This window comes from Lysobacter auxotrophicus, assembly GCF_027924565.1.
Classification (GTDB): domain Bacteria; phylum Pseudomonadota; class Gammaproteobacteria; order Xanthomonadales; family Xanthomonadaceae; genus Lysobacter_J; species Lysobacter_J auxotrophicus.
This window is the reverse complement of record NZ_AP027041.1, coordinates 3,403,922-3,461,592: the sequence shown is the minus strand read 5'-3', so window position 1 is coordinate 3,461,592 and position 57,671 is coordinate 3,403,922. Positions and strand designations below refer to the sequence as shown.

Annotated in this window: 49 protein-coding genes (2 of these 49 running past the window's edge); 5 read left to right on the top strand and 44 right to left on the bottom strand. The window is 69.1% G+C overall.

Annotated elements, in window-relative coordinates:
- From LA521A_RS15710 to LA521A_RS15695, 4 genes are all read left to right on the top strand, one after another.
- Positions 1-1,977, top strand: partial view of an efflux RND transporter permease subunit gene (locus LA521A_RS15710; RefSeq protein WP_281779789.1) — the 3' portion only. The gene continues 1,164 nt to the left of window position 1, outside the view; 1,977 of the gene's 3,141 nt are visible here — the last part of the coding sequence; its start codon lies beyond the left edge, outside the window; it ends in the stop codon at positions 1,975-1,977.
- Between the two features lie 167 nt (positions 1,978-2,144).
- Positions 2,145-3,644, top strand: a complete 1,500-nt coding sequence (locus LA521A_RS15705) for an alanine/glycine:cation symporter family protein (RefSeq protein WP_343226720.1) — start codon at positions 2,145-2,147, stop codon at positions 3,642-3,644.
- A 99-nt stretch (positions 3,645-3,743) separates the two neighbouring features.
- Entirely contained in the window at positions 3,744-4,313 is a 570-nt protein-coding gene (locus LA521A_RS15700) for a GNAT family N-acetyltransferase (protein WP_281779787.1), read from the top strand.
- A gap of 85 nt (positions 4,314-4,398) precedes the next feature.
- Positions 4,399-5,301 carry a TrmH family RNA methyltransferase gene (locus LA521A_RS15695; RefSeq protein WP_343226697.1) on the top strand — a complete coding sequence of 301 codons (903 nt, stop codon included), beginning with the start codon at positions 4,399-4,401 and terminating at the stop codon, positions 5,299-5,301.
- Positions 5,302-6,212: 911 nt separating this feature from the next.
- On the opposite strand, the gene LA521A_RS15690 is transcribed toward LA521A_RS15695, so the two are convergent.
- The 6 genes from LA521A_RS15690 to LA521A_RS15665 all read right to left on the bottom strand — a co-directional run bounded on the left by LA521A_RS15690 (position 6,213) and on the right by LA521A_RS15665 (position 14,015).
- Positions 6,213-7,106, bottom strand: a complete 894-nt coding sequence (locus tag LA521A_RS15690) for a sensor histidine kinase (protein WP_281779786.1) — start codon at positions 7,104-7,106, stop codon at positions 6,213-6,215.
- An 88-nt stretch (positions 7,107-7,194) separates the two neighbouring features.
- Positions 7,195-8,367: a methyl-accepting chemotaxis protein gene (locus LA521A_RS15685; protein WP_281779785.1), complete on the bottom strand. Its 1,173-nt coding sequence runs from the start codon at positions 8,365-8,367 to the stop codon at positions 7,195-7,197.
- Between the two features lie 248 nt (positions 8,368-8,615).
- Complete coding sequence (locus LA521A_RS15680; RefSeq protein WP_281779784.1) at positions 8,616-9,683, bottom strand: protein-glutamate methylesterase/protein-glutamine glutaminase; 1,068 nt, start codon at positions 9,681-9,683, stop codon at positions 8,616-8,618.
- Positions 9,683-10,276 (bottom strand): chemoreceptor glutamine deamidase CheD, encoded by a 594-nt coding sequence (gene cheD / locus LA521A_RS15675; RefSeq protein ID WP_425494608.1) that lies wholly within the window; start codon positions 10,274-10,276, stop codon positions 9,683-9,685. The genes LA521A_RS15680 and cheD overlap by 1 nt, the downstream gene beginning before the upstream one ends.
- Before the next feature lie 16 nt (positions 10,277-10,292).
- Positions 10,293-11,135 carry a CheR family methyltransferase gene (locus LA521A_RS15670; RefSeq protein WP_281779782.1) on the bottom strand — a complete coding sequence of 281 codons (843 nt, stop codon included), beginning with the start codon at positions 11,133-11,135 and terminating at the stop codon, positions 10,293-10,295.
- Positions 11,136-11,330: 195 nt separating this feature from the next.
- On the bottom strand, positions 11,331-14,015 hold the full coding sequence (locus tag LA521A_RS15665) for a methyl-accepting chemotaxis protein (RefSeq protein WP_281779781.1): 2,685 nt from the start codon (positions 14,013-14,015) through the stop codon (positions 11,331-11,333).
- Between the two features lie 342 nt (positions 14,016-14,357).
- Between LA521A_RS15665 and LA521A_RS15660 the strand changes: the two genes are divergently transcribed.
- Entirely contained in the window at positions 14,358-14,669 is a 312-nt protein-coding gene (locus tag LA521A_RS15660; protein ID WP_281779780.1) for an energy transducer TonB, read from the top strand.
- Between the two features lie 107 nt (positions 14,670-14,776).
- Here LA521A_RS15660 and LA521A_RS15655 read toward each other — a convergent pair whose 3' ends face one another.
- The 38 genes from LA521A_RS15655 to LA521A_RS15470 form a co-directional block, all read right to left on the bottom strand.
- Entirely contained in the window at positions 14,777-15,229 is a 453-nt protein-coding gene (locus tag LA521A_RS15655; protein ID WP_281779779.1) for a hypothetical protein, read from the bottom strand.
- 380 nt (positions 15,230-15,609) lie between these two features.
- Positions 15,610-17,769: a methyl-accepting chemotaxis protein gene (locus tag LA521A_RS15650; protein WP_281779778.1), complete on the bottom strand. Its 2,160-nt coding sequence runs from the start codon at positions 17,767-17,769 to the stop codon at positions 15,610-15,612.
- A 642-nt stretch (positions 17,770-18,411) separates the two neighbouring features.
- Positions 18,412-20,511, bottom strand: coding sequence for a methyl-accepting chemotaxis protein (locus LA521A_RS15645; RefSeq protein ID WP_281779777.1), 2,100 nt, complete (start codon positions 20,509-20,511; stop codon positions 18,412-18,414).
- Between the two features lie 87 nt (positions 20,512-20,598).
- The gene (locus tag LA521A_RS15640; protein ID WP_281779776.1) at positions 20,599-21,024 is read right to left on the bottom strand and encodes a type 2 periplasmic-binding domain-containing protein; all 426 of its coding nucleotides are present in this window, start codon (positions 21,022-21,024) and stop codon (positions 20,599-20,601) included.
- Between the two features lie 13 nt (positions 21,025-21,037).
- Positions 21,038-22,174, bottom strand: a complete 1,137-nt coding sequence (locus LA521A_RS15635) for a putative porin (RefSeq protein WP_281779775.1) — start codon at positions 22,172-22,174, stop codon at positions 21,038-21,040.
- Positions 22,175-23,022: 848 nt separating this feature from the next.
- Complete coding sequence (locus LA521A_RS15630; protein ID WP_281779774.1) at positions 23,023-24,846, bottom strand: methyl-accepting chemotaxis protein; 1,824 nt, start codon at positions 24,844-24,846, stop codon at positions 23,023-23,025.
- A gap of 246 nt (positions 24,847-25,092) precedes the next feature.
- On the bottom strand, positions 25,093-25,575 hold the full coding sequence (locus LA521A_RS15625; RefSeq protein WP_281779773.1) for a chemotaxis protein CheW: 483 nt from the start codon (positions 25,573-25,575) through the stop codon (positions 25,093-25,095).
- Between the two features lie 149 nt (positions 25,576-25,724).
- The gene (locus LA521A_RS15620; RefSeq protein WP_281779772.1) at positions 25,725-27,728 is read right to left on the bottom strand and encodes a chemotaxis protein CheA; all 2,004 of its coding nucleotides are present in this window, start codon (positions 27,726-27,728) and stop codon (positions 25,725-25,727) included.
- 53 nt (positions 27,729-27,781) lie between these two features.
- Positions 27,782-28,147, bottom strand: a complete 366-nt coding sequence (locus tag LA521A_RS15615) for a response regulator (protein ID WP_115844924.1) — start codon at positions 28,145-28,147, stop codon at positions 27,782-27,784.
- Between the two features lie 45 nt (positions 28,148-28,192).
- Positions 28,193-28,477 (bottom strand): STAS domain-containing protein, encoded by a 285-nt coding sequence (locus tag LA521A_RS15610; RefSeq protein ID WP_281779771.1) that lies wholly within the window; start codon positions 28,475-28,477, stop codon positions 28,193-28,195.
- Between the two features lie 423 nt (positions 28,478-28,900).
- A complete protein-coding gene (locus LA521A_RS15605; protein ID WP_281779770.1) occupies positions 28,901-30,028 on the bottom strand; it encodes a chemotaxis protein CheW in 1,128 nt (375 codons plus the stop codon).
- A 109-nt stretch (positions 30,029-30,137) separates the two neighbouring features.
- Positions 30,138-30,917, bottom strand: a complete 780-nt coding sequence (locus tag LA521A_RS15600) for a ParA family protein (RefSeq protein ID WP_281779769.1) — start codon at positions 30,915-30,917, stop codon at positions 30,138-30,140.
- Entirely contained in the window at positions 30,917-32,032 is a 1,116-nt protein-coding gene (gene motD, locus LA521A_RS15595) for a flagellar motor protein MotD (RefSeq protein ID WP_281779768.1), read from the bottom strand. The genes LA521A_RS15600 and motD overlap by 1 nt, the downstream gene beginning before the upstream one ends.
- Positions 32,033-32,051: 19 nt before the next feature.
- A complete protein-coding gene (locus LA521A_RS15590) occupies positions 32,052-32,792 on the bottom strand; it encodes a flagellar motor protein (protein ID WP_281779767.1) in 741 nt (246 codons plus the stop codon).
- A 237-nt stretch (positions 32,793-33,029) separates the two neighbouring features.
- Positions 33,030-34,805: a chemotaxis protein CheA gene (locus tag LA521A_RS15585; RefSeq protein ID WP_281779766.1), complete on the bottom strand. Its 1,776-nt coding sequence runs from the start codon at positions 34,803-34,805 to the stop codon at positions 33,030-33,032.
- A 177-nt stretch (positions 34,806-34,982) separates the two neighbouring features.
- On the bottom strand, positions 34,983-35,612 hold the full coding sequence (locus tag LA521A_RS15580; RefSeq protein WP_281779765.1) for a protein phosphatase CheZ: 630 nt from the start codon (positions 35,610-35,612) through the stop codon (positions 34,983-34,985).
- The gene (cheY, locus tag LA521A_RS15575) at positions 35,609-36,001 is read right to left on the bottom strand and encodes a chemotaxis response regulator CheY (RefSeq protein ID WP_281779764.1); all 393 of its coding nucleotides are present in this window, start codon (positions 35,999-36,001) and stop codon (positions 35,609-35,611) included. The genes LA521A_RS15580 and cheY overlap by 4 nt, the downstream gene beginning before the upstream one ends.
- Positions 36,002-36,192: 191 nt before the next feature.
- Entirely contained in the window at positions 36,193-36,963 is a 771-nt protein-coding gene (locus LA521A_RS15570; protein WP_281779763.1) for an RNA polymerase sigma factor FliA, read from the bottom strand.
- A complete protein-coding gene (locus LA521A_RS15565) occupies positions 36,960-37,862 on the bottom strand; it encodes a MinD/ParA family protein (protein ID WP_343226696.1) in 903 nt (300 codons plus the stop codon). Before LA521A_RS15565 ends, LA521A_RS15570 begins: the two co-directional genes overlap by 4 nt.
- Positions 37,846-40,032, bottom strand: coding sequence for an AAA family ATPase (locus tag LA521A_RS15560; protein WP_281779762.1), 2,187 nt, complete (start codon positions 40,030-40,032; stop codon positions 37,846-37,848). Before LA521A_RS15560 ends, LA521A_RS15565 begins: the two co-directional genes overlap by 17 nt.
- Before the next feature lie 143 nt (positions 40,033-40,175).
- Complete coding sequence (gene flhA, locus LA521A_RS15555; protein WP_425494607.1) at positions 40,176-42,212, bottom strand: flagellar biosynthesis protein FlhA; 2,037 nt, start codon at positions 42,210-42,212, stop codon at positions 40,176-40,178.
- A gap of 38 nt (positions 42,213-42,250) precedes the next feature.
- Complete coding sequence (flhB, locus tag LA521A_RS15550) at positions 42,251-43,417, bottom strand: flagellar biosynthesis protein FlhB (protein ID WP_281779760.1); 1,167 nt, start codon at positions 43,415-43,417, stop codon at positions 42,251-42,253.
- 218 nt (positions 43,418-43,635) lie between these two features.
- A complete protein-coding gene (gene fliR, locus LA521A_RS15545; RefSeq protein ID WP_281779759.1) occupies positions 43,636-44,424 on the bottom strand; it encodes a flagellar biosynthetic protein FliR in 789 nt (262 codons plus the stop codon).
- A gap of 193 nt (positions 44,425-44,617) precedes the next feature.
- Positions 44,618-44,887 carry a flagellar biosynthetic protein FliQ gene (locus LA521A_RS15540; protein ID WP_115844895.1) on the bottom strand — a complete coding sequence of 90 codons (270 nt, stop codon included), beginning with the start codon at positions 44,885-44,887 and terminating at the stop codon, positions 44,618-44,620.
- A 10-nt stretch (positions 44,888-44,897) separates the two neighbouring features.
- Complete coding sequence (fliP, locus tag LA521A_RS15535; RefSeq protein WP_425494531.1) at positions 44,898-45,749, bottom strand: flagellar type III secretion system pore protein FliP; 852 nt, start codon at positions 45,747-45,749, stop codon at positions 44,898-44,900.
- A 144-nt stretch (positions 45,750-45,893) separates the two neighbouring features.
- The gene (gene fliO, locus LA521A_RS15530) at positions 45,894-46,328 is read right to left on the bottom strand and encodes a flagellar biosynthetic protein FliO (protein ID WP_425494606.1); all 435 of its coding nucleotides are present in this window, start codon (positions 46,326-46,328) and stop codon (positions 45,894-45,896) included.
- Between the two features lie 404 nt (positions 46,329-46,732).
- Positions 46,733-47,062 carry a flagellar motor switch protein FliN gene (gene fliN, locus LA521A_RS15525; RefSeq protein WP_281779758.1) on the bottom strand — a complete coding sequence of 110 codons (330 nt, stop codon included), beginning with the start codon at positions 47,060-47,062 and terminating at the stop codon, positions 46,733-46,735.
- Between the two features lie 3 nt (positions 47,063-47,065).
- On the bottom strand, positions 47,066-48,103 hold the full coding sequence (gene fliM, locus LA521A_RS15520) for a flagellar motor switch protein FliM (protein ID WP_281782119.1): 1,038 nt from the start codon (positions 48,101-48,103) through the stop codon (positions 47,066-47,068).
- A gap of 25 nt (positions 48,104-48,128) precedes the next feature.
- Positions 48,129-48,623, bottom strand: coding sequence for a flagellar basal body-associated FliL family protein (locus tag LA521A_RS15515; RefSeq protein WP_281779757.1), 495 nt, complete (start codon positions 48,621-48,623; stop codon positions 48,129-48,131).
- 519 nt (positions 48,624-49,142) lie between these two features.
- Positions 49,143-50,432 carry a flagellar hook-length control protein FliK gene (locus LA521A_RS15510; protein ID WP_281779756.1) on the bottom strand — a complete coding sequence of 430 codons (1,290 nt, stop codon included), beginning with the start codon at positions 50,430-50,432 and terminating at the stop codon, positions 49,143-49,145.
- On the bottom strand, positions 50,432-50,875 hold the full coding sequence (gene fliJ, locus LA521A_RS15505) for a flagellar export protein FliJ (protein ID WP_281779755.1): 444 nt from the start codon (positions 50,873-50,875) through the stop codon (positions 50,432-50,434). The genes LA521A_RS15510 and fliJ overlap by 1 nt, the downstream gene beginning before the upstream one ends.
- Positions 50,872-52,269 (bottom strand): flagellar protein export ATPase FliI, encoded by a 1,398-nt coding sequence (fliI, locus tag LA521A_RS15500; RefSeq protein WP_281779754.1) that lies wholly within the window; start codon positions 52,267-52,269, stop codon positions 50,872-50,874. Before fliI ends, fliJ begins: the two co-directional genes overlap by 4 nt.
- 184 nt (positions 52,270-52,453) lie before the next feature.
- Complete coding sequence (locus LA521A_RS15495) at positions 52,454-53,056, bottom strand: FliH/SctL family protein (protein WP_281782118.1); 603 nt, start codon at positions 53,054-53,056, stop codon at positions 52,454-52,456.
- Between the two features lie 26 nt (positions 53,057-53,082).
- Complete coding sequence (gene fliG / locus LA521A_RS15490) at positions 53,083-54,069, bottom strand: flagellar motor switch protein FliG (RefSeq protein ID WP_281782117.1); 987 nt, start codon at positions 54,067-54,069, stop codon at positions 53,083-53,085.
- Between the two features lie 10 nt (positions 54,070-54,079).
- The gene (gene fliF, locus LA521A_RS15485) at positions 54,080-55,777 is read right to left on the bottom strand and encodes a flagellar basal-body MS-ring/collar protein FliF (RefSeq protein WP_281779753.1); all 1,698 of its coding nucleotides are present in this window, start codon (positions 55,775-55,777) and stop codon (positions 54,080-54,082) included.
- A gap of 162 nt (positions 55,778-55,939) precedes the next feature.
- The gene (fliE, locus tag LA521A_RS15480) at positions 55,940-56,317 is read right to left on the bottom strand and encodes a flagellar hook-basal body complex protein FliE (RefSeq protein WP_281779752.1); all 378 of its coding nucleotides are present in this window, start codon (positions 56,315-56,317) and stop codon (positions 55,940-55,942) included.
- A 280-nt stretch (positions 56,318-56,597) separates the two neighbouring features.
- Positions 56,598-56,861, bottom strand: a complete 264-nt coding sequence (locus tag LA521A_RS15475) for a hypothetical protein (protein ID WP_281779751.1) — start codon at positions 56,859-56,861, stop codon at positions 56,598-56,600.
- Positions 56,862-57,648: 787 nt separating this feature from the next.
- On the bottom strand, positions 57,649-57,671 hold the final stretch of the coding sequence (locus LA521A_RS15470; protein WP_281779750.1) for a sigma-54 dependent transcriptional regulator. It continues 1,450 nt past the right edge of the window; 23 of the gene's 1,473 nt are visible here — the last part of the coding sequence; its start codon lies beyond the right edge, outside the window; it ends in the stop codon at positions 57,649-57,651.

Sequence of the window (57,671 nt, the reverse complement as noted above, 5' to 3'; positions counted from 1 at the left end):
CTGCTCGCCCTGGTGCTGGCGATCGGCCTGGTGGTCGACGACGCCATCGTCGTGCTGGAGAACATCCAGCGACGCACGGACCTCGGCGAGCCCCGCCTGGTCGCCGCCAAGCGCGGCACGCAGCAGGTGGCGTTCGCGGTGATCGCGACCACCGCCGTGCTGGTCGCGGTGTTCCTGCCGGTCGGCTTCATGGAAGGCAACACCGGTCGCCTGTTCCGCGAACTCTCCGTCGCGCTCGCCGGCGCGGTGGCGATCTCGGCCTTCGTCGCGCTGACGCTTACGCCGATGATGTCCTCGAAGCTCGTGCGCCCGCACAGCCAGGAGAAGTCGAACGTCGTGCACCGCTGGGTCAACGCGCGGCTGGACGGCGTCACTTCGCGCTATCGCGGGCTGCTCTCGCGCACGACCGGGCTTGCCACCTCGCGCATCTGGATGCTCGTCGTCGGCGTGATGCTGGCGACCATCGTCGTCAGCGGCCTGCTGCTGAAGCTGGTGCCGTCGGAACTGGCGCCCGCCGAAGACCGCGGCTCGTTCCAGATCATGATCCAGGGCCCGGAAGGCGCCGGTTTCGACTACACCGTGAACCAGGTGCAGCAGGTCGAGAAGATCGTCGCCGCGCACACCGGCGAAGGCCAGACGATCCAGCGCTACAACCCGCGCGTGCCCGGCGGTTTCGGCGCGAGCGAGGAAATGCACACCGGGCGCATCGCGGTATTCCTGCAGGACTGGAAGGACCGCAAGACCTCCACCGCCGACGTCGCCGATTCGCTGCGCGGCGAGCTGGGCAAGCTGCCCGGCGTGCGCGCGATGCCGCAGGTGTCCGGCGGCCTGGTGCGTTCGCGCGGCCAGCCGATCAACATCGTGCTGGGCGGCCCGGAGTACGCCGAACTCGCGCAATGGCGCGACAAGCTCATCGCGAAGATGGAAGCCAACCCGGGCTTCTTCTCGGTCGATTCGGACTACAAGGAAACGCGCCCGCAGATGCGCGTGGAGATCGATCGCCAGCGTGCGGCCGACCTCGGCGTGCCGGTGACCGACATCGGCCACGCGCTGGAAACCATGATGGGCAGCCGTCGCGTCACCACGTTCGTGCAGAACGGCGAGGAATACGACGTGATCGTGCAGTCCGACCGCGAACTGCGCGCCTCGCCGGAAGATCTGGCGGCGATCCAGGTGCGCTCGCGCGACGGCGCGCTGATCCCGCTGTCGAACCTGGTGACGCTGCGCGAACTCGCCGAGCCCGGCAGCCTCAACCGCTTCAACCGCCTGCGCGCCATCACCATCAGCGCCGGCCTGACGCCGGGCTATCCGATGGGCGAGGCCATCGCCTGGCTCGAAGACAGCGTGCGCACCGAGCTGCCGGACCACGCGCAGATCGACTGGAAGGGCGAATCGCGCGAGTACATCCAGGCCGGCGGCGCGGTGCTGCTGACCTTCACCCTGGCGCTGCTGGTCGTGTACCTCGTGCTCGCCGCGCAGTTCGAAAGCTTCATCCACCCGTTCGTCATCATGCTCACCGTGCCGCTGGGCGTGCTCGGCGCGCTGATTGGACTTGCGGTGACAGGCGGCACGCTCAACCTGTTCAGCCAGATCGGCATCGTGATGCTGGTGGGCCTGGCGGCGAAGAACGGCATCCTCATCGTCGAGTTCGCCAACCAGCTGCGCGACGAAGGCCGCAGCATCCGCGACGCGATCGTCGAGTCGTCCTCGGTGCGCCTGCGCCCGATCCTGATGACGTCGATCGCGACGGTGGTGGGCGCGATCCCGCTGGTGCTCGCCGGCGGCCCCGGCTCGGCGAGCCGCGCGACGATCGGCATCGTGGTGATCTTCGGCGTGTCGTTCTCCACGCTGCTGTCGCTGTTCGTCGTGCCGGCGTTCTACGTGCTGCTGGCCAAGTACACGCGCTCGCCGGAGGCCGTCGGGCAGGAGCTGGAGAAGCTGGAGGCGAGCACGCCGTCGGTGGGCGGGCACGCGTGATGCGATTCGCGTAACCGGGCGCAAGGGCCACGCATCGCGCGTGGCTTTCATGCAGAATCGGGCGGTTCCCCGACGACGGGGCGCGTCCTTTCCTCCGTCCGGGAGCCAGCGTGGAAACCGTCCTTAGCGCCATCAACGGCATCGTCTGGAGCCAGGCACTGATCTTCATGTGCCTGGCCGCCGGCCTGTACTTCAGCGTCCGCACCCGCTTCATGCAGGTGCGCGGCTTCGTCGAGATGTTCCGCCTCACCGTGGGCGGGCAGAAGTCCGACGCGGGCGTGTCCTCGTTCCAGGCCCTGGCGATGTCGATGGCCGGGCGCATCGGCATCGGCAACATCGCCGGCGTCGCCACGGCGATCGCGTTCGGCGGGCCGGGCGCGATCTTCTGGATGTGGGTGATGGGCTTCCTCGGCGCGTCCACGTCCTACGTGGAATCCACGCTCGCGCAGATCTACAAGACCAAGGACGCCGAAGGCCGCTACCGCGGCGGCCCGGCGTACTACATCGAAAAGGCCATGGGCCTGAAGTGGTACGCGATGGCCTTCGCGATCGCCACGATCGCCGCGACCGGCTTCCTGATGCCCGGCGTGCAGGCCAACGCCATCGCCGACAGCGCCGCCAACGTGTGCCACGGCTCGGCGCTGTGCGGTTCGCTCGACGGCCAATGGCTGGGCATGGACGCGCGCGACGCGTTCAAGCTCGGCATCGGGGCGGCGGTGTCGGTGCTGCTGGCCATCATCATCTTCGGCGGCGTGAAGCGCATCGCCAACTTCGCCGAGATCGTCGTGCCGTTCATGGCGATGGGTTACATCCTGATGGCCGTGGTCGTGATGGCGATGAACGCCGACCAGGTGCCGGAGATGTTCGGCATGATCTTCTCCAGCGCGTTCGGCGGCCACGCGGCGTACGGCGCGCTGCTCGGCCTGGCGGTGGAATGGGGCGTCAAGCGCGGCATCTACGCCAACGAAGCCGGGCAGGGCACCGGCCCGCACGCGGCCGCCGCCGCGGAGGTTTCGCACCCGGCCAAGCAGGGTTACGTGCAGGCGTTCGCGATCTACTTCGACACGATGATGGTGTGCACCGCCACCGCCTTCCTGATCCTGTCCACGGGCCGCTACAACGTGGTCGGCGCCGACGGCGCGGCGCTGTATTCGGGACTGGCGGGCACCGAGCCCGGTCCTGGCTTCGCGCAGGCGGCGGTGGAATCGGTGCTGCCCGGCTGGGGGGCGGGCTTCGTCGCACTGGCGCTGTTCTTCTTCGCCTTCACCACGATCATGGCCTATTACTACATGGCCGAAACCAACCTCGCCTACGTCAACGGCGGCCGTCGCCGCCCGCTGACGGTGCTGCTGCTGCGCCTGGGCATCATCGCGATGGTGATCTTCGGCGCCTCGCACAACGCGTCGGTGGCCTGGGCGCTGGGCGACATCGGCGTGGGCCTGATGGCGTGGCTCAACATCGTCGCGATCCTGATCCTCGCCAAGCCGGCGATGATCGCGCTGCGCGATTACGAACGGCAGAAGAAGCTCGGCCTGGACCCGGTGTTCGATCCGGACGCGCTGGGCATCCGCAACGCCGATTTCTGGCGCGGCCGTGCGGGCACGCAGCCGGCGGCCGAGCCCGCTGCCGCTACGCCGGCGCACCCCTCGCTGCAGGGCGAAGGCTGATTCCGATGCGCGCCGTCGCCCATCCCGCAACGGGTGGGCGCCGGGCCGGCTGAACGCGCGGTTCGGGTGCCTCCGCCCCGGCGCGGGTACCCTGTACGCATGCCCGCCCTCGCGCCCAGTTCCCGATTCGAGTCCGAACGCCTGACCGGCGAGGGCTTCGTGCTGCGGCCGTGGCGTCCGTCGGACCTGGACTCGCTCCTGCGCCACGCCAACGACGCCGACGTCGTGCGCGGGCTCAGCAGCCGCTTTCCGCATCCGTACACGCGCGAGGACGGCGAGCGTTTCCTGTCCGGCGCCGTGGTCGATCTGGACGATCCGGTGTTCGCCATCGAAGTGGACGGCCACGCCTGCGGCGGCATCGGCGCGCGGCCCGGCGATGCCGAACGCGGGCATTGCGCCGAACTGGGTTACTGGCTCGGCAAGTCGTTGTGGGGACGCGGTCTGATGACGCGCGTGGTCGCGACGTACGCGCCCTGGGCGATGCAGCGCCTGGCGCTGTTCCGCCTGCAGGCGACGGTGCTCGGGTTCAACGAGGCGTCGGCGCGCGTGCTGCTGAAGAACGGTTTCATCGAAGAGGGCGTCGCACGCTGCGCCCTCGTGAAGAACGGCGAGCCGCGCGACGTGCGTGTGTTCGCCAGAGTACGAAGGAGTCTGTGTGACGCACCGTGATCCGCCCAATCGTCCGCCCCGTGGCCCGCGTCCGCCCGCCCCGCCTTCGCGTGAGGGCGCGTCCCCGTGGGGCGGCGGCACGCATGTGCGCAGCCGCAAGGAGCGCTTCGAAGACAACACCACGCGTTTCCGTCGCGATCGCGCCGAACACGACGCGCAGCGCGCCGCGCGTCCGCGCGTGGAGCACGCGCACGAGGGCGAGCCGGACGCGTTCGCGCACGACGCCGAGCACGCGGCGCATCCCGCACGCGAGCGACGCAGCGCCGAGCTGCGCCTGTACGGCCTCAACGCGATCCAGGCGGTGTTCTCGCGCCGCCCGCAGGCGATCCGCAAGCTCTACCTCGCCGAAGCACGCATCCCCGCGTTGCAGCCGCTGCTGAAGTGGTGCGTCGCCAATCGCGTGGGCTATCGCGTCGTCGACGAACTCGACCTGCACAAGCTCGCGGCGAGCAGCCACCACGAAGGCGTCGTCGCGGACGTCCTGCGCGAGGAACCGCTGCCGCTGTCGACGTGGCTGCGCGATCTGCCGTCCGGCCCGCAATGCGCGATCTGGCTGGACGGCGTCGGCAATCCGCACAACTTCGGCGCGATCCTGCGCTCGGCGGCGCACTTCGGCGTGGCGGCGATACTGCTGCCGAAGCACTCGAACCTGTCGTTGTCCGGCGCCGCCGCGCGCGTGGCCGAAGGCGGCGCCGAAGCCGTGCCGCTCGTGCGCCTTGGCCGCGAGGACAACGCCATCGCGCAGCTGCGCGGCGCGGGCTTCACCCTCGCCGCCACGGTGGTGAACGGCGGCACCGACGTGTTCGCCGCGCCGTTGCCCGAGCGCACGATCTACGTGCTCGGCGCGGAAGGCGAGGGCATGGACCGCGATCTCGCCGCCGCTTGCGACCTGCGCTTGTCGATCCCGGGCACGGGACTGGTCGAAAGCCTGAATGTCGCATCCGCCGCCGCGGTGCTGCTGGCGGCGTGGAAGGCGAAGCGGGGCTGATCGGTGCCGCGTCGCGGCAGCTGCGGACTTGCGTCGAGCGCGGCAGATCAAGAGCAAAATGGGTTCCAGCTTTCGCTGGAATGACGGTGGGATGGTTGGCCGTAATCGGAGTGTCCATCGGTAACCGGCCTGGGCCCCGGCCTTCGCCGGGATGACGGTGAGGTGGTTCGCCGTTGTCGGAGTGCCCACGCGCAACATACCTGGTTCCGTATGCCCGGCCTGGGTCCCGGCCTTCGCCGGGATGACGGGTTTAGCCCCTCTCCCACCGGGAGAGGGGTTGGGGTGAGGGGCGGGACGTGCGATCGCGCTCGCACGCGCAGTGCTCGCTCTTGTAGCCCGGGTAAGCGAAGCGCACCCGGGGGTTCGCCACGTTTCGGATGCGCAGTCCACAAATACGACAACAGCCGAAAATCAAAATGGGTTCCAGCTTTCGCTGGAATGACGGTGGGGGTGGTTGGCTGTTGTCGTAGTGCCCATCCGTAACCGGCCTGGGTCCCGGCCTTCGCCGGGATGACGGTTTTAGCCCCTCTCCCACTGGGAGAGGGGTTGGGGTGAGGGTCGGGACACGCGATCGCGCTCGCACGCGCAGTGCTCGCTTTTGTAGCCCGGGTAAGCGAAGCGCACCCGGGGGCTCGCTACGTTTCCGATGCGCAGTCCACAAATACGACAACAGCCGAAAATCAAAATGGGTTCCAGCTTTCGCTGGAATGACGGTGAGGGTGGTTGGCCCTTGTCGTGGTGCCCATCCGTAACCGGCCTGGGTCCCGGCCTTCGCCGGGATGACGGTTTCAGCCCCTCTCCCACCGGGAGAGGGGTTGGGGTGAGGGTCGGGACATGCGATCTCGCCCGCACGCGCAGTGCTCGCTCTTGTAGCCCGGGTAAGCGAAGCGCACCCGGGGCTGGCCGCCCGATTACCCCCGCACACTCACCGGCAGGCACGCGCGGATGCACGTGCCCGCGCCGGGCACGGTTTCGATGTCGAAGGTGCCGCCCAGGTGCGTGGCGCGTTCGCGCATGGCGATCAGGCCCAGGCCGTGCACGTGGTCGGGGTCGAAGCCGCGGCCGTCGTCGATGATCGTCAACAGGATCTGGTCGCCGCGCGGCGCGAGCAGCACGGTCACCTGCGCCGCGCCGGAATGCCGCAGCACGTTGGTCAGCGCTTCCTGTGCGATGCGGAAACACGCCAGCTCGACCGTGGGATCGGGGCGATCCAGCAATGGTGCGAGGTCCAGTTCCAGCGCGGGCGTGCCGCCGCGGCGGAACAGGCGCTCGCACTGCCAGCGAAGCGCCGCGACCAGGCCGAGCGCATCCAGTTGCGGCGGACGCAGCAGGATCGACAGATCGCGCAGCTTGCCGATGGTCGAATCGGCGATGGCGACGATCTCGTCGACGATTTCGCGCCGTCCTTCCTCGTCCTCGCCCGGGATCGACGTCGCCGCCATCTTCATCGCCGAGATCGCCTGGCCGACGTCGTCGTGCAGCTCGCGCGAGAGCGTGCGGCGTTCGCTTTCCTGTACGTCGATCAGGCGCGCGTTGAGCGCGTGCAGCTCTTCCTGCTGGCGTTGCAGGTGCGCGGCGAGTTCGACCTCGCGTGTGTCCGAACACGTGCGGCGCAGCATCGCGAACAACAGCGCGGCGACCAGCGGAAGCGACAGCGCGTTGGCGATCCAGTGCGCGGCGTCGCCGAAGAAACGGCGCAGTTCCAGCGCGAGCGCGGGCGCGATGAGCGCCATCCAGACGATCGCCAGAGCGGCCATCGCCAGCGACAGCAGGAACCCGTTGCGCCCACGCAAACGGGCGCGCAAACCTGCGCGCCCGTCCGGGGGGTGCCCCGGGGACCCGGTGGGTCCCGTCGGCGATGAGGGGATCTGGTTCATCCCATCGAAGGTTCGGTCAGAAGAGTTCGACGCTACCAGCATCCATCGACTGCTGCATCACGGCCTTGTGAGGCGGACGCTCCCACTCGGCCTTCATCTGCGCGATGCGCTGGCCGAGTTGCTGCAGGGCCTGACGCACTTCGGCATCGGCGCGGTCGGCGTTGTGCAGCAGCTGGTGCAGGGCGGTGGCTTCGCGGTTGATCGCGCTCAGGCGGTCCAGGTGCGTGGTGGCCGCGCCCAGGGCCTGGGTGGCGATGTCCTCGAACTGCAGCGAACGCACGGCCTCGGCGACGGAGCCGTCGATGGCGCGGCCGCAGTCGGCGATCTCGCGCATGCCGTTGCCCAGGCCGCGGTTGATGCCGTCCACGCGTTCCAGCATCGCGGCGGCTTCGGCGCGGGCACCGCGGGAGCGGTCCATGTCGCGCGAGGCCATCGTGGTGACGGTGTCGCGGACGCGGGCGATGGCGTCCTTCGAGCTGTGCGCCAGCTTGCGGATCTGTTCGTTGAACGCGGTGGAGCGCTCGGAGAGGTTGCGCACCTCGTCGGCGACGACCGCGAAGCCGCGGCCCGCCTCGCCGGCACGCGCCGCTTCGATCGCCGCGTTGAGCGCCAGCAGGTTGGTCTGGTCGGCGATCGACTTCACGTCTTCCAGCAGGGCGAAGATGCCGTCCAGGTGCTCGGCCATCGCATCGATGTGCGTGACCGTGGTGGTGCTCTGGCCGCTGACGGCTTCCAGCGCTTCGACGAGCTGCTCCATCTGCTGGCTGGCCTGCAGGGCGAAGCGCGAGACGTCCACGCCGCCGTGTTCGCCGTCGGTGCGGTCGATGATGCGCGAGACCACTTCGCTCTGCTCGCGCGACTTGCGGTTCACCGCCTCGAAGCTGGTGCCGAGCTTGGCGACCGACTCGCGGATCAGCGTGCGGGTGCGGTCGATCTCGCCGCGCGAACCCTGCACTTCGGAATTGACGAAGTTGCGCAGGTCGTCGAGCAGGCGCGTCTGTTCGCGAAGCATCGCCGAATCGTTGTGGCTGGGACGCTGCATCGTCCAGGCGAAGCCCAGCCACGCCAGCGTCATGGCGACGAGCGCGCCCCATTGCACGGCGGAGGGCCAGTCCATCGCTTCGGCGGCGATGAGCAGGGTCGTCAGCACCAGCGGTGCTGCAAGGCGAATCAGTACGCGGGAATCCATCTTCGATCTCACCGAATGGGGCAACTTAGATAACGGCGGGTGTAGCGGGTGCTTTAGGTGAAAAGCGCTTGATTTGCGCGGCATGTCGCGGCTGTGACGTGCTGCGCGTTTTGACGTTTTGCTGACATCGCGGGTCTGCGCGCTCCTGTAGCCCGGGTAAGCGAAGCGCACCCGGGGTCGAACGTCGCGGCGAACTTTCCCCGGGTGCGGCCTGCGGCCTTACCCGGGCTACAAAAGCGGGCGGCGCGTTACTCGTGCGCCGTGCCCGACAGCAACTTCTGCGCGACCAGCGACAGCGGCACGGTTTCCTGCGCGGCGCCGAGCGCCACCGCGGCGCCGGGCATGCCCCAGACGACGCTGCTGGCCTCGTCCTGCGCGATGGTCGCCGCGCCGGCCTTGCGCAGCGCGAGCAGGCCGCGCGCGCCGTCGTCGCCCATGCCGGTCAGCAGGGCGGCGCTGGCGTTCGCGCCGACGTGTTCGGCGACCGAGTCGAACAACGCGTCCACGCTGGGACGATGCCGGCGCACCGGCTCGTCGTCGCCGAGGCGGCAATGCCAGCGCGCACCGCTGCGGTAGACGCGCAGGTGGCGGCCGCCCGGTGCGACGTACGCATGGCCGGGCAGCAGTTCCTGGTCGCGCTCGACGTGGATCACCGTCATGCGGCTGTGGCGATCCAGGCGATCGGCGAACGGCGCGCTGAACGCGCCCGGGATGTGCTGCGCGATCACCGTCGCCGGCGCGTCGGCCGGCATCTGCGAGAGCACTTCGCGGATCGCTTCCGTGCCGCCGGTGGAGGCGCCGATCGCGATCAGCCGATGCGTGGTGCGATACGCCACCGGCGGGGTCGCGATGGGTTCGCCGCCCGAGCGTACCGGCGCCGGTGCGACCACGCGCGCCTTCGAGGCCTGCTTGATCTTCTCGATCAGCAGGCCGGCGTATTCGGTCAGGCCGCGCGCCACGTCGAGCTTGGGCTTGGCGATGAAATCCACCGCGCCCAGCGCGAGCGCGTCGAGCGTGACCTGCGCGCCGCGCTCGGTCAGCGTGGACACCATCACCACCGGCATCGGGCGCAGGCGCATGAGGTTGCGCAGGAAGGTCAGGCCATCCATGCGCGGCATTTCGACGTCGAGCGTGAGCACGTCCGGATCGAGCTGCTTGATCTTGTCGCGCGCGATGTACGGGTCGGCCGCGCTGCCGACGACCTGGATGCCCGGATCGGCCTCCAGCAACTGCGTCATCAACTGGCGCACCAGCGCCGAGTCGTCGACCACGAGCACGCGCACCGGGCCGCGTGCGGGACTGCGCACTGCATTCATCAGAACAACTCCACGCTGCCGCTGGCGACCGGCTCGCGGGCGAGGCGACCGTAGTAGGCGCGTTCGGCGTCGACGATCACGTCGTTGCGCGCCGACGGCAGGCGCTTGACCAGCGTGCGCCCGGTCTGCGCGAAGAAGCAGACCTTGCGCGGGTGGATGTCGCCCAGGTCCTGCGCGGTCACCGGGATCTGTTCGGCGGTGAGGTACTCGAGCACGAACGCCGCGTTGCGCGTGCCGATCGGATCGCTGTAGAAGCCCGACAGCACGTTGCCGCCGCCGAACACCTTCGCCAGCAGGCGCGAGCGTCGCGCGCCGCGCTTGAGCAGGTCGTTGATCAGCAGTTCCATCGCGTGCGCGCCGTAGCGCGAGGACACCGAGCCGGCTTCACCGCCCGGCAGCATGAAGTGGTTCATGCCGCCGACCTGCACCAGCGGGTCGTACAGGCACGCGGCCACGCACGATCCCAGCAGCGTGACCAGCGCGATCGGGCGGTCGGTGACGCGGTAGTCGGCCGGCAGCAGCTTGATCGCCTCGGTCTGGAGGACGGGATCGAAGTAGCTGCCCGGCTCGACGGCGGGACGGGCGGGGCTGATGGCGGCGTTCATGGCGTTATTTGCGGGCAGCGGGGCGGTACGTCGTGCGACCGCACGCCGTGATCAGGTCGTGCGCATGGCCGAAGCTTTCCGAATGGCCGGCGAAGAGCAGGCCGTCGGACGCGATGAGCGGCGCGATGCGCGTGAGCACCTGGTACTGCGTGGCCTTGTCGAAATAGATCATGACGTTGCGGCAGAACACGGCGTCGAAGCCGCCGCGCAGGCCGTAGTCATCGTCGAGCAGGTTGAGCGGGCGGAACTCGATCAGCGCCTGCAGTTCCGGTTTCACCCGGCACAGGCCGGCGTTGTCGCCGCTGCCGCGCTGGAAGAACTGCCGGCGCCGCTGCAGCGACAGGCTGTTGATGCGTTCCACCGGATACACGCCGCGTGCGGCGGTCTGCAGCACGTTGGTGTCGATGTCGGTGGCGAGGATGCGCACCGGCGGCGTCATCGTGCCGTACGCCTCGCAGGCCGTGATCGCCAGCGTGTACGGCTCCTCGCCGGTGGAGGCGGCGTTGCACCAGATCGACGCGCCGTCGCGGCAATGCGCGCGCAGGTGCTCGACGAGCATGTCGAAGTGGTGCGCCTCGCGGAAGAACGAGGTGAGGTTGGTGGTGAGCGCGTTGATGAACCCCTGCAGCTCCGCGTCGGGATCGGCCTCGACGTAATCGAGGTAGTCGCCGAAGCGCTCCATGTCCAGCGCACGCACGCGCCGCGCCAGGCGGCTGTAGACCATGTCGCGCTTGTGCGGGTGCAGGTGGATGCCGGCGTACTCGCGGATCATCTTGCAGACGCGGCGGAAATCGCGGTCGTCGAAGGTGAATTCGCGGTCTTCGGAGGTGCGCGGGGAGGGACGCATGTGGGGCTCGTTCAGGGGTTTCGTCCCTTCTCCCGTCGGGAGAAGGTGCCCGGAGGGCGGATGAGGGGCAACGGAGGGGATGCGGCGCAAATACGCGGTGCATCACTGCATGGCGGTTCACCGATCAGGCTTCGTTACCCCTCACCCCCACCCCTCTCCCGTCGGGAGAGGGGCTTTGAATCGACTACGTGACGATCAGAACTCCTGCCAATCCCCATCCGCGCTGTTCGCGGCGGCGGTGGCGCGGACCTTGCGCGCGGCGGGCTTCGCGGCCGGTGCGGCGGGCTTGGCGCGCGAGGGCTTGGCTGCCGGCATCTCGACCACCGTCGCCTGCGCACGTGCGGCCTGCGCCTGCGCCGAATGCGCCAGGCGGAACACCGCCACCGTCTGCACCAGCTGCTCGGACTGCTGCTCCAGGCTGCGCGCGGCGGCCGACGCCTGTTCGACCAGCGCCGCGTTCTGCTGCGTGCCTTCGTCCATCTGCGTGATCGCGTTGTTGACCTGCTCAATGCCCGAGCTCTGTTCCTGCGACGCCGCCGAGATGTCGGCGATGATGTCGGTGACCTTCTTCACGCTGGTCACGATCTCGTGCATCGTGCGGCCGGCCTGGTCGACCAGCTGGCTGCCTTCCTCGACCTTGCCGACCGAGTCGCCGATCAGCTGCTTGATCTCCTTGGCCGCGTTCGCCGAACGCTGGGCGAGCGAGCGCACTTCGGAAGCGACGACCGCGAAGCCGCGGCCCTGTTCGCCGGCGCGCGCGGCTTCCACCGCGGCGTTCAGCGCGAGGATGTTGGTCTGGAACGCGATGCCGTCGATCACGCCGATGATGTCGGCGATCTTCTTGGACGACTGGTTGATGGCGTTCATCGTGTGGACGACTTCGCCCACCACCACGCCGCCCTGGCCGGCGACTTCCGCCGCGCTCTGCGCCAGCTGGTTCGCCTGGCGCGCGTTGTCGGCGTTCTGGCGCACCGTGCTGGTGAGCTCTTCCATCGACGAGGCGGTTTCTTCCAGCGACGCGGCCTGCTGCTCGGTGCGCTGCGACAGGTCGTTGTTGCCGGCGGCGATTTCCGCGGCGGCCGAGCTGATGGCGTCGGAACCTTGGCGGATCTGGCCGACGATCTGCGCGAGCTGGTCGACGGTGCGGTTGGCGTCGTTGGCGAGGCGGCCGAACTGGCCCGGCAGCTCCACTTCGACGCGACGGTTGAGGTCGCCATCGGCCACGGCGGACAGCAGCGTGCCGACTTCGTGCAGGCCTTCCTCGGCGGTGGCCATCAGCTGGTTCAGCGACTGCACCACGTCGTGGTAGACGAACTCGAAGCGCGAGGCATCGCCGCGACGGCTGAAATCGCCGGCGACGGCCGCATCGACCAGCGTCTTGATCTCGGCGTTGATCGCGTTCATGCCGTTCTTGACCGAATCCACGGCGTCGGTGATGCGCGCCTTCTGGCCCGGCAGGCGGTCCATGTCGCGCGACAGGTCGCCGCGCGCGTACGCGGCCACGATCTCGATCGCGCGGGTGTTGGTCTGGATGTGCGAATCCACCAGCGTGTTCACTTCACCGGCCATCTGGCCGTACGCGCCGGGGAAATCCTCGCTGCGCAGGCGACGGTCGATCTCGCCCGCCTGGTGCGCGTCGAACAGGTCGCGCTGCGCGCCGGCGAAGTTGCGCAGCGTGTTGATGGCGCGTTCCAGGCCGCGCGCGATGTCGCGCACTTCGTCCTGGCTGTCCACGCGCACCGCGTCCGGGAATTCGCCGCGCGCGACGAGGTCGGACGCGTCCTGCACTTCCTTCAGCGCGGCGCGCGTGCTGCGGATGAAGCCCAGGAACAGGTACGTGGCGATGGCCAGGATCAGCACGCAGATGCCCAGCGTCAGCGCGGTGCGCTGCTGCAGGCGGGCGATTTCGACCGTGGCGGCGTGGTCGAGCGAGGTGCTCGCGGCCGACAGCGCGGCGCCGAGCGCCAGGCGCGTGGCCTCGGTGCGCGCGGCCATGATCTTCACCGGCAGCACCGGCGTTTCGGCGTCGAGGATGTGCTTCTGGATGTCGGCGTTCTGCTTGGCGACCGCGTCCAGCGCCTTGCGGAACGGCACGCCCATGCTGGCGCCCAGCTCCGTCATTTCTTCCTCGGCGTCCTTGATCTCGATTTCCGAACGCGTGCGCACGTAATCCTGCATGTTGCGCGAGACGGCCAGGCCGGTGCGGTCGTCGACCCAGATCGCGCCGTCGCCCAGCACGCGCAGCGCGGTGGCGCTCTGCTGCTGGGTGTATTCGGCGAGCGTGGGCACCCACACCGTGGCGGCACGGCCCATGTACAGCACGGCGGCGTTCTGCGCCTGCGCCAGGCCGGTTTCGTCGGCGATCAGGCCGTGCACTTCACCGAGCTTGCGCACCGCGGCGCCGTGGTCGGTCGCGGCGGCGGCCGAATCGCTATGTTCGGCGTTGGCCTTGTCCCACGCGGCGCGCGCTTCCTTCAGTGCGTTGGGCAGCGCGGAACCCGTCAGGCTGCGTGCCTGCCACGCGGTCAGCGCGTCGAGCTCGCGGTTCACCAGCGAAGCCGATTCCTGCAGCGTCTGGTCGGTGACTTCGTCCTTGGCGAACTTGCGCACGACCTGCAGCTCGTGCTGCTGGATGCCCATCATCGCGCGGTGCAGGTGGGCCAGCCCGGCGACGGCGTCGCGCTGCTGCGAGGCGGCGTTGACCTCGGCGTTGGAACGCACCACCAGGATGCCGGCCAGGACGCCGCAGGTCAGCATGAAGGCGGCACCGATGACCATCGCCTTCTGGTTGAAGCGCAACTGCGACATCAGGCGGGTGGCCGGGGCCAGGAAGCGGTCCATCATCGTGGCGGACGGCCGGGAGTGGGCAAGGGTGGACATGGATCCTCTCGTGCGGAACAGACCCTTTCGGGTAGACACCCGTTGCATCGGCGCGCGGCGGGGAAACTTTAGTTGGGTGAAGCCCCTCTCCCGCCTGCGGGAGAGGGGTGGGGGTGAGGGCAAGAGCTGTTGTAGCCCGGGTAAGCGAAGCGCACCCGGGGAGCAGGCGCCGCTGCGTCCCCGGGTGCGGCCTTCGGCCTTACCCGGGCTACAAACGCTGCCGGCACCTTCTCCCGCCCGCGGGAGAAGGGCTTCCCACGCAAGGCACGAGGCGCCCTAAAGATTCCGCAAACCCGGCCGATGACCCCGATGTCGCCCGACACATCCCCAAGGAGTCATCCCATGCGCCGTTCCCTTCTGACCGCCACCGGCCTCGCCGTGCTGGCCCTGTCCTTCGCCGCCCCGGCTTCGGCCGACCTCAAGCCCACCAAGCGCGTCGAGCCGCAGTACCCGGCCGAAGCCGCCCGTGCCGGCACCCAGGGCTTCGTCGAAGTCGAATTCACCGTGGACGAGGGCGGCAAGGTCGCCAGCGTCTCGGTCGTCAATGCCAAGCCGGCCCGCGTGTTCGAGCAGTCGGCCGTGCGCGCCGTGAAGCAGTGGGAGTTCGCTCCGGGCGGTGGCAAGGGCAAGGTGCGCCTGGACTTCTCGCTGTAAGCGAGTAAGCCGCACCACCTCCGGCCACGGCCGGTCGAGCAAAGGCGCGCCGGCGACGGCGCGCCTTTTCTTTTGGCCGCGCGAAGCGATCGCGACGGCGCGGTCGCTCAGAAGCGATGCGCGGAGGCGCAGGCCGTGACGTGGTTGTAGTCGCTGGACATGCAGCGATAGAACGCCTGCTTCTCGCCGGTGGCGGCGGCGCAATCCTGCGGCGTCACTTCGGCCAGTGCGGCGCGCAGCTTGACCGCCTGGGCCTCGAACCCGGCGCGGTCGATGTAGCCGCCGTCGGCGTTCTTCTGGCCGACTTCCAGCATCGTCTCCAGCCCGTAGCGGGCGTTCTCAACGGCCTTGTCGCAGGACAGCGCGGTGTCGGTGTCGTTCACCTGCATCAGCGACTGCGCGATCTCGTTCACCGCTTTCTGCGTTTCCAGCGGAAGGGACTTCACATCGCCTGCGTCCGTCGCCTGGGCGCGCGCCGTCGTCGTTAAAGCGCATGCCAGCGCGAGCGACAATGCGAGCGAAGCCACCGGCGCGCCGTGCGCCTTGAGTGCGTTGATCATCCCCATCCCCCGATCGGTGTGCGCGCAGCTTAATCGTTCTGCGTGGCGGGGACTAAAAGGGAACGTCATCCCGGCGAAGGCCGGGATCCAGGCCCGTAGCGCCGGGAACTCCCGGCGTGGTGAACCTCACTCCGGCGATAGCCGGAATCCATCGTGATCGTCGTCTTCGTGAGACGGGCACAGCGAGTGCCGGCAGTACCGCTCGCGCCGACCCTCACCCCAACCCCTCTCCCGGAGGGAGAGGGGCTCAAAAACTCCCTCCCCTGCGAATGCAGGGGAGGGTTGGGGAGGGGTGAAGTGGAGCACCTCAGCCCCCGGGTGCGCTGCGCTTACCCGGGCTACAAGAGCGCAACTGCATCGTCGCATCGCTCGCCCGCCCCTCACCGCCGCAGCGCGATCCGCGCCAGCTCCGCGCCCACCACGGCCGCGCCGGCCTGCGAACCACCGACGCGGAACACCGCCACGGTCTCCACCAGCTGCGAGGCCTGCTGTTCCAGGCTGCGCGCAGCGGCGGCGGACTGTTCGACCAGCGCGGCGTTCTGCTGCGTGCCTTCGTCCATCTGCGTGATCGCGCCGTTGACCTGCTCGATGCCGGCGGTCTGTTCCTGCGAGGCGGCGGAGATGTCGGCGATGATGTCGCTCACCTTCCGCACGCTGGCGACGATGCCCTGCATCGTGCGACCGGCCTGGTCGACCAGCTGCGTGCCCTGCTGCACTTCCACCACCGAATCGGTGATGAGCTGCTTGATCTCCTTGGCCGCGTTCGCCGAGCGCTGCGCGAGCGAGCGCACTTCACCGGCGACCACCGCGAATCCGCGGCCCTGCTCGCCGGCGCGCGCGGCTTCCACCGCGGCGTTCAGCGCCAGGATGTTGGTCTGGAACGCGATGCCGTCGATCACGCCGATGATGTCGCCGATGCGGCTGGACGAATCGCTGATCGCGCTCATCGTGCGCACCACGCGCGCCACCACCGCGCCGCCTTCGGAGGCGACGTCGGCCGCTTCGCGCGCCAGCTCGTTGGCCTGGCGCGCGCTGTCTGCGTTCTGGCGCACGGTGCTGGTCAGCTCCTCCATCGACGAGGCGGTTTCTTCCAGCGACGCGGCCTGCGATTCGGTGCGGCGCGACAGGTCGTCGTTGCCGGCGGCGATTTCCGCCGCGGCGCTGCCGATCGCGTCGGAACTTTCGCGGATGCCGCCGACGATCTGCGCGAGGCGCTCGACGGTCTCGTTCGCGTCATGGCTCATGCGCGCGAACACGCCGTGGAAGTCGCCGCGCATGCGCGTTTCCAGGTCGCCGCGAGCGAGCCCGCGCAGCAGCGACGACAACGCCGAGAGGTTCTCGTCGGCGGTCGCCATCAGGCGGTTGAGCGTGTCGACCATGGTGCGGAAATCGTGGTCGAAGCGCATCGCATCGCCGCGCGCGCTGAAATCGCCGTCGGCCGCCGCGGCCGAAAGGCGCTGGATCTCGCCGTTGATCGCGCGCAGGTTCGCCTTCACCGAATCCATCGTCCGCGTCAGCACGGCCTTCTCGCCGGGCAGGCGGTCCATGTCCTGCGACAGGTCGCCGACCGCGTAGCGCTCCATGATCTGCAACGCGCGCTGGATCGAATCGATGTGCGAGGCGACCAGCGCGTTGGTCTCGCGCACCATCGTGCCGTACGCGCCGGGGAAGGCGGATTCGTCGATGCGGAAGCTGATCTGGCCTTCGTCGTGGCGACGCGCCATCTCGCCCTGCGCCTGCGAATAGTCTTCCAGTCGCCGGCACATGCGCTCCAGCGCCTGCTGCAGCTGGCCGATCTCGTCGCGCTGTTCGGTATGGATCACCAGGTCGAAGCGGCCGTCGGCCATCGCCTGCGCGGCCTGCGTGGCGGCGCGCACCGAGGCGGCGATGTTGCGCGCGATCAGCAGCGACAGCGCGATCACCGCGGCCAGCGCGATGAGCGCGGCGATCAGCAGCGTGCCACCGAAACGCCATGCGCGCGCGGCGATGTCGTCGGTGTATTCGCCGCTGCCGATCACCCAGCCCCAGCGCGGCAGGTGCTCGACGTAGGAGATCTTCTCCACGGGCCCTTCGACGCCTGGCTTCGCCCACTGGTAGTCGACGAAACCGCCGCCATCGCGCGCGACCTTCACCATCTCCACGAAGATGCGCTTGCCGTCGGGGCTCACGTAGTCGGTGAGGTCCTTTCCGTTGAGCTGCTTCTGGTGCGGGTGCATGAGCATGCGCGGATGCTCGTCGTTGACCCACAGGTAATCGGTGCCGTCGCGGCTGCGCAGCGTCGAGATCACCTGCAGCGCCTCGCGCCGGGCGACGTCCTCGGGCAGCTTGCCGGCCTGCGCCAGCTCGGCGTAGCGCTGCACCACCACGAGCGCGGCGCCGACCCGCGTGTGCAACCGGGCGCGTTCGTCGGCGATCTGGCCGGAGTAGTTGCGTTCCACCGCGATGCCTGTCAACACGACCAGGCCGAGCGCGAGGGTGGCGATCATCCACGCGAACTTCGCGCGCAGGGAAAGGGAAGAGAAGCGGAACAGGTTCGACATGCACGACACCGCGTTGGGTACTCGACGCGGGATCGCGTCTTGCTCGAGTTATCGGCGGCGGCGGCGTTTGATTCAGCGCAAATCGCTCGAATGCGGTGAGTTATTTGGCTGAATGCGGAAAGTGGGACGTGGGTTTAGGTGCGGCTTCGTGCGCGTGGCGCTTTTGTAGCCCGGGTGCCCTGCGCTTACCCGGGCTACAAGAGCTTGCTCGCCGCGATCGCTTTTCACCGTCATCCCCGCGAAGGCGGGGATCCATCTCTCCGACGTGTCACGTTCTTCGGAGGCGGTGACGCACTGCGCGTCCGCATTGCGCACGCGATGCAACCGCGCAGCGTTGTGATTCCGCGACGGTTCACCGCAGCCGCTTCGTTACCCCTCACCCCAACCCCTCTCCCGCGGGGAGAGGGGCTCAAGCGCCGGCGTGTCATATTCTTAGGAAGCGGTGACGCATGCACGCATGGATTCCCGCCTTCGCTGGAATGACGAGCGTTTGTAGCCCGGGTAAGCGAAAGCGCACCCGGGGCGCGACCAAGTCCCGGGTGCGCTGCGCTTACCCGGGCTACAAGAGCTTGCTCGCCGCAATCGCTTTTCACCGTCATCCCGGCGAAAGCCGGGACCCAGGCTCGCAGCGCGTGGGCACCGTCAATCGTTCGCCGCCCGCAGATACGGCGGCGCGCTCGCGCTGAGGCGGAACGCCGCCACGGTCTGCATCAGTTCGCCAGCCTGCTCTTCCATGCTGCGCGCGGCGGCCGAGGCCTGCTCGACCAGCGCGGCGTTCTGCTGCGTGCTCTCGTCCATCTGCGCGATGGCCTGGTTCACCTGCTCGATGCCCGCCGACTGCTCCTGCGAGGCCGCCGAGATTTCCGCGATGATGTCGCCCACGCGCTTCACGCTGCCGACGATCTCGTCCATCGTGCGGCCCGCGCTTTCGACCAGGCGCGTGCCGGTGCCGACGCGTTCGACCGAATCGCCGATCAGCACCTTGATTTCCTTCGCCGCGTTCGCCGAACGCTGCGCGAGCGAGCGCACTTCGGAAGCGACGACCGCGAAGCCGCGGCCCTGTTCGCCGGCGCGCGCCGCTTCCACCGCGGCGTTCAGCGCCAGGATGTTGGTCTGGAACGCGATGCCGTCGATCACGCCGATGATGTCGGCGATCTTCGACGAGGACGCGCTGATCTGCGACATCGTGGCGACCACCTCGTGCACGACGTCGCCGCCGCGCGTGGCGACTTCCGATGCCGTGATCGCCAGCGCGTTCGCCTGACGGGCATTGTCGGCGTTCTGGCGGACCGTGCTGGTGAGTTCCTCGATCGACGAGGCGGTTTCCTCCAGCGACGCCGCCTGCGATTCGGTGCGGTTGGACAGGTCGCTGTTGCCGGCGGCGATTTCCGATGCGGCGCTGTTGATGGTGTCGGCGCCTTCGCGGATGCGGCCGACGACCTGCGCGAGCTGGCCGACGGTGTGGTTCGCATCGGCGGCGAGGCGGCCGAACTGGCCCGGCAGCGCCACGTCCACGCGGCGACCCAGGTCGCCGTCGGCGACGGCGGCGAGGAGCGAGCCGACTTCGTTCAGGCCCTGCTCGGACGTCGCCATCAGGCGGTTGAGCGAGTCGACCGTGTCGCGATAGGCGAACTCGAAGCGCGAGGCATCGCCGCGACGGCTGAAATCGCCCGCGACCGCGGCATCGACCAGCTGCCTGATCTGCGCGTTGATCGATTCCATGCCGTGCTTGACCGAATCCACGGCCTGCGTGATGCGCGCGCCCTGGCCCGGCAGGCGCTCGATGTCGACCGACAGGTCGCCGCGCGCATAGGTGCCGACGACTTCGACCACGCGCAGGTTCACGTCGATGTGCGTGGCGACCAGCGCGTTGATCGCGTTGGCCATGTTGCCGTAAATGCCGGCGAAACGATCGGCCGGCATGCGGTGGTCGATCTGGCCTTCGCGGTGTCGGGTGGCCATTTCCTGCTGCGCCTCGACGAAGGCGCGCAGCTCGGACTGCATGTGCTTCATCGCCTTCATCAGGCGCGCGTTCTCATCGACGCCTTCCACGACGATCGTGTCGTCCAGGCGGCCCGCGGCGACGTGGTTGGCCACGCTCATCGCACGGCCCAGCGCGGCGGAAATCGCACGCGCCAGCACGATGCCGACGCCCAGCGCGGCCAGCAGCGCGAACACGCCGACGACCAGGCCGAACACCAGCGCACGGTTCGACGCGGCGACCGAATCGCCGACGGTCGCGGTGAAGCGCTTGTTGGCGGCGTCGCGCTCGGCGTTGAGGCGGTCGCGGTAGGTGGCCAGCGCGGTGGACATCGCCTGCACGTCGTCGGGGTTCACTTCGCCGCCGTCGACGAAGACCTTCGCGACGCCGTGGGCGGATTGGTAGTACGTCTCGAAGTCGGCGGACAGGCGCTTGAGCGCGGCATCGCCCGGGGTGATCTTCGACAGCTTCTGGTAGCGCGCGCGGATCTGCTGCGCGACTTCGCCCGCGCCGGCGAGCGTGTCGGCGTCGGCGGACGCGGCGGCGGTGTTGAGCGTGCTGATGAGCTTGTCGAGCGCGGCGACGTTTTCGGTCATCGCCTCCAGGCGCGGGAACTGCTCGTCGCGGATGCTGGCGACCTCGGCGTTGTTGCGCTGGGTCACGATGGAAGACATGAGCAGGTAGGCCAGCAGGCAAAGCAGCGACAGGATCGCCGGCGCCAGGACTTTCCAGAAAAGGGGAACGCGCGACAGGAATTGCATGGCGGAGCCTTCATGGGGCAACGCCCGGCGCACGTGGCGCCGGGCGTTGCGGGTGGCATGGATCGAGGGTTCGCGTTGCGTTGTGCCTTACGGCTTGAGCACGACGCGGACGCTGTCGTCGACGTCGGCCGCATCCAGGTAGCCGATGGCCGACGGCGAGCCGGCGACGAACTTGCGCACGTCCGCGCCGCTGCCCAGCTGCTTGGGACGCTGCGCCTTGCCGGTGAAGGTGAGCTGCGCCCAGTAGGCCTTCAGCTGCGCGGCGTCCTTGCCGGTCACCTTCGTGTAGAACTCGGCGCGCGCCGGGCCTTCGGGCAGGTCCACCGGCGTGGCGGCACCGCCGCCCGGGAACGCGACGGCCTTGTTGAGGAACAGCTGCGAGACCTGCGCCTGCGTGAGCGACTTCACTTCGCTCTTCGCGGACACCACCACCACGACGCCCGCCTGGGCGAGGGTGGCGGCGCCTGCGAGCACCAGGCCGGCGACGGCGATAACGAGATTGCGGATGGTCATCGTCATGCCTCCGTCAGAACACGAAATCGAGCGAGATCGACAGCAGGTCGTAATCCCGGCCGGTGACGAAACCCGGCTGGCGATTCACCAGGCCGCCGGTCGAACCGGTCGGCACGTCGACGTGCGCGTACTCGGCCTTCAGCGCGAGGTTCTCGTGGAAGTCCCAGCGCGTGCCGACGGTGATGCTCTTCTGGTTCGCGTTGGTGGTCGACAGGCCGGCATTGATCACGCCGATCGGATCGCGCGCGCCGATGGTCGTGTCGCTGTCCAGCTTGACGCGGCCGAGCGTCATGTACGGCGTGAACGCGCCGGTGCGGACGCCGCCGCTGAGGTACATGTTGGTGTTCTTCGCCAACAGGTTGTCCTCGCCGGTGGTGCGGGTGACTTCACCGCGCACGAACCACGAACCCGGATCGAACGCGTAGCCGAACGAGGCGAACTCCAGGTCGTCGCCGTCGATGGCGTACTGCGCGCCCAGCGGCGCCAGCGGGCCCTGGTACAGCGCCAGCAGCGGCGTGGTCGGCGCGTCGATCTTGGTCTGGCTGTAGCTGCCGAAGAGCGTGGAGCTGCCGAACTCGGCGCGCAGCGCGAGCGTGCGGGCGTCCTTCACTTCGAAGGTGCCTTCGTCGGCGTCGCCGGCGGCCAACTGCACCGACATCGCCACGTCGCCGACGTTGAACTTGTACGTCGCATCGGCGCCGTCCAGACTCACCGCGAGGTCGTACACCTCCACCGGCGGGCGGACCCACGGCATGGCGTAGCCGACCTTGCGGTATTCGGACAGCATGAAGATCGGCGCGGTGAAGCGGCCCGCGCGAACCTGCAGCGCCGGGGTGAATGCGTACTTGACGTGCGCCAGCTCGACCTGCGGCTGGTAGGAGCCCTCATGGTCGTACTCGCTGATCACCTGCACGACGGCGGAGAACTTGTCGGTGAAGTGTGCATCGACCTGCGCGGCCAGGCGCGTGTCGGGCGTGGTCGACCATGCGTGCGTGTAACCGGCACCGGCCGGGCCTTGCGTCGGGACGAAGTCGGCACGGTCTTCGCTGTTGTGCACGACGCCGAGGGTGCCGTAGCCGCTGAAGGAGAACATGCCCTCATCGGATTGCGCGTCCTGCGCGAAGGCGGAAATGGGAAGGAGCGAAGCCATGGCGAGTGCCAGAGCGCTGGGACGGAAACGCATGATCATTCCTGAGATGGTGCAAGGGCGCGCCATCGCAGGCGCGGACTGAACCCCGACCGCGCGATGCATGTTCGGTGGAGCGACCGGGATAACGGCCGCGTGTCATGTGTCTGAAACGAAAACTTCACGTTTTCCCTGTTCATCAAGATGACTTGGGGAAAGGCGTGGTGCAGGCGCGCGCGTTTGTAGCCCGGGTAAGCGAAGCGCACCCGGGGCGCGACCAAGTCCCGGGTGCGCTGCGCTTACCCGGGCTACAAGAGCCTTGCTCGCCGCGATCACGTTCACCGTCATCCCGGCGAAGGCGGGATCCATCGGCCGGCGTGTCACGTTCTTCGGAGGCGCTGACGCATGCACGCATGGATTCCCGTCTGCGCGGGAATGACGACAAAGAACGGCCGCCGCCTCACCGGAGTGATGCAACCAGGGGAACCGTCATCCCGGCGAAAGCCGGGACCCAGGCTCGCGGCGCGTGGGCACTCCATCTGCGACGAACTACACCCACGTCATTCCAGCGAAAGCTGGAACCCATTCTGCTTCTGCATGTCGCGTGGCGATGCAGCGGCGTAGCGTTGCACGGTCGCAATGGTTCACCGCAGCCGCTTCGTTACCCCTCACCCCAACCCCTCTCCCGCGGGGAGAGGGGCTCAAGCGCCGGCGTGTCACGTTCTTCGGAGGCGGTGACGCATGCACGCATGGGTTCCCGCCTTCGCGGGAATGACGACAAAGAACGGCCGACGCCTCGCCGCAGTGACGCGACAAAAGGTTCCGTCATCCCGGCGAAAGCCGGGACCCAGGCCCGCAGCGCATGGGCACCCTCAATCGTTCGCCGCCCGAAGATACGGCGGCGCGCCCGCGCTGAGGCGGAACGCCGCCACGGTCTGCATCAATTCTCCGGCCTGCTCTTCCATGCTGCGCGCCGCGGCCGAGGCTTCCTCGACCAGCGCGGCGTTCTGCTGCGTGCTCTCGTCCATCTGCGCGATGGCCTGGTTGATCTGCTCGATGCCCGCGCTCTGCTGCAGCGTCGCGGCGCTGATGTCGCCGATCAGGTCCGCCACGCGCTTCACGCTGGCGACGATCTCATCCATCGTACGGCCCGCGCTTTCGACCAGACGCGTGCCGGTGCCGACGCGTTCGACCGAATCGCCGATCAGCACCTTGATCTCCTTCGCCGCGTTCGCCGAACGCTGCGCGAGCGAGCGGACTTCGGAAGCGACCACCGCGAACCCACGGCCCTGTTCGCCGGCGCGCGCCGCTTCGACCGCGGCGTTCAGCGCGAGGATGTTGGTCTGGAACGCGATGCCGTCGATCACGCCGATGATGTCGGCGATCTTCTTCGACGACTGGCTGATCTGCGACATCGTATCGACGACGCCGTGCACCGCGTCGCCGCCGCGCGAGGCGATGGCGGTGGCCTCGATCGCCAGCTGGTTCGCCTGGCGCGCGTTGTCGGCGGTGTGGCGCACGGTGCTGGTGATCTCGTCCATCGACGAGGCGGTTTCTTCAAGCGACGCCGCCTGCGATTCGGTGCGCTCCGACAGGTCGGTGTTGCCCGCGGCGATCTCGCGCGCGCCCAGGCCGATGGTGTCGGCGGCGACCTTGATCTGCCCGATGATGCCGGCCATCGCATCGACCAGCGCGTTGATGCCCTCGCACAGTTGCGCGACCGAACCGCTCTTGTCGCCGGTCTCGATTCGGCCGGTGAGGTCCCCGTCCTGCGCGGCGGTCACCACGGCCTGCGTCTGCTCGACGGCGCGCTGCAGCGCTTGCGTGTCGCGCACCTGCGCGGTGATGTCGGTGGCGTACTTGACGACCTTGAACAACGTGCCGTTCATGTCGAAGATCGGGTTGTACGAGGCCTGGATCCAGATCTCGCGCCCGCCCTTGCCGAAGCGGTGGTACACGCCGGCGTCGTACTCGCCGCGCGACAGCTTCGCCCAGAATTCGCGGTACTGCGGGCTGTTGCGGTACGCCTCGCCGGTGAACATCGAATGGTGCCGGCCGATGACTTCCTCGCGCGCGTAGCCGGTAGTCGCGAAGAAGTTCTCGTTGGCCGACAGCACGCGCCCGGCGAGGTCGAACTCGATCACCGCCTGCGACTTGCTGATGGCCGCCATCTGCCCGGCGAAGTCGGCCGCCTGCATTTTCTGCGCGGTGATGTCGGTGGCGAACTTCACCACCTTGCGCGCACGGCCGGCGCTGTCGAAGACGGGGTTGTACGAGGCCTGGATCCAGACTTCGCGGCCGTCCTTGCCCAGGCGCCGGTATTGCCCGGCGTCGAATTCGCCGCGCGCGAGCTTCGCCCAGAACGCACGGTACTCGTCGCTGCGCGCCTGCGCGGGTTCGACGAACATCGAATGGTGGCGGCCCTGGACCTCGTCCAGGCGGTATCCCAGCGTGCGCAGGAAGTTCTCGTTCGCGTGGAGGATCGTGCCGTCGAGGTCGAATTCGATCACCGCCTGCACGCGGTCGATGGCGTCGATGCGGCCGACCATGTCGGCGATGCGCGACTGTGCGGCCGCATCGGCGGCGGGAGCGTGTGCGAACAGGGCGGTCAGGCGGCGCCAGAACGGCGCGGCAGGTGCGGGGCGCTGCGCACGATCACGTCCGTTTGCGCGCGTCTGCGTCCTTACAGAATTCATCGATGTGGTCCTCGGGTGTCGTCAAATCGAAGACGCCGCACCTCGTGCACGGCGTCCCTTACTGCGCTGATTTGTGGACTCACGGAAGATCGCCCGTGGGGGACGGCGGACCTTGGGTGCGACTACAACGCGGCTGGCTTGGCGGATGCGCTCCGCCTGGCGTGCTGTCTGGCGTTGTTTTTGTTGTACGTGGAGCGTGGAGCGGTGGCTGGCCACTCTCCCGCAAGCGGGAGAGTGGTCGCCCGATCAGGCGGCGTTCGCGTGCGAGACCAGGCCCATCTCGGCGCTTGTCATCAGCTTTTCGATTTCCAGCAGGATCAGCATGCGTTCGCCGTGCGTGCCGATGCCGGTGATGAACTGGCGGTCGATCGTCGCGCCGATTTCCGGCACCGGGCGGATCTGCTCGGATTCCAGGCGCACCACGTCGGACACGCTGTCCACCACCATGCCCACGACGCGGTCGGCGACGTTGAGCACGATCATCACCGTCAGCGCGTTGTATTCGGCCTTGGCCAGGCGGAACTTCAGGCGCATGTCGATGACCGGCACGATGGTGCCGCGCAGGTTGATCACGCCCTTGATGTAGTCGGGCGCGTCGGGCAGGCGGGTGACGGTGTCGTAGCCGCGGATTTCCTGGACTTTCAGGATCTCGACGCCGTACTCCTCCTCGCCCAGGGCGAAGGTGAGGTACTCGTCGGCCGATTCGATGGTGGCGGTGATGTCGTTCATGTCGGGTGTCTCGGTCGATGTTCGGTTTCTGCTCCCTCCCCTGCGAAGGCAGGGGAGGGTTGGGGAGGGGTGAGGTCCGTTGCGATCACACTCGGCGCCTCGCACCCCCTCCCAACCTCCCCTGCAAGCAGGGGGAGGGGCTGTATCTGTCAGGCCGCCTGCGGCATCCGCTGCGCCTGCACCAGGCCGCCGACGTCGACGATCAGCGCGACGCGGCCGTCGCCCAGGATCGTGGCGCCGGAAATGCCCTGCACGCGGCGGTAATTGGCTTCCAGGTTCTTCACCACCACCTGCTGCTGGCCGAGCAGTTCGTCCACTTCCAGCGACAGGCGCTGGCCGTCGGCTTCGACCACCACTGCAATTCCGTTGCCAGGATTGGCGCCGGAATGCGCGTTGGCGCTGGCACCCGCGTTGAGGCCGTACTGCGCGGCGAGGTCGATCAGCGGCAGGTAGTCCTCGCGAACGCGCAGCACGCGCGCCTCGCCGGCGATGGTGCGCACGTCCCCGGCCGCCGGCTGCAGCGATTCGATCACCGAGTTCAGCGGGAGGATGAAGACCTCGCCGCCGACCGCGACGGTCATGCCGTCCAGGATCGCCAGCGTCAGCGGCAGGCGGATCGACACGGTGGTGCCGGTGCCCTTCTTCGAACGGATCTCGACCTGGCCGCCGAGCGCGGCGATGTTCTTCTTCACCACGTCCATGCCGACGCCGCGACCGGACAGGTCGGTGAGCTGTTCGGCGGTGGAGAAACCGGGGTGGAACACCAGGTCCCACACCTGCGCGTCGGTCGGGTTCTCGCCGATCGGCAGGCCGCGTTCGGCGGCCTTGCGCAGGATGCGGTCGCGATCTAGGCCGCGGCCGTCGTCGGTGATCTCGATGACGATGTGGCCGCCCTGGTGCTGCGCGTTGAGGCTGATCGTGCCCGTCTCGTCCTTGCCCGCGGCGCGGCGGTCGGCCGGCGATTCCAAACCGTGGTCGATCGAGTTGCGCACCAGGTGCACGAGCGGATCGACGATTTTCTCGATCACGCCCTTGTCCAGTTCGGTCGCTTCACCGCTGGTGCGCAGGCGCACCTTCTTGTCCAGGCGCGCGGCGAGGTCGCGCACCATGCGCGGGAAGCGGCTGAAGGCGAATTCCACCGGCAGCATGCGCACGCCCATCACCGCTTCCTGCAGGTCGCGGGTGTTGCGGTCGAGCTGTTCCAGCCCCGACAGCAGCAGTTCGTTGGCGACCGGGTCCAGCTGCGTGGAACGCTGGCGCAGCATCGCCTGGGTGATGACCAGTTCGCCCACCAGGTTGATCAGCGCGTCGACCTTGTTGACGGCGACGCGGATCGAGGTGTCGCCGGCGTCGGCTGCGTTGGACTTGCGCGCGTCGGCGTTGCCGCGCGTATCGAGCGCGACGACGTTGTCGCCCGCTTCCGGCAGCGGCGAGGGCGGCGGCGCGACGGCGGAGGTCGCCGGAATGCCTTCGATCGCCAGCTCGCACTGGTCCTCGACCCACGCGAACGCGTCGTCGATCGCGCTGCGCGGCACGCTGCCGGGCAGCATGAGGTCCCACGCGAGGTACGCCTCGTACGGATCGAGTTCGGAAAACTTCGGCAGCGCGTTGTCGAGCGCGGTGACGCCCAGTTCGCCGTGGCCGGCCAGCTCGCGCAGGATGCGCAGCGGGTCGTTGCCCGACAGGAACAGCGACGGCGCGGGCTTGAAGCCGATGCGCCATTCGGCGATTTCCGGCGCCTTCGCTTCGGTCTTCGCGGCGGTCGCGACGTCGCGCCCCATCATCTTCGCCAGGCCGTCGTGCGCGCGCTTGAGGGCGACGGCATCGATCGGATCGCCGTGTTCGGCGGCGGCGAGCAGGCCGCGCAGCGCATCGCCGGCGACCAGCAGCGCGCCGATCGCGTCGGCGTCGAGCTGGCGGCGTCCGCTGCGCGCTTCGTCCAGCAGCGTTTCCAGCTGGTGGGTCAGCTCGCTGATGGCGGTGAAGCCGAACGTCGCCGCGCCGCCCTTGATCGAATGCGCGGCGCGGAAGACGACGTTGATGGTTTCGCCGTCGGCCGAACCGGACTCCATCGCGAGCAGGCCCGCCTCCATGGCATCGAGGTTTTCGCGGCTTTCCTCGAAGAAGGCGGCGTGGAAGCGGGTGATGTCCATCGTGACGGCTCGGTTCGTATCGGGCGGAAGTGCGAAGGGTCAGGCGGAACGGATCAGCCCAGGACCTTGCGGACGGTCGCGAGCAGCTGTTCCGGATCGAACGGCTTGACCAGCCAGCCGGTCGCGCCGGCGGCCTTGCCTTCGGCCTTCTTGTCGCCACCGGATTCGGTGGTGAGCATCAGCAGCGGGGTGAAGCGGTAATCCGGCAGCTGGCGCAGCTGGCGGATCAGTTCGATGCCGTCCATGCGCGGCATGTTCACGTCGGTCACCACCGCGTCGAAACGCTGGGTCTTGGCGACGTCGAGCGCGGCCTGGCCGTCCTCGGCTTCGCGCACGTTGAAGCCGCCGCCGGTCAGGGCGAAGGCGACCATCTGCCGCATGGAGGTGGAGTCGTCGACGATCAGCAGGTTCTTGGACATCGTGGCCGGCTTCTGTTTGAAGTGGAAAGGAAAGGTGGGGTTCGGTCAGGCGGCGGTCGGCGCATCGACGCCGAGGCTCTTGGCGAGCGCGAGCTGGCGCGCGGCGTCGGCGAGCACGGGCGAGGCGCCCGTCACGACGGTCGCCAGTCCCAGCGCGGCGCGTTCGCGCACGAAGGCATGCAGCATCTGCAGCCCGGCCGTGTGCACGCGCTCGACGGCATCGCCGGTGAGCGACAGCGGTTCGGCGTCCTCCAGGTGCGGGCGCAGCGTGGCCTGCAGGTCGGCGACGTGTTCGATGCCGAGGTCGGAGGGAAGAGGCAGTGCGTTCATGGCTGTGTGTGGTTCGCCGTGGTCATTCGAATGGGATAACGGCGGGGGCGGCGGGGACTTGAGTGCAGTAGCCGAAGCCGGTTTCTGCTCCCTCCCCTGCGCGCAGGGGAGGGTTGGGGAGGGGTTGCGACGCCGCGCAGCGCTTGTAGTCCGCGTAAGCGGAGCGCACCGCGCCGTCGTGCAATCCAGCCCTGCGACGATGAGCGCGCCGCAGCGCGTTGCATGGCTGACGGGCGGATGTTCCGGGACGATCGTTCCCCCGGGTGCGGCCTTCGGCCTTACCCGGGCTACAAGTGCGCGCGCCTTCGTTGCGGTTATCGAAGCCATCCATGGCGCGACGCTCTCGCTTCGGAACGCCCGGCCCGGCCCTCCGTGGCCGGTCGTTCGGCAGGCCACGCGGCAGTGCCGCGTAAGCGGCCTGCCTCACCCAAACAACGCATTCGCATCCAGCAGAACGGTAGGCTTCGCCACCACGCGCGCCACGCCCACGATCGCCCGCGACGGCGCGGCCATCAGCGGCGGTTCGATGCGGTCGGGGCCGAGCGTCACCACGTCGTCGACCGCGCTGACCAGCGCGCCGATCAGTTCGTTGTCGCGTTCCACCACGACGATGCGCGCGCGCTCGTCCGGAACGACGCGACCGGTGCCCAGCCACAGGCCCAGGTCGAACACGGGCACGATGCGGCCGCGCAGGTTCATCGCGCCCAGCACCGACGGCGCGGCGCCGCGCATGGCGACGATCGGCACGGTGCGGCCGACTTCCTGCACGCGCAGCAGTTCGACGGCGTAACTGTCCTCGCCGACGGCGACGCGCAGCCAGCGATGCGTCGTGGTGACCGACGGCGGCAACGCCGGCGGCGTGAGTTCGACCGGACGCAGGCCGCTGCGCGCATCGGGGTGCGGCATCGGGGCGCGCGGCGCGGGTCGGTGTGCCGGCGCCGGCGTCGGCGCGGGCTTCGGTGCGACAGGCGCAGCCGGAGCCGCCATCGCCGCGGCGAACAACGGGTCCGAATCCAGTTCGGCGAGCAGGCCCGGGTCGATCTGCAGTGCAGGCGCGGCAGGCGCCGCCATGGCCGCAGCGAACAACGGATCCGAATCCAGCTCCGCGAGCAGGCCCGGATCGATCTGCGGTGTCGCGGGCGCGAGGTCCGCCGGTGCAGCGAACTGCCCGGCGAACAGCGGATCGGACGCCAGCTCCGCGAGCAGGCCGGGATCGATCGACGCGATCGGGTCCGCGGCCGGAGGTTCAACGGCGGCGGCAGGCGCCTGCGCGGCGAACAACGGATCGGCGTCGAGTTCGGCGAGCAGCCCCGCGTCGACGGGCGACGACATTTCGATCGCCGGCGACGGAACATCGCCGGGCGCCGGAACCTCGACGTCCGGCGACTCGATGGTCTCGGGCAAAGCAGTGGCGTCGATCGGTGCCGCGACGGCGGTCTCGTCCGCGACGGCCATGACCGGCGCATTCGCCGCGACAGGCGCGGGCGCCACCGCATCGACCGTGAGGTCGAGCAGTTCGTCCAGGTAGGCGTCGAGGGCGGGGTGGTTCATGTCTACTTCCGTCATTCCCGCGAAGGCGGGAATCCAGTGTCTTGATGCGGTGGAACAGATCGCGCGTCGCCGGCGTCTTCGCGCCGGTGACGAAGGGACCCTGCAAAACTCACGCCGCTTCCTTGTGCGACTCGCTGGCGGCTTCCTGCTCCAGCAGCCACTTCAGCGCACGTCGGTACATGTCGACGCCGCGGCCGTCCGGCGGGTCGGACTTCACCAGCGCGGCGGCGTCGCGAAGGCGCGTGTCCATCGGCACGGCGTGCGGCCAGACGCGTTCGCCGTAGCGGTCCTGCAGCTCGTACAGGCTCGCAACGCCCGTGCGCGTGCGCCGGTCGAACAGCGTCGGCAGCACGTGGCGCGGCAGTGGACGACGGCGCGAGCGCTCGACCATCTCCGCCGTGCGCAGCATGTCGGCCAGCCCGTGCAGCGCGAGCGGATCGGTCTGCGTCGGCACGATCAACCGGTCGGCCGCCGCCAGCGCGTTGACCATCAGCAGGCCGAGCGTGGGCGGGCAGTCCATCAGCACGTAGTCGTAGACCTCGCGCACGGTGTGCAGCGCGCGACCGAGCGCGAGCCCGAGGCCCGGCTGCGTCGCGCCGCGACGTTCCAGCGTCGCCAGAGCGGGTTGCGCGGCGACGACCTGCAGGTCCGGGATCTGCGTGTAGCGCGCCAGTTCCAGCAGCCCGACGCCGTTGTTGGCGAACAGGTCGTGGGTGCCGGGCGGCGGCGGATCGGCGGGGATCTCGAAGGCGCGCGTCAGCGACGCGTGCGGATCGAGGTCGAGCAGCAGCACGCGGTTTCCCGCGGTGGCAAGCCCGCGTGCAAGACACAGCGACGTCGTCGTCTTGCCGACGCCGCCCTTCTGGTTGGCAATAGCCCAGGCGCGCATCAGCCCGCTCCCGGTTGGGTGGTGGAGGTGGAAGTGCTTCGTGCCGCGGCGGCGGCGCGTGCGGTGTCGGAGGCGATGCCTTCGTTGCCCGCGCCATGCGCGCGCGCAGCGGCCGCGGCGGCGCCGGGCGCCTTCACGGCGGGGTAGAGGTCGGCATCCACAGCGTCGGTATCGGCAGCGCGTGCCTCGTCGGCGGAGTCGTCCAGCGCGATGCTCGCCGGACCGCGCTCCTCGATCGCGTCCGGCCCCTGCGGGCTGGCGAGGATCACCAGCAGCACGCGGCGGTTCGCGTTGCGGCCTTCGGGCGTGGCGTTGTCGGCGATCGGCTGGTACTGGCCGTAGCCGACCACCGCAAGACGGCTCGGCGAAATGCCGGCCTGCGACATCACGTGCACGATGCTCGCCGCGCGCGCGGTCGACAACTCCCAGTTCGAAGGGAACTGCGCGGTGGCGATCGGCATGTTGTCGGTGTAGCCCTCCACGCGCAGCGCGTTGGGCTCGTCGGCCAGCACGGTGGCGATGCGGCGCACGGTGTCGACCGCCTGCGGGTTCGGCACGGCCACGCCGCTGGCGAAGAGGATGTCGCTCTGGATCTCGACTTCCAGGAAGTTGTAGCTGCGGCGCACGGTGACCAGCTTCTGCTTCACCAGTTCCGACAGCGCTTCCTGGATGCGGCGGCCGATCGAATGCAGTTGCGCGCCCTGGGCGGTCTCGCGCTCGGACATCTCGCGTGCGGCATCCATTCCACTGCCACTGCCGCTGCCGTTCGCGCCGAAGGTCGGCATGTCCAGCACCTGCTTCATGCGCGGCGAGGCGATGGGCGTGGAGGACGACGGTCCCGACTTGGAGCCCGGCGTCACCAGGGAGGGGCGATCGAACGCCGAACCGCGCAGCTGGTGCATGCCCAGCTGGATCGGCGACACCGTGCGCGGCGGGCCGCCGAACGCGGAGGACAACGCATCGGCCAGCACGCGGTACTTGCCTTCGTTGATCGAGGAAATCGCGTACATCACCACGAAGAAGGCGAGCAGCAGCGTGATCAGGTCGCCATAGGGGATCGCCCAGGCTTCGTGGTTCGCGTGTTCTTCGTGCTGGTGGCGGCGGCGCCCGGCCATGGCTGTCGTTCCGGCTCCGTCAGACCACGAAGCCGTTGAGCCGCGCTTCGATGTTGCGCGGGTTCTCGCCCTGGGCGATGCCGATCAGGCCTTCGATGATCATCTCGCGCTCGTCGGCCTGCTGGTTGACCAGGCCCTTCAGCTTGGCCGCCATCGGCAGCAGCACCAGGTTCGCAAGGCCAATGCCGTAGATCGTCGCGGTGAATGCGGCCGCGATGCCGTGGCCGAGCTTGCTCGGGTCGGCGAGGTTCTTCATCACCGCCATCAGGCCGAGCACCGCGCCGATGATGCCCAGCGTCGGCGAGTAGATGCCGGCGCCTTCGAACACCTTCGCCGCGGCGAGGTCGCGCTGCGACTGGCCGTGCAGTTCGATCTCCAGCATCGCGCGGATGTTCTCCGGCTCCACGCCGTCCACGACCATCTGCAGGCCCTTGCGCACGAACGCATCGTCCTGCGCGTTCACTTCGGCCTCCAGGCCGAGCAAACCCTGGCGGCGCGCGACGGTGGACCATTCGACCAGGCGCGCGATCATCGCCGGGCGGTCCTGCATGGGCGGGCGGAACACCCAGCGCACGATCGCCAGCGCACGCTTGAACGTCGCCATCGGCGTCTGCACCAGGATCGCGGCGATGGTGCCGAGGATCACGATGACGAACGCGGCCGGCGACCACAGGCCGGACAGGCCCGCACCCTTGAGGATGCTGCCGCCGACCAGCGCGACGAGCGCGAGTACGATGCCGATTACGCTGAGTCTGTCCATCGTTGGGAAGTCGTCCGTTCGTTTCGGTGTTCCCCCTCTCCCGCGTGCGGGAGAGGGCCGGGGTGAGGGCGCACCCTCATCCGCCCCTTCGGGGCACCTTCTCCCGCTTGCGGGAGAAGGGATGTCCAACCCCCCGCTCGCGGGAGAAGGGATAACCAACCCCCCGCTTGCGGGAGAAGGGATAACCAACGTCCCGCTTGCGGAAGAAGGAGAAGCGATCGCGATCCTTCGTCCGTCTTAACGGTCCTTCGCGCCACTACTTGAGCCGCGCAGCCCGGTCCTGAGCAGTGCGTCGACATCCAGGATCAGCGCCATGCGGCCGTCGCCGACCAGGCTGGCGCCGGCGTAACCGGCCAGGCCGCGCAGCGTGCGGGGCAGGGCCTTGATCACCACTTCCTCGCGGCCGCGCACGCGATCCACCGTCAGGCAGAAGCGCGCGTCGCCGGACTGCAGCACCACGCAGGTCGTGGTGGTGCGCGGTTCGGGCGGCAGGCCGAGCCAGGTGCGCAGGTCGATCAGCGGCAGCGGCTGGTCGCGCAGGTCGAGCATGCGCTGGCCGTCCACCCACAGCGGTTCGATGCGTTCGTGCGCCAGCACTTCGACCACGCGCACCAGCGGCAGCGCGTAGACGTCGTCCTCCAGCTCGATCAGCAGCGTCGGCAGGATCGCCAGCGTCAGCGGCACGCGGATCGCGAAGCGCGAACCGCGGCCGACTTCCGAATGGATCTGCACCTGGCCGGAGAGTTCGCGGATCTTCGACTGCACCACGTCCATGCCGACGCCGCGCCCGGACAGGTCGCTGACCTCGCTGCGCGTGGAAAACCCCGCGAGGAAAATCAGGTTGAGGCATTCGTCCGAGGTCAGGCGCGCGGCCGCGTCGGAATCGATCAGCCCCTTCTTGATCGCGCTGCGGCGGATCTTTTCCGGGTCGATGCCGGCGCCGTCGTCGCTGACCTCGATGGAGACGTGGTCGCCTTCCTGCTGCGCGGACAGGCGCACCGTGCCCTGTTCGGGCTTGCCGGCGGCGCGGCGCGCGTCGGGCGATTCGATGCCATGGTCGATCGCGTTGCGCACCAGGTGCACGAGCGGATCGGCCAGCGCTTCCACGAGGTTGCGATCCAGTTCGGTTTCCGCGCCGATGATTTCCAGCTCGACCGACTTCTTCACCTGCCGCGCGACGTCGCGCGCGAGCTTGGGGAAACGCGCGAACACGCGGCCGACCGGCTGCATGCGCACCATCATCACCGCCGACTGCAGGCGCGAGGTGGCGACATCGAGCGCGGTCACCGCGCGGTCGAGGTCTTCATCGCGAAGGCGCGGGCGGATGGTCTTGAGGCGGTTGCGCGCGAGCACGAGTTCGCCGACGAGGTCGACCATCGCGTCCAGGCGTCGCACGTCGACGCGCACCGTCGGGTCTTCGGCCTTGGCGTGCGCGTTCGCGGCGGGCGCCTTGGGCTGGCGTGCGGGCGAGGGCGCGGCGGCCGGCATCGGCACCGCGCCCGGCACGCCGCCGGCGCCGTGCATCTGGTCCAGCATCGCCTCGAATTCGGCTTCCAGGTCGACTTCGGCATGCGCCGGCGCAGGTTTTGCGGCCGGCTTCGGCGAAATCGTCGCGACGTGCGTGACGAACGCGCCGGTGCCATCGCGCAGCGACTTCAGCAGCGCCGGCGGTGCGTGTTCGGGTTCCTCGCCGTTGGACACGGCGGCGAGCATGTCGACAAGCAGATCCAGCGATTGCTGCGCGCCGTCGAACGCGTCGGCGTCCATCGGCACCGTGCCGTCGCGCGCGACGTTCAGGCGGTCTTCGACCGCGTGGCAGATCTCCACCATCGGGCCGAAGTCGAGGAAGCCCGCGCCGCCCTTGATGGTGTGGAAGCCGCGGAACACGGCGTTGAGCGCGTCGCGATCGGTCGGCGCGTGCTCCAGCGCGACCATCTGCTCGCCGAGCTGGTCGAGGATCTCGCGCGCTTCGATGAGGAAGTCGGCGGCGATGTCGTTGGCGATGGCGCTCATGGAACTCTCACTTCAATTCGTTCCCGCGAAAGCGGGCTTCCGACCTTCGGCGTGACGCCTGCTCTTGTAGCCCGGGTAAGCGAAGCGCACCCGGGATTCGCGGCTCCGGAGACGTTGCCCCGGGTGCGGCCCATGGCCTTACCCGGGCTACAACTGCCGTGGAGGTCGGACGTCACCTCAAAGCCCCAGCGACGACAACAACTCGTTCGCGTCGTCCTGCGTCGCCGGCGTGGGATCGACGCCCGCGACCGACGGGCCGAAGCCGCGGTTGTTGTGGTTCAGGTGGATCGGCGTCGCTTCGCCGTCGGTCATCTCGCCCAGGCCCGCATGCACCGCGCGGACGAGTTCGACGACGCGGCGGATGATCTGGCCCGTCAGATCCTGATAACCCTGCGCCGCGGTCATTTCCGACATGCGCGAGCGGATCGCGGCGATGGTCGCGGCCTGTTCCTCGGTGGAGGCATCCGGTAGCGTGCCCAGCAGCACGCCGCATTCCTGGATCAGGTCGAGCGTGCGATGGCTCGCGTCCTCGCTCACGTGCACCACGTGTTCCAGGCGCGCGCAGGCTTCCGGCAGCGAGGCGTTCGGCGACGCGGCGCCGTTGCCCAGCGCGGTGTCGAGTTCGCGCGCGAGCTTCGCCAGGCCCTGCACCAGCGGCTGGCTGCGCCACTGGATCAGTGCGTCGACGTTGCTGCGCCAGCCGGCGAGGTCGTCGTGTTCCAGCGCCCACAACGCGGCATGCAGGCGTCCGATGACGGCCTGCCGGTCCTCGCCGAGCGCCTTCTCGCAGGAGGGCGAGTCGATCACGCAGCCGCTCCCAGGCGCTCGAACACCTTGTTGAGCTTGTCTTCCAGCGTCGCGGCGGTGAACGGCTTGATGACGTAGCCGTTCACGCCGGCCTGCGCGGCTTCGATGATCTGCTCGCGCTTGGCCTCGGCGGTGACCATCAGCACCGGGATCTTCGACAGCGATGCGTCGGCGCGGATCGCCTTGAGCAGGTCGATGCCCGGCATGCCCGGCATGTTCCAGTCGGTGACCACCAGGTCGTACGGCGCCTTCTTCAGCTCGGCCAGCGCGGTCACGCCATCGTCGGCCTCGGCGGTGTTGAAGAAGCCCAGGTCGTTGAGCAGGTTCTTGACGATGCGGCGCATGGTCGAGAAGTCGTCGACGATGAGGATGCGGATGTTCTTGTCCATGTGGGCTTGCTCTGGTGCGAAAGGGTGGTCGGGCGGTGAACTCCCTCCCCTGCGTGCAGGGGAGGGTTGGGGAGGGGGGAAGTGCACAGCGCGGTTACATCCGGCGTAGTGCTCTGTGCCCGGCGCTTCGCGCCGCGTACCCCCTCCCAACCTCCCCCTGCGAGCAGGGGGAGGAGCAGAATCAAAAGCGGTCAATAACCATCGTCGTCATCATCGTTCTGCGAGCCGCGCCATTCGCCCAGACGCGAGCGCAGTCGCAGCATCGCCTGGCCGTGGATCTGGCAGACGCGCGATTCGGAGACGTTGAGCACCGCGCCGATCTCGCGCAGGTTCAGTTCCTGCTCGTAGTACAGCGACAGCACCAGCTGTTCGCGCTCGGGGAGGTTGCCGATGGCCGCGCCGAGCGCTTGCTTGAAGGCGACCTGCTCGAACTCGCGCGCGGGCGTCGCGCCGGCGTGGTGCGCCAGGTGCGGCTCGCCGTCGTGTTCGTCGACGTGCGCTTCCAGGCTGATCAGCTGGCCGCGCGCGGCGTCCTCGAGCATGCGGTGGTATTCGTCGAGCGGTACCTGCAGGGCGACGGCGACTTCCTGCGCGGTCGCGGCACGACCGGTGCGCTGTTCGACCTCGCGCGTCGCCGCGACCACGTCGCGATAACGCCGATGCACCGAGCGCGGCACCCAGTCGCCACGGCGGATTTCGTCGATCATCGCGCCGCGGATGCGGATGGACGCATACGTCTCGAACGCGGCGCCCTGGTCGGCCTGGAAATTCCGCGCCGCGTCGATCAGGCCGAGCATGCCGGCCTGGATGAGGTCGTCGATCTCGACGCTCGCGGGAAGGCGTGCGGCGAGGTGGTGCGCGATGCGGCGCACCAGTTCGCCGTGTTTCTCGACGATCTCCGTCGCGTTGCCGTGGTCGGCCGCGCGCTGGGTCGCCTTGTACTGCTGGGCGGCGGCGTTCATGCGACGGCGCTCCTCAACGGGTCGTTGGTGCTGGCGGCGTTCGCGCCGTGGGCGACGAGGCGTTCCATGAAGAACTCCACGCCGCCGCGCGGGCCGAGCGGCGACTGCCAGCTGCCGGCGCGACGTGCGATGTCGCGGAAGGCCAGCGCCGACGGGCAGCCCGGGAAGGCTTCGACGACGGCTTCCTGGCGCTGGATCGCGCGGCGCAGCCATTCGTCGCGCGGCACCGCGCCGAGGTAATGCAGGGTGACGTCGAGGAAGCGCGCGCTGACGCGTTCGAGCTTCTCGAACAGCTGCTTGCCCTCGATCGCGTTGTTGACCTGGTTGGCCAGCACCTGCACGCGGGTGACGCCGCGCTCGCGGCTGAGCACCTTGATCAGCGCGTAGGCGTCGGTGACCGAGGCCGGTTCGTCGCACACCACCACGATCACGTCCTGCGCGGCCTGGCAGAAGGTCAGCACGCTGTCGGAGATGCCGGCGGCGTTGTCCACCACCATCGCGTCCAGCGGCAGGTCCAGCTGGCAGAACGCGTGCACCAGGCCGATGTGCTGCTGCGGGAGCAGTTCGGTCATGTGGCGCTTGCCCGACGCGGCCGGGACGACCCACAGGCCGCGCGGGCCTTCCAGCAGCGTGTCCTGCAGTTCGCAGCGGCCGGCGAAGACGTCGGCGAGCGTGAACTGCGGCGACAGGCCGAGCATCACGTCGACGTTGGCCAGGCCCAGGTCGGTGTCCAGCAGCAGCGTGCGCTGGCCGGCGTGGACCAGCGCCATGGCGAGGTTCACCGACACCGAGGTCTTGCCGACGCCGCCCTTGCCGCTGGCGACCGCGATCACCCGGACGGGCGCGCGCGCGCTTCCGGTGGCGGCGGGAGTGGCGTTGAGATCAGCTGGCGAATGCATGTCGGTCCTCGGTGGGGAGGGTCACGGGGCGGGGCTTGAGTTGCGAAAGTTCGAGAGACCCGAGGGGGTTATCGGCAGCACGTCGCACTTTCTCGAGGGTCGAAACCAGACGGGTTGCGTCGGCGGCGGCGATGTCGGTCGGGACGGCCTGCCCGTCGGTCGTGTAGGCCAGGCTCAGGCCCTGCTGGACCAGCACCGACAGGGGCGAACCCAGGCGGCCGGTCTCGTCCAGCTTGGTCAGCACCACGCCTTCCGGCGAGGCCGGGCGGTAGCGGCGGACCACTTCGCCCAGGTCGTGGGCGTTGGTGTTGGCCGGCAGCACGAGCAGGCTGCGCACGCGCTTGGCGGCGCGCAGCCAGAGGATCTGGCCGAGCAGGGCGCGGTCGCGCAGGCCATGGCCGGCGGTATCGACCAGCACCAGCGGGTAGTCGGCGAGCTGGTCGAGCGCGTCGTTCAGCGCCTCCGGACCGGCGGCCTCGCACACGGTCACGCCGAGGCGGCGGCCGAGGATGTGCAGCTGTTCGGTCGCGCCGGGGCGCTCAGTGTCGGTGGTGACCAGGGCGACGTCCCGCGCGCGGTGGCGCTGGGCGAAACGCGCGGCGAGCTTGGCGGCGGTGGTCGTCTTGCCGGCGCCGGTCGGCCCGACCAGCGCGATCACGCCGCCGTCGTCGATGGGCTCGTGGCGGGCGACGGAAATCGCACGCGCCAGTTCTTCCAGCATCGGCTCGCGGACCTGGGCCGGGTCGAGTCGGGCGTCGATGCGGCCGGCGATCGTCTGCGCCAGATTTTCGTCGCAGCCGTAACCGACCAGCATGTCGAACGCGGCGGCACGCGCCGGCGAGCCGCGCAGGCGTTCGACGGTGAGCTGGCCGAGCTCGCGCTCGATCAGCGCACGCATCGTCGCCAGTTCGTCGCGCATGGCGATGAAGGCCGGATCGCGGTTTTCGGGGACGGCGTGGAGGTGGGTGGTGCTCGGCGCCATGTTGGCGCCAGACGCGTTGTCGCTGGCGTTTGCGACGGCGTTGGACGTCGCGGCGCCTTGAGCCCCTCTCCCCGCGGGAGAGGGGTTGGGGTGAGGGGCAACGAAGTGGTTGCGTCCCAGATCGAGGAAAGAGGGAGAACCCTCGGCGGCAGCGAGATCCTCGACTGCAATCTCTTCGATCGGAGCAGCAACCGGGGCTTCTTCCGTCCACAGATCCGCAAGACTTCGGTACTCCGACGCGACCACCATCGCCGCCCCGACAACCGGCGCTTCACCTTCCGCGCCGTTCGCCGATAGAGAAAGGACAGCGTCACCGATCGCGGCGGAACCCGTGGGCGCGACCTCCGCCGGATCGGTGACGCTCTCCCGTGTTGCACCTTGCGCAGCCGCTTCGATCGAAGCGGCCATGAACTTGTCGCCCTGCGGAATCAGCGCGGCCATCATCGCGTCGAAGCGCGAGGTGTCCGGCGGCGGCATCGCGGCGGCGACGCGCGTCTCGTCCTTCGGCGCGCGCGACGCGGCCGGGGCGGGAAGGCCTTCGACCGGCGCGGCCTGCACCGGCGTGCCGTCGCCGATGGCGAACACCGCGCGGCCGCGGATCGGCGATTCGGCGACCTTCGCCTTGGCCTTGGCCGACAGCGCGACCACGGCCGGCTCGTCGCGCTCGACTTCGATGCGCGTGGCCTGTGCAGGTTCTGCGTTCTTCATCTCGATGCGCTCCACGTGGGGTCGCACGGCGTCGACGGCGCGCGTGTCCTCGCGCGACGCGTCGGTCGACGGCGCGGTCCAGGCCGCCTTCGGCTTCGACGGCTTGGTCAGCAGCGCGGCGAGCGAGCCGAAGCGCGACTTTTCCTCGTGGTTCTCGACCGACGGCGTCGCGTTCGACGCGGCGATCGCGTCGGCGCGGACCGCATCGATCGCCGGCGCCGTGGCGCGCATCGTCGGCACCGCCGCGGCGGTGGCCGGCGTGGTCGGCGAGGCGACCGGCGCGGGCGGCGTCGGCATCGACGGCAGCGCGGCGCGCAGGGCCTGCTGCGCCAGCGATTCGTCGTAGTCGGTGGCCGCGACGATCTCGATGCCGTCCTGCGTCGGACGGTTCGACAGGATCACCGCGTCGGGGCCCTGTTCGTCGCGCACCATGCGCAGCGCGGTGCGCATGTCGGGGGCGGTGAAACGTTTGATTCGCATGGGTCAGCAGCCGTGAATCGTGAATCGGGAATGGGGAATCGCAAGAGCGGTGTGCGTGGCGGGCGTTGGAAGACGGTGCAGGGCAGGTGTCGTGTTCGTTCTTTTCACGATTCCCCATTCCCCGTTGCCGATTCCCGGATGCCTCACCCCACCGCCCCCACCAACCGCAACCGCTTGTCCTCCGGCACCTCGCCGTAGGCCAGCACCGTCAGCGCGGGGACGCTGTGCCGCACGAGCCGGGCGATCGCGGAACGGATTCCACCGGGGACCAGCAGCACCGCGGGTTCGCCGCGGCCTTCCTGGCGGGTGACGCACTCGCTGAGGTTCTGATGCAGACGCTCGGCGAGTCCGGGTTCCAGCGCGGCGCCCTGGCCGCTGACGGAGTCCTGCAATACCCGTTCCAGAGCCGGCGCCAAGGTATAGACGGGCAGTTCGGCGCCCAGCCCGTTGAGTTCCTGCACGATGAAGCGGCCCAGCGCGGTGCGCACCGCGGCGGTCAGCAGCGCCGGGTCCTGCGTGTGCGCGCCGTGTTCCAGTAACGCCTCGACGATCTGGCGCAGCTGGCGCACCGGCACGCGCTCGGCGAGCAGCGACTGCAGCACGCGCACGATGGTCGACAGCGGCAGCAGCTTCGGCGTCAGGTCTTCGACCAGGCGCGGCGAGGCCTTGGCGAGCGTGGCGAGCAGCTGCTGCACTTCCTCGTGGCCGAGCAGTTCCGCCGCGCGCTCGCGCACCAGGTGCGAGAGGTGCGTGGCGACGACGGTGGCGGCGTCGACGACGGTGTAGCCCAGCGATTCGGCCTGCGCGCGCTGGCCCGGCTGGATCCACACCGCGTCCAGGCCGAACGCCGGGTCCTTGCCGGGGATGCCCTCGACCTTGCCGAACACGTGGCCCGGATCGAGCGCGAGGTGGCGGTCGGGATGGATCTCGCCGCTGGCGACCGGCACGCCGTGCACGAGCACGCGGTAGGTGCCCGGCGCGAGTTCGAGGTTGTCGCGCACGTGCACGGCGGGAATCAGGAAGCCGAGGTCCTGCGTGAGCTTGCGGCGCACGCCCTTCAGGCGCGCGAGCAGTTCGCCGCCCTGGTGCTTGTCGACCAGCGCGATCAGGCGGTAGCCGACTTCCAGGCCCAGCGGTTCGACCGGGCGCAGTTCGTCCCAGCTCAGTTCCGGCTGCGCGGCGGCCGTGGCGGCGGCTTCGGCTTCCGGCGTGTCCTCGGCCGGCGCGTTGGCGCGGCGGTGCATCTTCCACGCGGCGAAGCCCAGCAGCGCGGCGAGCGTCAGGAACGGCACGTTCGGCATGCCCGGCACGATGCCGACCAGCCCGAGCAGCGCCGCCGACACGGCCAGCGCACGCGGGTTGAGCACCTGCGTGGTGACCGCCTGGCCCATCTCCTGTTCGCGCGTGGCGCGCGTGACCAGCATCGCGACCGCGGTGGAGATCAGCAGTGCCGGCAGCTGCGCGACCAGGCCGTCGCCGATCGCCAGCAACACGTAGGTCGTGCCGGCGTCCTTCATCGTCATCTCGTGCTGGAGCACGCCGATGAGCACGCCGCCGATGATGTTGATCGCCAGAATCAAAAGGCCGGCGATGGCGTCGCCGCGCACGAACTTGCTGGCACCGTCCATCGAACCGTAGAAGTCCGCTTCGGCGCGCACTTCCTCGCGGCGCAGCTTGGCGTCCTCGCGCGAGAGCAGGCCGGCGTTGAGGTCGGCGTCGATCGCCATCTGCTTGCCGGGCAGGGCGTCGAGGATGAAGCGCGCCGACACTTCCGAGATGCGCCCGGCGCCCTTGGTGACGACGACGAAGTTGACGATGGTCAGGATCGCGAACACCACGATGCCGACCGCGAAGCTGCCGCCGATGACGAACTGGCCGAACGACTCGATGACGTGGCCCGCCGCCGCCGGGCCCTGGTGGCCGTGCAGCAGCACCACGCGGGTGGAGGCGACGTTCAGCGCCAGCCGCAGCAGCGTGACCAGCAGCAGCACGCTGGGGAAGATCGAGAATTCCAGCGGCCGCTTCACGTAGACGACCGCCAGCAGCACCACCAGCGACATGGCGATGTTCACGGTGAACAGCGCGTCCAGCACCAGCGGGGAGAGCGGGACGATGACCATCGCCAGCATCGCCAGCACGACGATGGGCGTGGCCAGGCCGCTCTTCACCGCGTGGCCCATGTTGGCGAGCGAGAAACCCGCGCCGGAAGGCCGACTGCTCATGCCGACGGGTCTTTGACGGTGGCCCCGTCGTTGGCGGGATCAATGTCCGACAGGCCCTTTTCGACCGACACATCGCCCAGCGTCGGCATCGGCCCATGCGCCGGGTGCCAGCGCTTGAGCTGGTAGACGTAGGACAACACCTGCGCGACGGCGGCGTAGAGCTTCACCGGGATCTCCTGGTCGATCTGCGCATGCCGATACAAGGCGCGTGCCAGCGGCGGCGCTTCGATGATCGAGACCCGGTGCTTGCCGGCGACGTCGCGGATCGCCAGCGCCATCTCGTCCACGCCCTTGGCCACGACCTTGGGCGCGCGCATCTTGCCGGCCTCGTACTTCAGCGCCACGGCGAAGTGGGTCGGGTTGGTGACCACCACGTCGGCGGTGGGCACCGCTTCCATCATCTGGCGGCGCGACATCTGCGCGGCGACCTGGCGCACGCGCGCCTTCACTTCGGGGTTGCCCTCGCTTTCCTTGTATTCGTCGCGCAGCTCCTGCTTGCTCATCTTCAGGCGGTTGCGGTACGCCCAGTGCTGCCACGGCACGTCGATCAGCGCGAGCACGCCCAGCGCGCCGACCATCGCCAGCACGGCCTTGGTGATCAGCGACAGCCCGACGGATACGGCTTCCTGCAGCGACATGCCGGCCATGTCGGTGAGGTGGCGGAACGCGCCGTACACCACCATGCCGGCAAGCCCGCCGATCAGCAGCACGCGCAGGACCGAGCGCACCAGCTCGGCGGCGCTTTCCTTGCCGTACATGCGCTTGAAACCGTTGAGCGGGCTCAGCCGTGCGAAGTCCGGCGCCAGCGATTTGCTGGCGAACCGCAGCCCGCCCATCACCATCGGCGCGATGAAGCAGGCGCCCAGTGCGGCGAGCAGCACCGGCAGCATCGGCTTGAGCAGGCCGAGCAGCAGCGAGGCCGCGTGCGGGAGCAAGCGATCGGGCTGGTCGAGGATCGCCGGATCGATGACGAGCGCGTTGCGCAGCCACTCCTGCGACGCCGAGCCGATGCCCGAACCCGTCGCCACCAGCGCCATCGCCGCGCAGCCGAGTACCGCCACGTTGCCCAGTTCGCGCGATCGCGGGACGTCGCCGCGTTCGCGCGCCTCGCGCAATCGTTTCTCTGATGGCTGTTCGGTCTTGTCTTCCTGGTCTTCGGACATGGCTGCTTTCTGCTCCTCCCCCTGCGTGCAGGGGGTGAGAAGGGACTGCTTGCGCGCCATCGGCGCGCGTCCCTTCGAACGCCATCGGGCCATCGCCCGATGGCTGCGGGTTGGGAGGGGGTACGCGGCGCGTCAGCGCCGGGCATCGCGGTGAAGCTCGCCGCTGCGCGGCTTCGCGACCCCTCCCCAACCCTCCCCTGCAAGCAGGGGAGGGAGCATCAGGCCGTCACCGCACGCGCCGCCTCGAACGCCTGGTCGAACAGGCGGTCCACCGGACCCTGCATCTCGCGTGCCAGCAGCATCAGCAGCACCAGGCCCACCAGCAGCGCCACCGGAAGGCCCAGCTGCACCGGGTTGAGCTGCGGCGCCGCGCGCGCCAGCACGCCGAAGGCGAGGTTCACCGCGAGCATCGCCACGATCACCGGCAGCGCCAGCAGCAGGCCGGCCTGCAACGCGGTGGAGAAGAACGTCGGCACCACCGACAGGAACTGCTGCACGTCCGGAATCGGCGTGCCCAGCGGCAGCGCGTGGTAGCTGTCCAGCAGCAGCTTCACCAGCGCCAGGTGGGCGTCGAAGGCGAAGAACAGCAGCCCGAACACGAGGTAGAACCATTGCGACAGCACCGGCGAGGACGCGCCCGACAGCGGATCGGCCATCGTCGCGAACGACAGGCCCATGCCCTGGGACACGAGTTCGCCCGCGAACTGGCCCGCTTCGAACGCGAGCCGCAGGACCGTGCCGATGGCAAGTCCCACGGCGAATTCGCGCACCACGGTGAGCACGGTGGCGGCATCGACGCCGGCGGCCGGCGGCGTGGGCAGCAGCGCGGAGAGCGCGCCGGAAAGCGCCAGCGTGATGATCAACCGCGCGCGCATCGGCACGCCGCGCCCGCCGATCATCGGCATCGCCTGGAACGCGGCGCCGATGCGGATGGCATGCCACAGCACCGTGCCGAGCATGCCGAACAGGTTGAGGCCGTCGATGACGGTGGCGGTGGTGGGTTCCATCAGCGTGCGATCGAAATGCAGCGCGACCGGGTGGGGTTCACGGCGTTTCGGCTTTTGTTCGTCATTCCCGCCTTCGCGGAGTGACGAGCCTTTGTAGCCCGGGTAAGCGGAGCGCACCCGGGGATTGCGTCTGCGGAGGCGCTGCCCCGGGTGCGGCCTGCGGCCTTACCCGGGCTACAAAGGCCGGCGTTGTTCATCCGACGATATGCGGAATGCGATGGAACAGGTCCGTCGTGAACCCGACGAGCTTTCCGAGCAGGAAATTCCCCGTCAGCGCGAGCGTCGCCACCAGCGCGATGGCCTTCACGACGAAGCCGATCGTCGGTTCGTTGAGCTGCGTGGCGGCCTGCACGATGCCGACGACCACGCCGACGACGAGCACGGCGATCAGCGGCGGCGCGCCGAGCAGCAGCGCCATCTGCAGGCCGCGGCCGATTTCGGTGAGTGCGGTTTCGGGCGTCATGGCGGCGCCCTCAGACCGGATTGAACGAGGCGGCGAGCGAGCCCACCACCAGCACCCAGCCGTCCACCAGCACGAACAGCAGGATCTTGAACGGCGCGGAGATCAGCATCGGCGAGAGCATCATCATGCCCATCGACATCAGCACGCTCGCCACCACCAGGTCGATGATCACGAACGGGATGTAGATCAGGAACGCGATCTCGAAAGCGGTCTTCAGCTCGCTGGTGAGGAACGAGGCGGCGAGCACGCTGAAGGGCACGTCCTGCGGCGTCGCGTAGGGGCCGCTATTGGACAGCCCGGCGAAGGTCATCAGGTCGTTCTCGCGGATCTGCGCCAGCATGAAGCCGCGAAACGGCTCCGATGCGGCGGTCCACGCGCTGCGGAAATCCATCTGGTCGTTGAGGTACGGCGCGATGCCCGCGGCCCACGCCTGGTCGAACACCGGCATCATCACCATCGCGGTGAGGAACAGCGCCAGCGCCAGCAGCACCTGGTTGCTCGGCGTCTGCCCGGTGCCGAGCGCCTGTCGCAGCAGGCCCAGCACGATGATGATGCGCGTGAACGCGGTCAGCCCCAGCAACGCCGCCGGCAGCAGCGTGATGCCGGTCATCAGCAGCAGCACCTGCATCGGCATGCTGACCGGCTCGCCGCCGACCTTGCCCACCGTGACCGCGGGCAGCGGCTTGTTCAGTGAGGGCAGGCCGGGGGCGGAGAGCGGCGCGGCCTGCGATGCGGCCTGTGCGGCGACGGGGTCGGGGAGGGCCTGGGCGTTGGCGGGCTGGGTCAGCGCGGGGACCGCGACGGCGAATGCCAGAACCAGTGCAGTCGCCACGCAGACGCGGCGAATCAGATTCACCGTCATTCCAGAGAAAGCTGGAACCCATTTCGATGTTGCGATTGCGGTCGGATGCACGGTTCGAAGATCAAGATGGGTTCCAGCTTTCGCTGGAATGACGGGTGGGCAGGGGCGAGCGGAGCGAACGGTGGCCGGAATGCCAGCGCTCGACTACGGCTTCTTCCCAAGATGTTTCTGCAGCAACTGCGCGAACGGCGTCGCGAGGTTCTGCAGTCCCGGGTTCCCCTGCGAAGGCTGTGCCACGGGCAGCGGTTCGCTGAGCGTGTGCAGCGTGGTCATGCCGTTCTGGCCGACGCCCAGCAGCAGCTGCGTGCCGCCGACGTCCACCACCACCACGCGATCGCGCGGTCCCAGCGTCAACGAGCCGACGACGCGCAGCGCGCTGCCGCCGCCGGTCGCGCGGCCGAAGCCCGGCATGCGCTTGGCGAGCCAGCCGAGCGCGAGGATCAGCGACACGACCAGGATCAGCGCGAACACCGCACCGCCGACGCCGGGGCCTTCGGGTTGCTTGCTGAAGGTCTGGGGTTTGGCGGGGTGGCCGAGGGTGGCGGTGTGTTGCGTGCCGGTGCCCGGAACGCTTTCGATCGCAACGCTTTTGGCTCCTCCCCCTGCGTGCAGGGGGTGAGAAGGGACTGCTTGCGCGCCATCGGCGCGCGTCCCTTCGAACGCCATCGGGCCATCGCCCGATGGCTGCGGGTTGGGAGTGGGTAGCTCGGACGCGCCAGCGTCCGAGGCTGTCTGCGCTTGAAGCTGCGAAGGACCCGCCGCAAGCGGCGCGCACCCCTCCCCAACCCTCCCCTGCGAGCAGGGGAGGGAGCTGTCTGTCGCAGCGGATGTCGGAGCAGGCGCGGAAACCAGGGATGCAGCAGTAGTCGCGGAGGCAGGGCCAGCTGCTGGAGCAGCAGCTGCCTGAACCATCGGCGCAGTCGTCACCGCGAACGCAGCGTGGCCTACGGCCACCGTCGCCTCGCCGCCAGAACCCATCCCGCTCATCGCAGCCTCTTGATCCGCTCGGCCGGGCTGACGACGTCGGTGAGGCGCACGCCGAAACGGTCGTTCACCACGACCACTTCGCCCTGCGCGATCAGCGTGCCGTTGACGTAGAGATCCAGCGGCTCGCCGGCGGCGCGCTCGAGTTCGACCACCGAGCCCTGGTTGAGCTGCAGCAGGTTGCGAATCGGGATGCGCGCGCGGCCGACTTCCAGCGACAGCGTGACCGGCACGTCGAGGATCACGTCCAGGTTGAGGTCGCTGGCGATGCCCGTTTCGGCGGTCAGCGGATCGAAGGCGGCGCGTGCGGCGTTGTCGGAAGTGTTCATCGGTCAGGCCTGGGTGAGCGCGTTGGCGCTGATGGTGTCGAGTTGGTTCGGGTTGTGCGGGTCGAACACCGGCGCGCTGCGGACCGCGTGCACGGCGTTGACCTTGATGGCGTTGCGGCCGTTGTGCGTGCCGAATTCGCCGGAAAACAGCGGCATCTGCTCGACCTTCAGCGTCGCGGTGCCGGGCAGTTCGATCGGAATCACGTCGCCCACGCGCAGCCGGCACAGGTCGCGCAGGCTGATCGAGCGCTGCGCCAGCACGCTGGACAGCTCGATCTCCGCGTCGTGCAGCTGCGAGCGCAGCGCCACCGTCCAGCTTTCGTCGCGCTCGATGCGGTCGCTCTGCACGCCCGCGTCGAGCTGCTCGCGGATCGGTTCGAGCATCGCGTAGGGGAAGGACACGTGGAACTCGCCGCCGCCGCCTTCCAGTTCGACGTGGAAGCGGCACACCACGATGTATTCGCGCGGGCTGATGATGTTGGCGAAGTGCGGGTTGACCTCGGAGTTGAGGTATTCGAACTCCACCGGCATCACCGGCGCCCAGGCATCCACCAGGTCGGCGAAGGTCTGCTTGAGCAGCAGCTGGATCACGCGCATTTCCGTCGGCGTGAACTCGCGGCCTTCGATGCGCGTGTGGTACTTGCCCGAACCGCCGAAGAAGTTGTCCACCACGGTGAACACCAGGCGCGGTTCGAACATCACCAGCGCGGTGCCGCGCAGCGGCTTCATCTTCACCAGGTTGAGGTTGGTCGGCACCTGCAGCGAGTGCATGTACTCGCCGAAGCGGATCAGGTCGATGCCGCGCACCGACAGGTCCGCCGAGCGGCGCAGCAGGTTGAACAGGCCGATGCGCCAGGTGCGCGCGAAGCGCTCGTTGATCATCTCCAGCGTCGGCAGCTTGCCGCGGACGATGCGGTCCTGGCTGGCGAAGTCGTAATTGCGCGCCTCGCCCGGCGCCGGCGGCGGCTCGGTCTCGACCGCGCCGCTGTCCACGCCGTGGAGGAGGGCGTCGATCTCGTCCTGTGAAAGCAGGTCGGTCATCATCGAAGTCGCGCTCCGGCGGTGGTTACTGCGTGACCAGGCTGGTGAAGAACACGGCTTCGACCTTGTCGGGCGCGCGTTCGGCCTTCAGCACGCCGCGCACTTCGGCCAGCGCCTGCTGCTGCAGGCGTTCCTTGGCCGAGCGCTGCGCGAGCTGGGCGGCGGTCTGCTGCCCGAACAGGAGCAACAGGCGGTTGCGGATGGCGGGCGTGTGCAGTTCCAGCGCCGCGCCGGTGGCTTCATCGCGCGTCATGACCTGGACGTCGGCCTGCAGGTAGCGCACCGAGGAGGTGTCGGCGAGGTTCACCACGAACGCCGGCTCCAGCGCGTAGTAACGCGCCGGCTGCGCGGCGGCGGGTTCGGGTTTGTCGGCGTGCGCTTCGCCGCCGCCACGGCCCTGCAGGAACCAGAACGCGCCGGCACCGGCCAGGCCGACCGCCAGCAGGGCGATCAGGATCCACAGCGCGAGGTTGTTGCTCTTGGGCGCGGGCGGAGCGGCTTGGGCGGCAGGCTTGGACATTGCGGTGGAACTCGGCGTGATGGGGATGCCGTGTCCGTGCAAAGCGTGTGCCGGTGGGTTTGAGCTCCTCTCTCTGCGGGAGAGGGGTTGGGGTGAGGGGGGGCGAAGTGACGGTGCCACCGATCGCACGGTTTTAGCCCCTCTCCCTCCGGGAGAGGGGTGGGGTGAGGGGCGGCGGAGTGTCGGCGTCAACGATCGCGCGGTTTTAGCCCCTCTCCCTCCGGGAGAGGGGTTGGGGTGAGGGGCGGCGTAGTGGTGGCGCCACCGATCGCACGGTTTTAGCCCCTCTCCCTCCGGGAGAGGGGTTGGGGTGAGGGTCGGCGTAGTGGGAATGGCGCAGGTCGTTGTTGCGTGCTCTTCCTATCGGGAAGAAGGAAAAAACTAGCCTTGCAACGCACGGCAGTTCGAGCGCTACGGCTTCGTTGCCCCTCACCCCCACCCCTCTCCCGATGGGAGAGGGGCTCAAGAGCCGCGTCGGGGTTTTGACGGAGGTGCGGCGTCAGACTCCCGACAGCCCCCTTATGCGTACTCGTCCAGCAACCCGCGCGACGCCCGGACCGTCGGGCCGCGCGTCCAGCCCGCGTCGCTGGCCGCATCACCGCGCTGGTCCCCACTGGCGAACGACGGCGAGGCCGAACCGTTCGAACCCTGCTGCTGCGTCTGCCGCTGCCCCACGTCCGCCTGGCCCAGCTGCAAACCCTGCTGGCCGAGCATTTCCTTCAGCCGCGGCAGGCTGGATTCCAGCGCGTGGCGCACGTCGGGCTGGGCGCTGTTGAATTCGGCGTTCACGCGGTTGCCGTCGATCTGCAGCCGCACGTCGATCGCGCCCAGGTGATCCGGCGTGATGCGGATTTCGGCGTGGCCGACCTTCTGGTCCGCCAGCCACGCGATGCGCGAGGAGAAGCCGTCGTCGAAGCCGTTGTCCAGCGGGATCGGCGCGTTCGCCTGCACCGCCGCGGCGGCTGCGCGCAGCGGATGGCTGCTCATCGTCGAGACCGACAGCGGCGCGGTCGGCGTCGTGTCGCCGATGGCCGTCGAATCCAGCGTCGCGTCCGGTGCGTCGGTCGCCTTCGTGTCGGCCGATGCCGCCGCGCCCATCGCCATCGCGAAGGCCGCCGTGGCATCGCCCTCGGTCGGCGCCGCCGCAGCGATTTGCGCGCCGGGCAGCGTCGGCAGTACCGGTGCGGCCGCATTGCCGCCGCGGGGATCGGAAGCGGTCGCCACGGCCACGCCACGCAGCAGGGCCGGCGGCTGCGCTTCGGTGGCCACGGCGAAAGCGTTCGCGGCGGGAGCGGTGCTCGCGCCCGCCAGGCCGTTGAGCAACGCCAGCATCTGCTCGGGAAGCGGCGGCGTCGCGGCGTCGTTCGTCGCGGCCGCGGTGGCCGCGTTCGTATCGCCCCCGGCAGGCGCCGCTTCGTCCGTGGTCGAAGCCGATGCGTCGGCCTCGTCCTTCGCGCCGGCCGTCTCGCGCGGCGCGTCGTCCCTGGATTCCGCACGCGTGGTGTCGCGGGCATCGTCCTTCGGCCTGGCTTCGGCGGATTTGCTCTCGTCGGACGAACGCGCGTCCTCCGACGCACGCGGCGCACCCGCATCGCGCGGCTTCGCCTCGTTCTGTTTGGCTTGCGTTGAGGCGTCGGTCGTGCGCGACGCCGGACTCGACGTCGCGCCGCGCGCGCCCTGCAGCATCCGGTCGAATCCGCCGGAGGCGTTGGCGTCATCGTGCGCGTTCGACACGCGCGACGGTCCGGAAGAAGTGTCGCGCGCCGAACCCGCGCGCTGCCCGCCGAAGAGGGCGTCGAACGCCTGCATCACTCCGCTCCGTCGCCGCCGTTGGCGCGGCGTCGGCCGCCCAGGTCGTCCAGTTCGCGCTGCACGCGCTGTTCGGCCACGCGCGATTCCTGCGCGCGGTAGCTGTCGGCCAGCTTCTCCAGCACCTTGTTGTCGCGGCTGGCGAGCATCAGGCGCGTGCGCTCGACGTCGCGGTTCTGCCGGCTCGAATCGACGATGCGCGTCTGCTGGTCCACCGCGGTTTCAAGCTTCGCGCGGAAGGCGATGCGGTTGGCGAGCAGCGCCGGCGCGATGGTCGCCTCGTTCGGCGTGATCGCGTATTCCTCGGCGTAGCGGCGCAGCGCGTCCAGGCGTTGTTCCTGCTCGGCGAGCTGGCGGTCGCGTTCGGCGACCTCGCGCGCGGCGGCGTCCTGGCGCTGCTGCATCAGGTTGAGCAGGGGATCGAGGCGTTGCGAGCGGGTCATACGGTCTCCGTCGTGCGAGCGACAGTGGGTTCACGGACATCGTCGAGCAGTCGGGCGAGCGCATCGCGACTGGCCGCCACGTCGGCGGCTTCGCTCACGTCCTGCCCGAGGAAATTCAGGATCGCCGGCCAGCGCGCCAGCGCTTCGTCGACGACCGGGTCGTTGCCGCGCTGGTACGCGCCGATGGCGATGAGGTCGCGCTGTGCGTTGTAGGCCGACATCAGGCGCTTGAGCTTGCGGATGCGCTCGCGCCACGGCGCGTCGGTGATGTCCTGCATCACGCGGCTCACCGACACTTCCACGTCGATGGCCGGGTACTGGCCGGCGTCGGCGATGCGGCGCGTCAGCACGATGTGGCCGTCGAGGATCGCGCGCGCGGCGTCGGCGATGGGTTCCTGCTGGTCGTCGCCTTCGGTGAGCACGGTGTAGAACGCGGTGATCGAACCGCGCCCGTCGGCGCCGTTGCCCGCGCGTTCGACCAGCGCGGGCAGCTTGGCGAACACGCTGGGCGGATAACCGCGCGTGGTCGGCGGCTCGCCCACCGACAGGCCGATCTCGCGCTGCGCATGCGCGTAGCGGGTCAGCGAATCCATCAGCAGCAATACGTGCAGGCCCTGGTCGCGGTACCACTCGGCGATGGCGGTGGCGCGCAGCGCGCCGTGCAGTCGGGCGAGCGGCGGGCGGTCGGCGGGCGCGGCGACCACGACGGCGCGACGCAGGCCTTCCTCGCCGAGCGTGGCTTCGACGAAATCGCGCACTTCGCGGCCTCGTTCGCCGATGAGCCCGACGACGATGACGTCGGCGGCGGTGAAGCGGGTCATCATGCCCAGCAGCGTGGATTTACCGACGCCGGAACCGGCGAACAGGCCCACGCGCTGGCCGCGGCCGATGGGCAGCAGCGCGTTGATGGCGCGCACGCCGACGTCGAGCGAACGCGTGATCGGTTCGCGCATCAGCGGATTGACGGACTTGCCGGCCAGGCCGACCCAGCTTTCGGCGCGGATCGGGCCGCGGCCGTCGAGCGGCACGCCGTCGCTGTCGATCACGCGGCCGAGCAGGCCCTCGCCCACCGCGACTTCACCGCGCTGGCGCGAGGGCACGACGCGCGCGTTCGGCAGCAGGCCTTCCAGGTGCGCGCTGGGCATGAGGAAGGTGCGGTCGCCGGAGAAACCCACGACTTCCGCGTCGACCCACACGCCGCCCTGGGTTTCCACGCGGCAGCGCGAGCCCAGCGGCGCGCTGCAGCCGGAGGCTTCGAGCGTGAGGCCGACGGCGCGACGCAGCACGCCTTCGCGCGCGAGGCCCATCGAGAGCGGCTGCGACGAGGCAGCGCCCAGGCGCGCGGCGAGGCGGAGGTTGCGGGCGTCCTGCCAGTGGGAGGCGGGGGTGGTCATGCCTGGGCTGTGCAAGAAGCGGGCCGAAGCTTCTGCTCCCTCCCCTGCAAGCAGGCGAGGGAGTCAAATGCGTTTGTAGCCCGGGTAAGCGGAGCGCACCCGGGGCGCACGTCTCCGGAGCCGTTGCCCCGGGTGCGGCCTTCGGCCTTACCCGGGCTACAAGAGCGAGGCTTCGCAGGCGGCTTCACCGCACCGCCCCATGCGCCGCGATCGTGCTCTCCAGCGCCGCCTGCAACCGCGCCGCCAGCGTGCCGTCGATGCGCACGCTTTCGCTGTGCACGCGCAGTTCGCCGCGCGCCAGCGTGCTGTCGTTGGTGAAGCGCACGCCGTCCAGGCCGGCGAGGTGCGGATACAGCACGCCCATGTCGTCCGGATGCAGGCGCAGTTCGACGCCGCGCTGGCTGGTGCCGACCGCGTCCAGCGCCTCGCGCACCAGGTCGGCGAGCAGCGACGGATCGGCCGTGTACGCCGGGCCGATGAGCGAGCCGGCCACGCGCACGGCCAGTTCGGCGAGCGCCTCCGACACTTCATCGTCCAGGCGCGCGAGCGGCCGCGTGAAGCCGTCGAGGATGCCCTCGATCTGCGCGACCAGCCGGCGCACTTCGGCCTGGCCCGTCGCGAACCCTTCCGCGTGGCCGCGCGCGAGGCCGTCGGCGTAACCCTGTTCGTGCGCGGCCTGCTCGATCGCCTGCAACTCCTCCACGCTCGGCGGCGGCGGAAGTTCGACGATCGGCTCCGGTTCGACCGGCTCCAGCCCCGGCGCGGTCCAGCGCACGGCGCCGGCCATTTCGGTGTTCCACGACGCCGTCAGGCTCATACGAACGCCTCGGCCTTCGCCGCCAGCTGGATCGTGCCGGCGTCGGCCATCTTGCGGACCATCGACAGGATTTCCTTCTGCGCCGCCTCGACTTCAGCCAGGCGCACCGGGCCGCGCGCCTCCATGTCTTCCACGAGGATTTCGGCCGCGCGCTGCGACATGTTGGAGGTGATCTTCTCGCGCACCTTCGCCTCGGCGCCGCGCAGCGCGACGGAGAGCTTGTCGTTGGGCACTTCGCGCAGGATGGCCTGCATCGCGCGGTCGTCGATCTCGGCGAGGTTGTCGAAGACGAACATCAGGTCGCGGATGCGCACGCCCAGCTCGCCGTCGACTTCGCCGATGGCGCCGAGGATCTGCTCGTCCTGGCCCGAATCCATGAAGTTGAGGATGTTCGCCGCGACCTTCACGCCGCCGACGGAGGACGACTTCAGGTTCTGCGCGCCGGCGAACTGGCGCGCCATGACGTCGTTGAGTTCGTTCAGCGCGTTGGGCGGGATGCCGTCGAGCGTGGCGATGCGCAGCAGCACGTCGGCGCGCACGCGGTCGGGCAGGCACTTGAGCGCTTCGGCCGCCTGGTCGCTTTCCAGGTGCGCCATCACGATGGCGATGATCTGCGGGTGTTCGTTGCGGACGAGGTCGGCGATCGCGCGCGGCTCCATCCACTTCAGCGTGTCCAGGCCGGACGTGTTGCGGCCCAGCAGAATGCGGTCGATCAGGCCGCTCGCGCGTTCCTCGCCGAGCGCCTGCACCAGCACCGCGCGCACGTATTCGTCGGCGCCGGCGCCCAGCCCGCTGGGCTGCGCGAGCGTGTCGACGAACTGGTCGATCACCTTGCCCACGGCGTCGCGCGAGACGCCGCTGACCGAGGTCATCGCGACGCCGAGCTTCTGCACTTCCTTGGCGCTCATGTGCTTGAGCACCTCGGCGGCCTGCGCCTCGCCCAGCGAGAGCAGCACCACCGCGGCGCGTTGCACGCCACTCAGACCGGTCGTATCAGGCATCGGATTCCACCCACTCGCGCACCACCTGCGCCACACGCTTGGAGTCGTTGCTCACCGCGGCGCGCGCCACTTCCAGCTTGTCGTCGAAGCTCATCGTGCCCGGCGGCAGCGCCGGCGGCGGCGCGTCCTGCGCGGGCGCGGAGAGCGCGACGGAAATCTCCTCGTCCTCCACCGGGACGACGGTGGCTTCGGCGAGCGCCTTCCTGTTCTTCTTCTGCTCGGGCCTTGCGCCCATGAGCTGGCGGAACATCGGGCGCAGCACGAACAGGATCAGGGCCAGTACCGCGAGGCCGCCGACCACGATGCGCAGGAATTCCATCGCGCGCGGGTGCTCCCACAGCGGCGCCTTGTCTTCCTCGCCGAGCGCGGCGATGTCGCGGGCGAACGGCGCGTTGACCACCGACACCGCGTCGCCGCGCTGCGTATCGAAGCCGATCGCCTGCTGCACCAGCGACTCGATGCGCTTGAGTTCGGCATCGTTGAGCGAACGCAGCGACGGCTTGCCGTCCTTGCCGATCGCCGCCGGCACGTTGTCCACCAGCACCGCGGCGGTGACGCGGCGCACGCGGCCCGGACCCTGGCGCGTGTGCGTCAGCGTGCGGTCGATCTCGTAGTTGCGCACCGAACTGCGCGAGGACGGCCCGTTCGGCGCGGCCTGCTGCTGTTGCTGCGCGACGGCGGCGGCGTTGGAAGCGTTCGCATTGGGTGCGGCGTTCGCCGGCGGCGCGGCGGCCAGCGTGTTGCTCGCGCTGCCCGGCACGCCCTGCGGCGCGTTGTTGCCGCCGGCGCTGGATTCGGACAGCTGCTCGCTGCGGATCATCGGCTGCTGCGGGCCGTAGACCTCGCGCGCCTCTTCGGTCTGCGCGAAGTCCATGTCCACGCTGACCTGCGCGCTGACGCGGCCGTTGCCGGTCATCGGTTCGAGCAGTTCGTGGATGCGCTGGACGTAGGTGGCTTCCAGGCGATGCTGCTGGTCGAACTGCTTGGCGCTGATGGCGGCGTCGGAATCCGGATCGACGTTCGACAGCATGCGGCCGTACTGGTCGACCACGGTGACGCGCTCCGGCGGCAGGCCGGGGATGCTCGATGCGACCAGGTGCACGATGGCGTCGACCTGGCCCTGTTCCAGCGCCGCGCCGCTGTGCAGCTGCAGGACGACCGACGCGCTGGCCGGCTCCTTCTGCCGCGTGAACGCCGACGGCTTGGGCATCGCCAGGTGCACGCGCGCCTCGCGCACGGGGCGCAGGTTGGCGATGGTGCGGGCGAGTTCGGCTTCCAGCGCGTGCTGGTAGCGCGCGTTCTCGATGAACTGGCTGGTGCCGAAGCCCTGGTCGCCCTTGATGGCGTCGAAGCCCGAATCGGTCTTCGCCGGCAGGCCGGCCGCGGCGAGCGCGAGCTTCGCGTTGCCGAGCTGGTCCTGCGGGACGGCGAGCGCGCCGGAACCCGGATCGATGCGGAACGGGATCTGCGCGGTGGTCAGAAGCTCGGACGCTTCGCTGGTGGACTTCGGGTCGAGCCCGGCGAACACCGGCACGTAATCCGGCTTCTGCGTCCAGAAGAACATCCACAGCCCCAGCGCGATGACCGCCGCCACCAGCGCGAACAGCCCCAGCTGCCGCACGACCGGAATGTCCTGCAGCCCGCGCAGTTCGCGCAGCTTGGATTGGTTGGGGAGGGTGATGACGGCCATGGGTGTGATTCGTGATGGGTGATTCGTGGTGGACGAGTCGTGATTCGTGATTGGTGATTCGTGATTCGTGATTCGGACGGCGACGGTTGGGTATTCGGTGGAATCCGGCGTGTCGGCTGGTGCTTTCGCGAATCACGAATCACGAATCACCAATCACGAAAATCACACCGGCATATTCATCACGTCCTGGTAGGCCTGCACCAGGCGGTTGCGGACTTCGACCGTGGCGCGGAAGGCGACCTGCGACTGCTGCATGGCGACCATGACGCGGGCGAGGTCGGCGCGCGGATCGCCCAGTTCGAACGCCTGCTGCAACGCGCCGGAGGTGTTCTGCGCGCGGCTCACGCTGTCGATCGCGTTGCTCAGCGTCTGCTGGAATCCCGGCGCGCCGGCGCCACCGACGGCACCCGGCGCACCCGATGCCGCCCCCGGCGCGAGCGCCGACGGGGCAATGGCGTTACCCGGCGCGGCGTCCGGCCCGCGCATGCGCATCTCGTGCGCGCGGATCTGCGACAGGATGGAAGAGATGGCGTCGGTCATGGTCCGTGGCGTGCTACCCAGGTCGTCCTGACCGATACAGGCAAGCGCCGTGCCACGGGTTCATGAACGGGTTTCTGGCGCAGGCCTCGGGGCGGTGACGCGATTCCGGCGTCCGGGTTGTTGATGCGGCCATGGTGGGCATGGCGCGCGTTGCGTAGGACGCCGCCGCGCGGCCGGGGCACTCTCATGTCCGCGAACCACTCTCACCGTCATCCCGGCGAAGGCCGGGACCCAGGCCGATCGCGCAAGGGCACTCCCGCTCCGGCAAACCACCCCACCGTCATTCCAGCGAAAGCTGGAACCCATCTTGATGTTGCTCCTGCTCCGCGCTTGCTGCCGCCCGTGCTCTTGTCGCTTCGCTCCGTCCTTGATCAACAGCAATAGGCGGCAAAAACAGCAGCACCAACAGCAACAACAGCTGCAACCGAAACCGCAAAGCGCCGCGGCTCTTGTAGCCCGGGTAAGCGGAGCGCACCCGGGGGCTTTCGCCGTCGCACAACAAATGGGTTCCAGCTTTGGCTGGAATGACGGTGAAGAGGTTCACCGGAAAGGGAGTGCCCGCGCGTTACGGGCCTGGGTCCCGGCCTTCGCCGGGATGACGAGGAAAAGCCGAGAGCGCACGGGTTCCAGCGTTCGCTGGAATGACGATGTTCAAGCCCCTCTCCCCCGGGAGAGGGGTTGGGGTGAGGGTCGGCAGAGCGTCAACGCGGGCGCGCGCGATGCCTGCTTTGCGTTCGGGCCGAAGATCAGATGGGTTCCAGCTTTCGCTGGAATGACGGTGAAGTGGTTCAGCGGGATGGGCGTACCCGCGCGTTACGGGGCTGGGCCCCGGCCTTCGCCGGGATGACGATGAAAAGCCGAGAGCGCACGGGTTCCAGCGTTCGCTGGAATGACGGTATTCAAGCCCCTCTCTCCCTGGAGAGGGGTTGGGGTGAGGGTCGGCAGAGCGTCAACGCGGGCGCCCGCGATGCCTGCTTTGCGTTCGGGCCGAAGATCAAAATGGGTTCCAGCATTCGCTGGAATGACGGTGAAGTGGTTCACCGGGGATGGGAGTTCCCGCGTGTTACGGGCCTGGGTCCCGGCCTTCGCCGGGATGACGAAGCTGTTCAATTCCCAATTCCCAATTCCCAATTCCCGAATCCCGAATCACGAATCACGAATCACGAATCACGAATCACGAATCACGAATCACGAGTCACGAGTCACGAGTCACGAGTCACGAGTCACGAGTCACGAGTCACGAGTCACGAGTCACAATCACGAATCACGAATCACGAATCACGGACAGCAAAAACGCGAGCGCTAACACTCCGGCTTCTGCAAAACACGAATCAGAACTCCCCCGCCAGCTCCA

Coding starts and splice junctions, on each gene's coding strand:
- LA521A_RS15510 (WP_281779756.1), bottom strand. CDS start 50,432: ATGCAGGCGTTCGACGCCCTCTTCGGCGGGCAGCGCGCGGGTTCGGCG.
- LA521A_RS15650 (WP_281779778.1), bottom strand. CDS start 17,769: ATGTCGAACCTGTTCCGCTTCTCTTCCCTTTCCCTGCGCGCGAAGTTC.
- LA521A_RS15495 (WP_281782118.1), bottom strand. CDS start 53,056: ATGGCCGGCGCCGTGCGCTGGACCGCGCCGGGGCTGGAGCCGGTCGAA.
- fliR (WP_281779759.1), bottom strand. CDS start 44,424: ATGGAACCCACCACCGCCACCGTCATCGACGGCCTCAACCTGTTCGGC.
- LA521A_RS15670 (WP_281779782.1), bottom strand. CDS start 11,135: ATGCGTCCCTCCCCGCGCACCTCCGAAGACCGCGAATTCACCTTCGAC.
- fliM (WP_281782119.1), bottom strand. CDS start 48,103: ATGACCGACCTGCTTTCACAGGACGAGATCGACGCCCTCCTCCACGGC.
- LA521A_RS15665 (WP_281779781.1), bottom strand. CDS start 14,015: ATGTCCACCCTTGCCCACTCCCGGCCGTCCGCCACGATGATGGACCGC.
- fliJ (WP_281779755.1), bottom strand. CDS start 50,875: ATGACCCGCTCGCAACGCCTCGATCCCCTGCTCAACCTGATGCAGCAG.
- LA521A_RS15570 (WP_281779763.1), bottom strand. CDS start 36,963: ATGAACGCCGCCGCCCAGCAGTACAAGGCGACCCAGCGCGCGGCCGAC.
- LA521A_RS15655 (WP_281779779.1), bottom strand. CDS start 15,229: ATGATCAACGCACTCAAGGCGCACGGCGCGCCGGTGGCTTCGCTCGCA.
- LA521A_RS15700 (WP_281779787.1), top strand. CDS start 3,744: ATGCCCGCCCTCGCGCCCAGTTCCCGATTCGAGTCCGAACGCCTGACC.
- LA521A_RS15560 (WP_281779762.1), bottom strand. CDS start 40,032: ATGCGAATCAAACGTTTCACCGCCCCCGACATGCGCACCGCGCTGCGC.
- fliE (WP_281779752.1), bottom strand. CDS start 56,317: ATGACCGACGCCATCTCTTCCATCCTGTCGCAGATCCGCGCGCACGAG.
- flhA (WP_425494607.1), bottom strand. CDS start 42,212: ATGGGCCACGCGGTGAAGAGCGGCCTGGCCACGCCCATCGTCGTGCTG.
- fliN (WP_281779758.1), bottom strand. CDS start 47,062: ATGAACACTTCCGACAACGCCGCACGCGCCGCCTTCGATCCGCTGACC.
- LA521A_RS15625 (WP_281779773.1), bottom strand. CDS start 25,575: ATGAACGACATCACCGCCACCATCGAATCGGCCGACGAGTACCTCACC.
- LA521A_RS15590 (WP_281779767.1), bottom strand. CDS start 32,792: ATGGACAGACTCAGCGTAATCGGCATCGTACTCGCGCTCGTCGCGCTG.
- LA521A_RS15605 (WP_281779770.1), bottom strand. CDS start 30,028: ATGAACCACCCCGCCCTCGACGCCTACCTGGACGAACTGCTCGACCTC.
- fliI (WP_281779754.1), bottom strand. CDS start 52,269: ATGACCACCCCCGCCTCCCACTGGCAGGACGCCCGCAACCTCCGCCTC.
- motD (WP_281779768.1), bottom strand. CDS start 32,032: ATGGCCGGGCGCCGCCGCCACCAGCACGAAGAACACGCGAACCACGAA.
- LA521A_RS15630 (WP_281779774.1), bottom strand. CDS start 24,846: ATGAATTCTGTAAGGACGCAGACGCGCGCAAACGGACGTGATCGTGCG.
- LA521A_RS15610 (WP_281779771.1), bottom strand. CDS start 28,477: ATGAACGCACTGCCTCTTCCCTCCGACCTCGGCATCGAACACGTCGCC.
- flhB (WP_281779760.1), bottom strand. CDS start 43,417: ATGTCCGAAGACCAGGAAGACAAGACCGAACAGCCATCAGAGAAACGA.
- LA521A_RS15620 (WP_281779772.1), bottom strand. CDS start 27,728: ATGGACATCACCCGCTTCCACGCCGCCTTCTTCGAGGAAAGCCGCGAA.
- LA521A_RS15540 (WP_115844895.1), bottom strand. CDS start 44,887: ATGACGCCCGAAACCGCACTCACCGAAATCGGCCGCGGCCTGCAGATG.
- fliF (WP_281779753.1), bottom strand. CDS start 55,777: ATGGCCGTCATCACCCTCCCCAACCAATCCAAGCTGCGCGAACTGCGC.
- LA521A_RS15640 (WP_281779776.1), bottom strand. CDS start 21,024: ATGACCATCCGCAATCTCGTTATCGCCGTCGCCGGCCTGGTGCTCGCA.
- LA521A_RS15645 (WP_281779777.1), bottom strand. CDS start 20,511: ATGCAATTCCTGTCGCGCGTTCCCCTTTTCTGGAAAGTCCTGGCGCCG.
- LA521A_RS15680 (WP_281779784.1), bottom strand. CDS start 9,683: ATGAATGCAGTGCGCAGTCCCGCACGCGGCCCGGTGCGCGTGCTCGTG.
- LA521A_RS15600 (WP_281779769.1), bottom strand. CDS start 30,917: ATGCGCGCCTGGGCTATTGCCAACCAGAAGGGCGGCGTCGGCAAGACG.
- LA521A_RS15705 (WP_343226720.1), top strand. CDS start 2,145: ATGTGCCTGGCCGCCGGCCTGTACTTCAGCGTCCGCACCCGCTTCATG.
- LA521A_RS15635 (WP_281779775.1), bottom strand. CDS start 22,174: ATGGCTTCGCTCCTTCCCATTTCCGCCTTCGCGCAGGACGCGCAATCC.
- fliP (WP_425494531.1), bottom strand. CDS start 45,749: ATGACGGTGAATCTGATTCGCCGCGTCTGCGTGGCGACTGCACTGGTT.
- LA521A_RS15515 (WP_281779757.1), bottom strand. CDS start 48,623: ATGTCCAAGCCTGCCGCCCAAGCCGCTCCGCCCGCGCCCAAGAGCAAC.
- LA521A_RS15585 (WP_281779766.1), bottom strand. CDS start 34,805: ATGAGCGCCATCGCCAACGACATCGCCGCCGACTTCCTCATCGAAGCG.
- LA521A_RS15660 (WP_281779780.1), top strand. CDS start 14,358: ATGCGCCGTTCCCTTCTGACCGCCACCGGCCTCGCCGTGCTGGCCCTG.
- LA521A_RS15685 (WP_281779785.1), bottom strand. CDS start 8,367: ATGGATTCCCGCGTACTGATTCGCCTTGCAGCACCGCTGGTGCTGACG.
- cheY (WP_281779764.1), bottom strand. CDS start 36,001: ATGGACAAGAACATCCGCATCCTCATCGTCGACGACTTCTCGACCATG.
- LA521A_RS15565 (WP_343226696.1), bottom strand. CDS start 37,862: ATGCATTCGCCAGCTGATCTCAACGCCACTCCCGCCGCCACCGGAAGC.
- LA521A_RS15615 (WP_115844924.1), bottom strand. CDS start 28,147: ATGTCCAAGAACCTGCTGATCGTCGACGACTCCACCTCCATGCGGCAG.